The sequence below is a fragment of the Polycladomyces zharkentensis genome (assembly GCF_016938855.1).
Taxonomy (GTDB): Bacteria; Bacillota; Bacilli; order Thermoactinomycetales; family JIR-001; genus Polycladomyces; species Polycladomyces zharkentensis.
Genome location: NZ_JAFHAP010000004.1, coordinates 403,700 through 461,370, shown reverse-complemented (window position 1 = coordinate 461,370; position 57,671 = coordinate 403,700). Strand labels below are relative to the sequence as shown.

The 57,671-nt window shown below is 54.4% G+C and carries 48 protein-coding genes and 1 pseudogene (2 of these 49 running past the window's edge); 32 read left to right on the top strand and 17 right to left on the bottom strand.

Features of this window, described 5'->3' with window-relative positions; all coding sequences use genetic code 11:
* The 5 genes and pseudogenes from JQC72_RS04020 to JQC72_RS04000 form a co-directional block, all read left to right on the top strand.
* Positions 1 to 426, top strand: the 3' portion of a protein-coding gene (locus JQC72_RS04020; protein WP_302104462.1) for a gamma-glutamylcyclotransferase family protein. The gene continues 117 nt to the left of window position 1, outside the view; 426 of the gene's 543 nt are visible here — the last part of the coding sequence; its start codon lies off the left edge, out of view; its stop codon occupies positions 424 to 426.
* A gap of 13 nt (positions 427 to 439) precedes the next feature.
* Positions 440 to 1,477 (top strand): SIS domain-containing protein, encoded by a 1,038-nt coding sequence (locus JQC72_RS04015; RefSeq protein WP_205493002.1) that lies wholly within the window; start codon positions 440 to 442, stop codon positions 1,475 to 1,477.
* Positions 1,478 to 2,452 carry an ROK family protein gene (locus JQC72_RS04010; protein WP_205493000.1) on the top strand — a complete coding sequence of 325 codons (975 nt, stop codon included), beginning with the start codon at positions 1,478 to 1,480 and terminating at the stop codon, positions 2,450 to 2,452.
* A 12-nt stretch (positions 2,453 to 2,464) separates the two neighbouring features.
* Positions 2,465 to 2,737: pseudogene (locus tag JQC72_RS16410) on the top strand (winged helix-turn-helix domain-containing protein); the annotation flags it as partial.
* 464 nt (positions 2,738 to 3,201) lie between these two features.
* Positions 3,202 to 3,951, top strand: coding sequence for an extracellular solute-binding protein (locus JQC72_RS04000; RefSeq protein WP_335342388.1), 750 nt, complete (start codon positions 3,202 to 3,204; stop codon positions 3,949 to 3,951).
* A gap of 182 nt (positions 3,952 to 4,133) precedes the next feature.
* Here JQC72_RS04000 and JQC72_RS03995 read toward each other — a convergent pair whose 3' ends face one another.
* Positions 4,134 to 4,307: a hypothetical protein gene (locus tag JQC72_RS03995; RefSeq protein WP_205492998.1), complete on the bottom strand. Its 174-nt coding sequence runs from the start codon at positions 4,305 to 4,307 to the stop codon at positions 4,134 to 4,136.
* Positions 4,308 to 4,641: 334 nt separating this feature from the next.
* On the opposite strand from JQC72_RS03995, the gene JQC72_RS03990 reads away from it, so the two are divergent.
* From JQC72_RS03990 to JQC72_RS03970, 5 genes are all read left to right on the top strand, one after another.
* Positions 4,642 to 5,295 (top strand): polysaccharide deacetylase family protein, encoded by a 654-nt coding sequence (locus tag JQC72_RS03990; RefSeq protein ID WP_205492997.1) that lies wholly within the window; start codon positions 4,642 to 4,644, stop codon positions 5,293 to 5,295.
* A 313-nt stretch (positions 5,296 to 5,608) separates the two neighbouring features.
* Positions 5,609 to 6,883 (top strand): hypothetical protein, encoded by a 1,275-nt coding sequence (locus JQC72_RS03985; RefSeq protein ID WP_205492993.1) that lies wholly within the window; start codon positions 5,609 to 5,611, stop codon positions 6,881 to 6,883.
* Positions 6,880 to 7,755 carry a sugar phosphate isomerase/epimerase family protein gene (locus tag JQC72_RS03980; RefSeq protein ID WP_205492991.1) on the top strand — a complete coding sequence of 292 codons (876 nt, stop codon included), beginning with the start codon at positions 6,880 to 6,882 and terminating at the stop codon, positions 7,753 to 7,755. Before JQC72_RS03985 ends, JQC72_RS03980 begins: the two co-directional genes overlap by 4 nt.
* Entirely contained in the window at positions 7,752 to 9,488 is a 1,737-nt protein-coding gene (locus JQC72_RS03975; protein WP_205492989.1) for a polysaccharide deacetylase family protein, read from the top strand. The genes JQC72_RS03980 and JQC72_RS03975 overlap by 4 nt, the downstream gene beginning before the upstream one ends.
* Complete coding sequence (locus tag JQC72_RS03970; RefSeq protein WP_205492987.1) at positions 9,485 to 11,266, top strand: family 20 glycosylhydrolase; 1,782 nt, start codon at positions 9,485 to 9,487, stop codon at positions 11,264 to 11,266. Before JQC72_RS03975 ends, JQC72_RS03970 begins: the two co-directional genes overlap by 4 nt.
* A gap of 165 nt (positions 11,267 to 11,431) precedes the next feature.
* Here JQC72_RS03970 and JQC72_RS03965 read toward each other — a convergent pair whose 3' ends face one another.
* Entirely contained in the window at positions 11,432 to 11,836 is a 405-nt protein-coding gene (locus tag JQC72_RS03965; protein WP_205492986.1) for a hypothetical protein, read from the bottom strand.
* 435 nt (positions 11,837 to 12,271) lie between these two features.
* Between JQC72_RS03965 and JQC72_RS03960 the strand changes: the two genes are divergently transcribed.
* Positions 12,272 to 12,970 (top strand): hypothetical protein, encoded by a 699-nt coding sequence (locus JQC72_RS03960; protein WP_205492984.1) that lies wholly within the window; start codon positions 12,272 to 12,274, stop codon positions 12,968 to 12,970.
* Between the two features lie 5 nt (positions 12,971 to 12,975).
* Complete coding sequence (locus tag JQC72_RS03955; protein WP_205492982.1) at positions 12,976 to 13,683, top strand: hypothetical protein; 708 nt, start codon at positions 12,976 to 12,978, stop codon at positions 13,681 to 13,683.
* A gap of 482 nt (positions 13,684 to 14,165) precedes the next feature.
* Here JQC72_RS03955 and JQC72_RS03950 read toward each other — a convergent pair whose 3' ends face one another.
* From JQC72_RS03950 to JQC72_RS03940, 3 genes are all read right to left on the bottom strand, one after another.
* Complete coding sequence (locus tag JQC72_RS03950) at positions 14,166 to 15,302, bottom strand: Gfo/Idh/MocA family protein (RefSeq protein WP_205492981.1); 1,137 nt, start codon at positions 15,300 to 15,302, stop codon at positions 14,166 to 14,168.
* Positions 15,303 to 15,482: 180 nt separating this feature from the next.
* Positions 15,483 to 17,084 carry a hypothetical protein gene (locus tag JQC72_RS03945; protein WP_205492979.1) on the bottom strand — a complete coding sequence of 534 codons (1,602 nt, stop codon included), beginning with the start codon at positions 17,082 to 17,084 and terminating at the stop codon, positions 15,483 to 15,485.
* Positions 17,085 to 17,142: 58 nt separating this feature from the next.
* The gene (locus tag JQC72_RS03940; protein WP_205492978.1) at positions 17,143 to 18,192 is read right to left on the bottom strand and encodes a Gfo/Idh/MocA family protein; all 1,050 of its coding nucleotides are present in this window, start codon (positions 18,190 to 18,192) and stop codon (positions 17,143 to 17,145) included.
* 190 nt (positions 18,193 to 18,382) lie between these two features.
* Here JQC72_RS03940 and JQC72_RS03935 point away from each other — a divergent pair, with 190 nt between their 5' ends.
* Both JQC72_RS03935 and JQC72_RS03930 read left to right on the top strand, forming a co-directional pair.
* Complete coding sequence (locus JQC72_RS03935) at positions 18,383 to 20,743, top strand: DUF2339 domain-containing protein (RefSeq protein ID WP_205492977.1); 2,361 nt, start codon at positions 18,383 to 18,385, stop codon at positions 20,741 to 20,743.
* A gap of 469 nt (positions 20,744 to 21,212) precedes the next feature.
* Positions 21,213 to 21,467, top strand: a complete 255-nt coding sequence (locus JQC72_RS03930) for a YciI family protein (RefSeq protein WP_205492976.1) — start codon at positions 21,213 to 21,215, stop codon at positions 21,465 to 21,467.
* A 962-nt stretch (positions 21,468 to 22,429) separates the two neighbouring features.
* Here JQC72_RS03930 and JQC72_RS03925 read toward each other — a convergent pair.
* From JQC72_RS03925 to JQC72_RS03915, 3 genes are all read right to left on the bottom strand, one after another.
* Positions 22,430 to 23,284: a carbohydrate ABC transporter permease gene (locus JQC72_RS03925; RefSeq protein ID WP_205492975.1), complete on the bottom strand. Its 855-nt coding sequence runs from the start codon at positions 23,282 to 23,284 to the stop codon at positions 22,430 to 22,432.
* Positions 23,281 to 24,222, bottom strand: coding sequence for a carbohydrate ABC transporter permease (locus JQC72_RS03920; RefSeq protein ID WP_302104461.1), 942 nt, complete (start codon positions 24,220 to 24,222; stop codon positions 23,281 to 23,283). The genes JQC72_RS03925 and JQC72_RS03920 overlap by 4 nt, the downstream gene beginning before the upstream one ends.
* 465 nt (positions 24,223 to 24,687) lie before the next feature.
* The gene (locus tag JQC72_RS03915; RefSeq protein WP_205492974.1) at positions 24,688 to 25,992 is read right to left on the bottom strand and encodes an ABC transporter substrate-binding protein; all 1,305 of its coding nucleotides are present in this window, start codon (positions 25,990 to 25,992) and stop codon (positions 24,688 to 24,690) included.
* Between the two features lie 261 nt (positions 25,993 to 26,253).
* On the opposite strand from JQC72_RS03915, the gene JQC72_RS03910 reads away from it, so the two are divergent.
* The 6 genes from JQC72_RS03910 to JQC72_RS03885 all read left to right on the top strand — a co-directional run bounded on the left by JQC72_RS03910 (position 26,254) and on the right by JQC72_RS03885 (position 33,283).
* Positions 26,254 to 27,534 (top strand): DegT/DnrJ/EryC1/StrS family aminotransferase, encoded by a 1,281-nt coding sequence (locus JQC72_RS03910; RefSeq protein WP_205492973.1) that lies wholly within the window; start codon positions 26,254 to 26,256, stop codon positions 27,532 to 27,534.
* Positions 27,531 to 28,748 carry a DegT/DnrJ/EryC1/StrS family aminotransferase gene (locus JQC72_RS03905; protein ID WP_205492971.1) on the top strand — a complete coding sequence of 406 codons (1,218 nt, stop codon included), beginning with the start codon at positions 27,531 to 27,533 and terminating at the stop codon, positions 28,746 to 28,748. Before JQC72_RS03910 ends, JQC72_RS03905 begins: the two co-directional genes overlap by 4 nt.
* Before the next feature lie 525 nt (positions 28,749 to 29,273).
* Positions 29,274 to 30,131 carry a sugar phosphate isomerase/epimerase family protein gene (locus JQC72_RS03900; protein ID WP_205492970.1) on the top strand — a complete coding sequence of 286 codons (858 nt, stop codon included), beginning with the start codon at positions 29,274 to 29,276 and terminating at the stop codon, positions 30,129 to 30,131.
* A 148-nt stretch (positions 30,132 to 30,279) separates the two neighbouring features.
* Positions 30,280 to 31,074 (top strand): glucosamine-6-phosphate deaminase, encoded by a 795-nt coding sequence (locus JQC72_RS03895; protein ID WP_302104458.1) that lies wholly within the window; start codon positions 30,280 to 30,282, stop codon positions 31,072 to 31,074.
* Positions 31,055 to 32,221, top strand: coding sequence for an N-acetylglucosamine-6-phosphate deacetylase (locus tag JQC72_RS03890; protein ID WP_205492969.1), 1,167 nt, complete (start codon positions 31,055 to 31,057; stop codon positions 32,219 to 32,221). The genes JQC72_RS03895 and JQC72_RS03890 overlap by 20 nt, the downstream gene beginning before the upstream one ends.
* An 87-nt stretch (positions 32,222 to 32,308) precedes the next feature.
* Entirely contained in the window at positions 32,309 to 33,283 is a 975-nt protein-coding gene (locus tag JQC72_RS03885) for a 2-hydroxyacid dehydrogenase (protein WP_205492967.1), read from the top strand.
* Here JQC72_RS03885 and JQC72_RS03880 read toward each other — a convergent pair.
* The gene (locus JQC72_RS03880) at positions 33,253 to 34,101 is read right to left on the bottom strand and encodes a CPBP family intramembrane glutamic endopeptidase (protein ID WP_205492965.1); all 849 of its coding nucleotides are present in this window, start codon (positions 34,099 to 34,101) and stop codon (positions 33,253 to 33,255) included. The genes JQC72_RS03885 and JQC72_RS03880 overlap by 31 nt on opposite strands.
* Before the next feature lie 379 nt (positions 34,102 to 34,480).
* Between JQC72_RS03880 and greA the strand changes: the two genes are divergently transcribed.
* Together greA and JQC72_RS03870 are read left to right on the top strand one after the other, a co-directional pair.
* Entirely contained in the window at positions 34,481 to 34,960 is a 480-nt protein-coding gene (gene greA / locus JQC72_RS03875) for a transcription elongation factor GreA (RefSeq protein WP_205492963.1), read from the top strand.
* Between the two features lie 165 nt (positions 34,961 to 35,125).
* The gene (locus JQC72_RS03870; protein WP_205492961.1) at positions 35,126 to 35,515 is read left to right on the top strand and encodes a hypothetical protein; all 390 of its coding nucleotides are present in this window, start codon (positions 35,126 to 35,128) and stop codon (positions 35,513 to 35,515) included.
* A gap of 216 nt (positions 35,516 to 35,731) precedes the next feature.
* Here JQC72_RS03870 and JQC72_RS03865 read toward each other — a convergent pair whose 3' ends face one another.
* Both JQC72_RS03865 and JQC72_RS03860 read right to left on the bottom strand, forming a co-directional pair.
* The gene (locus tag JQC72_RS03865; RefSeq protein WP_205492959.1) at positions 35,732 to 36,145 is read right to left on the bottom strand and encodes a type II toxin-antitoxin system death-on-curing family toxin; all 414 of its coding nucleotides are present in this window, start codon (positions 36,143 to 36,145) and stop codon (positions 35,732 to 35,734) included.
* A gap of 2 nt (positions 36,146 to 36,147) precedes the next feature.
* Complete coding sequence (locus JQC72_RS03860) at positions 36,148 to 36,423, bottom strand: AbrB/MazE/SpoVT family DNA-binding domain-containing protein (RefSeq protein WP_205492957.1); 276 nt, start codon at positions 36,421 to 36,423, stop codon at positions 36,148 to 36,150.
* A gap of 439 nt (positions 36,424 to 36,862) precedes the next feature.
* On the opposite strand from JQC72_RS03860, the gene JQC72_RS03855 reads away from it, so the two are divergent.
* A complete protein-coding gene (locus tag JQC72_RS03855; protein ID WP_205492946.1) occupies positions 36,863 to 37,036 on the top strand; it encodes a hypothetical protein in 174 nt (57 codons plus the stop codon).
* 109 nt (positions 37,037 to 37,145) lie between these two features.
* Entirely contained in the window at positions 37,146 to 38,399 is a 1,254-nt protein-coding gene (gene fabF / locus JQC72_RS03850) for a beta-ketoacyl-ACP synthase II (protein WP_205492943.1), read from the top strand.
* A gap of 260 nt (positions 38,400 to 38,659) precedes the next feature.
* On the opposite strand, the gene JQC72_RS03845 is transcribed toward fabF, so the two are convergent.
* The 3 genes from JQC72_RS03845 to JQC72_RS03835 form a co-directional block, all read right to left on the bottom strand.
* The gene (locus tag JQC72_RS03845) at positions 38,660 to 38,995 is read right to left on the bottom strand and encodes an ArsR/SmtB family transcription factor (RefSeq protein ID WP_205492941.1); all 336 of its coding nucleotides are present in this window, start codon (positions 38,993 to 38,995) and stop codon (positions 38,660 to 38,662) included.
* 1 nt (position 38,996) lies between these two features.
* Positions 38,997 to 39,428, bottom strand: coding sequence for an SRPBCC family protein (locus JQC72_RS03840; RefSeq protein WP_205492939.1), 432 nt, complete (start codon positions 39,426 to 39,428; stop codon positions 38,997 to 38,999).
* Positions 39,429 to 39,767: 339 nt separating this feature from the next.
* A complete protein-coding gene (locus JQC72_RS03835) occupies positions 39,768 to 40,217 on the bottom strand; it encodes a hypothetical protein (protein ID WP_205492937.1) in 450 nt (149 codons plus the stop codon).
* Positions 40,218 to 40,989: 772 nt separating this feature from the next.
* Here JQC72_RS03835 and JQC72_RS03830 point away from each other — a divergent pair.
* The gene (locus JQC72_RS03830; RefSeq protein ID WP_205492935.1) at positions 40,990 to 41,421 is read left to right on the top strand and encodes an NUDIX hydrolase; all 432 of its coding nucleotides are present in this window, start codon (positions 40,990 to 40,992) and stop codon (positions 41,419 to 41,421) included.
* Positions 41,422 to 41,505: 84 nt separating this feature from the next.
* On the opposite strand, the gene JQC72_RS03825 is transcribed toward JQC72_RS03830, so the two are convergent.
* The 3 genes from JQC72_RS03825 to JQC72_RS03815 all read right to left on the bottom strand — a co-directional run bounded on the left by JQC72_RS03825 (position 41,506) and on the right by JQC72_RS03815 (position 43,226).
* Positions 41,506 to 41,865 (bottom strand): group I truncated hemoglobin, encoded by a 360-nt coding sequence (locus JQC72_RS03825; RefSeq protein ID WP_205492933.1) that lies wholly within the window; start codon positions 41,863 to 41,865, stop codon positions 41,506 to 41,508.
* 163 nt (positions 41,866 to 42,028) lie between these two features.
* On the bottom strand, positions 42,029 to 42,730 hold the full coding sequence (locus tag JQC72_RS03820) for a Crp/Fnr family transcriptional regulator (protein ID WP_205492932.1): 702 nt from the start codon (positions 42,728 to 42,730) through the stop codon (positions 42,029 to 42,031).
* 304 nt (positions 42,731 to 43,034) lie between these two features.
* Positions 43,035 to 43,226, bottom strand: coding sequence for a hypothetical protein (locus JQC72_RS03815; protein ID WP_205492931.1), 192 nt, complete (start codon positions 43,224 to 43,226; stop codon positions 43,035 to 43,037).
* 139 nt (positions 43,227 to 43,365) lie between these two features.
* On the opposite strand from JQC72_RS03815, the gene JQC72_RS16405 reads away from it, so the two are divergent.
* From JQC72_RS16405 to tkt, 7 genes are all read left to right on the top strand, one after another.
* A complete protein-coding gene (locus JQC72_RS16405) occupies positions 43,366 to 46,617 on the top strand; it encodes a PD-(D/E)XK nuclease family protein (protein ID WP_302104457.1) in 3,252 nt (1,083 codons plus the stop codon).
* Positions 46,614 to 50,204 carry a UvrD-helicase domain-containing protein gene (locus JQC72_RS03810; protein WP_302104492.1) on the top strand — a complete coding sequence of 1,197 codons (3,591 nt, stop codon included), beginning with the start codon at positions 46,614 to 46,616 and terminating at the stop codon, positions 50,202 to 50,204. The genes JQC72_RS16405 and JQC72_RS03810 overlap by 4 nt, the downstream gene beginning before the upstream one ends.
* 61 nt (positions 50,205 to 50,265) lie before the next feature.
* The gene (locus JQC72_RS03805; protein WP_302104456.1) at positions 50,266 to 52,449 is read left to right on the top strand and encodes a transglycosylase domain-containing protein; all 2,184 of its coding nucleotides are present in this window, start codon (positions 50,266 to 50,268) and stop codon (positions 52,447 to 52,449) included.
* 157 nt (positions 52,450 to 52,606) lie between these two features.
* Positions 52,607 to 52,978 carry a hypothetical protein gene (locus JQC72_RS03800; RefSeq protein ID WP_205492929.1) on the top strand — a complete coding sequence of 124 codons (372 nt, stop codon included), beginning with the start codon at positions 52,607 to 52,609 and terminating at the stop codon, positions 52,976 to 52,978.
* Positions 52,979 to 53,303: 325 nt separating this feature from the next.
* Positions 53,304 to 55,460, top strand: coding sequence for a RelA/SpoT family protein (locus JQC72_RS03795; protein WP_205493248.1), 2,157 nt, complete (start codon positions 53,304 to 53,306; stop codon positions 55,458 to 55,460).
* A 19-nt stretch (positions 55,461 to 55,479) separates the two neighbouring features.
* A complete protein-coding gene (gene dtd / locus JQC72_RS03790; RefSeq protein ID WP_205492928.1) occupies positions 55,480 to 55,926 on the top strand; it encodes a D-aminoacyl-tRNA deacylase in 447 nt (148 codons plus the stop codon).
* A 72-nt stretch (positions 55,927 to 55,998) separates the two neighbouring features.
* Positions 55,999 to 57,671 carry the 5' portion of a transketolase gene (gene tkt / locus JQC72_RS03785; RefSeq protein ID WP_205492927.1) on the top strand. It continues 337 nt past the right edge of the window, so 1,673 of the gene's 2,010 nt are visible here — the first part of the coding sequence; its start codon is at positions 55,999 to 56,001; its stop codon lies beyond the right edge, outside the window.

The window sequence follows — 57,671 nt, the reverse complement described above, 5'->3', positions numbered from 1 at the left end:
GTCGGACAAGAGCAGTATCAATTGCTGGGTGGTGCCCGGCTGAAGGATTATCGTTTGGCATTTCCCCTTTACAGTCAATCCAGGGGAGGTGGGGGTGTAGGCGACATCTTCCCGGACCCGGGCGGTGAGATGGAGGGGGTGTTGTACCGGTTGAAGCCGGCCGCATGGCCACTGTTGGATGAGCGGGAAGGGGTCTCACAGGGAACTTATCGGCGGATGAAGGTGGACGTCATCTGGGACGACCGTACGATCCAGGCGGTGACGTACACGGTGGTGAACAAGGCAGATCGGGAATATCGCCCCAGTCCATTGTATTGCCGGTTGATCATGAATGGTGCCAGGCGGCATTTGAGTGACGCATACTGCAGGCGTTTGATCAGGGAATGGAAAGAACGGTTCGGCATGGAATGGCCGATCCGGGAATGAGGAGGAGATGCTGTTGTCCGGACAGGTGACCATGAAGGAGATGGCGGAGCAGGCTCAAACATGGCGGACGGTATGGGAATCGCGTGATTCGTTGCAGGCTGTTTGGCGCAGATTGTTGTCGGCGGGACGGATCGAGGAGCTGGTATTTATCGGTTGCGGATCGTCCTATTATCTTGCCAGTTCGGCGGTCGCCGCATTTTCCAAATGGACGACTTACTCCGTCAAAAGCGTACCCGCATCGGAGTGGCTATTGTATCCGGATCAGCACGCATCGGGCAAGCGCACACTGTTGGTGATCATCTCCCGGTCCGGCACGACGACCGAGTGCCTGTGGGCGGCGGAAGCGGCGGAAAAAATGCCGGGTGTGCGTACTTTGGCCGTTACCTGCCATCCCGACAGCGCGTTGGCTCAACGTTGTGACGATACGCTGGCAGTAGCCGCCGGACGGGAAGAAAGCGTCGTGATGACCAAATCTTTCACCGGCATGCTGTACCTGCTGCTCGTCAGTGCCGCTTTGCTGGGTGAAAATCGCCATGCCCAGGCTGAATTGGCGGGATTGCCCGATCGCGCGGCCGCATGGTCGCAACTGGAAGCGGAAGGGAAGGCATTATCCGGGGAAGATTACCGGACAGTGGTTTGTTTGGGGGCGGGACCGTTGTACGGCATCGCCCAGGAAGCTGCATTGAAGGTAAAAGAGATGGCCGTTCAACCTTCCGAAGTATATCATCCGCTGGAATACCGGCATGGTCCCAAATCGATCGTGAACGATCAAACGTTGATTATCCTGTTTGCTTCCGACAGAGGACGGGAGTACGAACCCCGGTTGATCCGGGAATTGAAGCAATTGGGCGGTAGTGTTTGGGTGATCGGAGGGAGTGCCGATCTGTATGCCGACGTGGATCGTCACACGCCGCTGGAGGAAACGGTGGGGGATTGGACGCGTGGACTGCTCGGCCTTTTACCCGTGCAACAATTCGGCGTGCATTATGCCATTCGGCGTGGATACGATCCGGATCGCCCGCGTCATTTGTCCCAGGTGGTGGAGTTGTAGATGGAATCGGTTTGGCTCGGCATCGATGTCGGCGGCACCAATGTGGTGATGGCATTGGGAGATGGGGATGGCAACGCATTCGTCAAAAAACGGATTCCCACCCTGGCTGCGGACGGGCCAGCCAGGGTCCTCAAGCGGATCATCGACGCGGTCGAAACCATGCTGGAGGAAACGGGTACGTCGTTTTCCCGATTGGGTGGCATCGGTTTGGGCGTTCCGGGATTGGTTGACGCGGAGCGCGGTGTGGTCCGGTTGGCGGTCAATTTAAATTGGCGCCAGGTGGCGGTGTCTGAGGTGTTCCGCAGTCACTTCGGTGTGCCGGTTCGCGTGGACAACGACGTGCGGTCAGCTGCGTTGGGGGAGTATCAGTTTGGGGCCGGCAAGGGTTTTCGCCATTTTTTATGTTTGACGCTGGGAACAGGGATCGGATCAGGGATGTTTTTGGATGGTCGCCTCTATGCAGGTGCAACCGGTAGTGCGGGAGAAATTGGCCATATGGTGGTGGAGCGTGAAGGGTTTCCGTGTACGTGCGGCAATCGCGGCTGTCTGGAGACGATCGCATCGGGTCCGTCATTGGTCCGGTTCGTACGGGAACGTATAACGGAGGGGGTGCCAACAAGTCTCGACAATGGTGAGCCGCTCACGGTGGAACGCATCGGCTCAGCGTTTGATGTCCAGGATGCACTGGCGCAGGAAGCAATCCGCCGCGCCGGGAAGTATTTGGGTTTTGCTCTGGCCAATGCCGTGCACTTGTTGAACGTGGAGCGGGTAATCATCGGTGGCGGTGTTTCGCTGTTGGGTGACCGTCTGTTCGGATTTGTCCGGAGCGAGTTTCAACGCTGCGTGTTGAAAGGTGTGGGTGACGGTGTAGATATCGTTCCGGCTGCGCTGGGGGACGAGGCGGGCGTGATGGGAGCGCTGGCGTTGGCTCGCCAGGCGGCGGGTTTGCCCTTGGATTCGCCCGCCACGGCTTGATTTGGATTACGGATGAAAATCCGATCAACGGGACCAACCGGCTCAATAGACGAAATGACGAGGGTGAGAAAGGTGACGAATCTGCGGCGCCGCAGTACGTTTGATCAACGGTATGAACGTTTTGTCCGTTCGCTGCGGGAACAAATCGTGACCGGTCAACTGAAGCCCGGAGATTTCATTCTGTCTGAACATGAATTGGCCGATCTGTACGAACTGAGCCGCGGGTCGGTGAGAAAAGCGCTGTCGGAGCTGGTGTCCGAGGGATTGTTGCTCAAAATCGCCGGCAGGGGAAACATGGTGACTTACCCGCGAAAAGGCGACGTTCGTCTGGCCACGATCAAACTGGGTTGGTTTTCCCCTTCCTATGAATTGCCTGTGGTCCGTCAGTTGCTGCAACGATTTGAAGAGCGGTATCCGATGTTACGTGTTCAGTTGGTGCCGATTCCGACCCCGGAGTATGTGGAGACATTGATGGAGTGGAATGCGTCGGAAACGGTTATCGATGTGTTCGTTCTCCCTGATTTTTTCTTTCTGCGGTGGGTTCAGCAAGGCTGGATGCATCAGCTCCATCCGTATTTGCCTGAGGAGATGCAGCGGGAACAATCGACCTATCCCCAATTGTTGCGCATGTTTCAGCATGACGGGATGCAGTATGCCACACCGTTTGTCTTTTCACCGGTGGTGATCGGCTACCATCGACGGATGGGGGCATCCGGGAGACCAACCCGATTCGTGATTGGACGGGACTGGTGGAAACGGCGCGCCGGTGTTCCGTTCGGTCGCCGGACGGCAAATGTGATCAGTACGGTTTTTGTTTCTCCGCTTCCCGCAATCGTTGGCCGGTGTTCCTGTTGCAAAACGGGGGGCGGTTGGCTGATGCCGACGGCCGGCTTCTTTTGGATCATCCCCGTAACGTCGAGGCGCTTCGTTTTTGCGTGGACCTGATGTATCAGCATCGTGTCGCTCCCGTTTTTTCACACGGAAGTGACCGTCTGGCCGAGGATCTGTTTATGCGGGGGCGTGCGGCGATGATCCTGACGACGTATTATTTCATGAACGAATTCCGAAATCAGGGGATGGACTGGGATCTTTTGCCTCCTCCGACGGGACGGCAAGAGGCAACATTGTTGTTGGGCAACGGTCTGGCCATCAATACGAATTCCCCCAACCGGGCAGCTGCCGAAGCTTTGGTTGATTTTTTGACGAGTCGGGAGGCGCAAAGTGAGATCAAGATGCAATCATGTACGATCCCGGCGCGTAGAGATGTAGCCGAAGATCGTACGTTATGGCGGTTTGACGTTCACCCCGAACATTATCATGTGTTTGTCGACGTGTTGCCCTATGCGCGATCCATTCGGGAATTGGGGGTTACGGAGGAACAGTTCTCTTTTTTGGAAAAAGAACTGCATTTGATGTGGGCCCGCATGGAGGCGCCCGATGTGGCGTGTCACAGAATCACGGAGGAGTGGAACCGCCGTTCGGCTTTACCGACGTTATAAAGAGTGAGCCGGAAAACCCGATCCTTAGAGGTGGGGATGAAAGCGAGCATCGGACGCGGGCAAGTCCGACCGCATTGGGGTACAATCGGACCGGAAAGTTCGAAAACACTACTTTTACCATCAAAAACTCGTGAAACGTAAATCACCAGGGCTTGAATGAAGCCATCGTGGATGGATGTGGGCTACCGCGCCGGATGAAGCGGGAATTCCACGGCGACCAAGGGGAGTGCCTCCGGTACTTCCGCCGTGTGGGGCAAGTCACAAACGCATTGTTTCTTGGTGCATTCGTTTTGGAGCCGTTTTCCCAACCGGATCAATTTGTTGTGATCCGTTGGGTAAACGGCTTTTTTGGTCATCAAATCGTCATATCCAACGGGAGTCCCAACCGTCAAAATGGGAATGGGCGGATCTGTCTTTCAAGGGGACACGCCCGTTTTATCCCATCAGGATCGGACGGTGAGCGTAATGGATCATCGGAAATGGTACATGTGGATAGTATGGTTCGTGTCGGTGACGATCCTCGCGGGGTGTTCGCATTCCGCAGGATCTCAGCCTTCTTCCAACCGTCCTCATCCCGCTCTCAGTTTACACGTGCAGACGCATACAGCCAAGGCCACCCAGGACGCCTTGCTAAAACAAACACTGCTGACAACATACGGCGACAAGCATCCCGCACGGTGGGGTGAACACATGCCGGGGATCTACCAGCGGTTTGATACCCGGCAAAAAATCGTCGCCCTTACCTTCGATGCCTGCGGTGGCAAGGAAGGGAGCGGCTATGACAAAAAACTGATTGACTTTCTGATCCAACAACGCATTCCGGCAACGCTGTTTATCAACAGCCGCTGGATCGACGCCAATCCGGAACTCTTTCAATCGTTGGCTCGCAACCCGCTGTTTGAGATCGAAAATCACGGTTTTCTGCACAAGCCATTGTCGGTGGATGGACGATCGGTCTACGGAATAGCCGGTACCCGGGATGTGGCGCAAGTGGTGGACGAGGTGATGATCAATGAACGGAAAATCGAGCGGCTCACCGGGCGTAAGCCGATGTTCTTCCGTCCGGGGACTGCCTATTTTGACGACGTCGCAGTTGAGATCGTGCATCAGTTGGGTTTGAAGCCACTCAACTACGACGTACTGGGCGATGCCGGGGCGACTTACAATACCGCTCAGGTGAAGCGGGCACTGTTGAGCGTCAAACCCGGTTCGATCGTGCTATTGCACATGAACATGCCCCGCGGCGACACGGCTGAAGGAGTGATCCAAGCGATTCCTCTGCTGAAAAAGCGGGGATATCGTTTTGTCCTTCTTCAAGAAGTAGCGGGTCAATTGCGTTCTTGACCGATTCGGGATCGAAAGCGTTGCCGGATTGCAACCATCACCGCCCTGCGTACTGTCAGGGCGGTGATCATTTACGCTGTCACTTCCAAAAGTCCGATGAAAGTACCCGTTGACATCGGGTTGATCAGGGTCGATGAAGACGATCGTTTGCGGATCATGAGACGTACGACAGAGACGATCGGTTGGCGGTGATTCGCGCTTTATTTATCCCCTTATATTTTTGACAATTCAAAATAGAGGTGATACATTGGAGACAGGTGAAATACAACTGAAATGGAAATTTCCATCATACCGTGAAAGGAGGGGGACGCGAATGCGAGTGGGGGTGGCATCCGCGACGATTACTCCGCCGCCCGGGATCCAGATGGCGGGTTACGCCTTTCGGGATCGCCCGGCAGAAGGCACATGGGACGAGTTGACGATGCAGGTGATGGTGATCGAACATGACGGCACGCGTGTGGGACTGGTCACGGCGGATGTGATTTGGTTTGATGCCATGTGGTCCGATGAGGTTCGTCGTACCTGGATGGCGGCCGACACTCAAATGGCCGATGTGTGGTTCGCCGCGTCACATACACATGGCGGTCCGCAAACGGCAAAGGGGATGCACCCGCTGTTGGGGAAACCGTCCGATCAGTATCTGGACCGGTTGAGACAGACGGTTCTCCGGTTGGCGGATCAGGCCGCCGCCGATTTGGAAGACGTCAGGCTGTTTTCTGCGCAAGGGTGGTGTTCCTTCGGCGTCAACCGGCGCCGGCGGGAAGACGGTCGGGTCGTGATGAAACCGGAGGAGAGCGGTCCGCGCGACGACTGCGTCACGGTAGTCGGTTTTCGCCGTCTCGACGGAACTTGGAAGTCGTTTTGGTTTCATTACACTTGTCATCCGACGGCAGCAGGCGGATATCATTTTACCGCCGACTACCCCGGGGCGGCACGTCGTTGGATTGAGACTGCCATCCCGGGTGCCAAGGCGATGTTTTTACAGGGATGCTGTGGGGACATCCGACCACGCCTGGTGGATGAGCGTGGTGCTTTCTACCGCGGGGGTCCGGCAGAAGTGGAGCGGTTGGGGCGTTTGTTGGGTCGGGAAGTGGTGCGCCTGCTGACAGAAATGGAGACCGAGGTTCCGCATCTTGCAATCGATTCTCATAAGGTGGAACTGCCCTTGCAAACAGTTGCTCCACGTCCTCTCCTGCCCGATATCGAAGCAAGCCGACTGTACCCCGCATGGCGGGAGTTGGCCCGGAAAAAGACGGGGTGGAGGCCGGAATTGCGTCTCGGGCGGTTGCAGATCAGCGAGCGGGTCGTTCTGTACGGGTTCAGTGCGGAAATGGCGGTGGAATATGGACTGTGGCTGAGAAGGCGCTTTCCCCGGCACCGCATCATCCCCGTCGGTTATGTGAACGGATGTCTGGGGTATCTTTGTCCGGCGCGTTACGTGGATGAAGGCGGATACGAAGTGGAGGAATCGTATTTGTATTTCGGTTTGCCCGCTCCGTTTTCCCGTGAAGTGGAGGAACGGATCAAACGGGGAATTGCCGCGCTCCCCGGTTTGCGGAACGAGCGAAAAGAGGAGGCAGGATCGTGAAGATCTCCGTATTTACGGTGTTGTTTAAAGACCGGAGTATTCATCAGACATTTCGCATCTGTGCAGACCTGGGCGTTGACGGGGTGGAGCTGTACGGAAGAGAACCGCATTTGTCGGAGGAGACTTCCGCTCTGAGGGTGGAGGAGATCAAGGCATTGTCAAAAGAATACGGACTGCCTGTGATCGGAATCGGCACGTATATTGGCCGGTTTTCGACCGACAACGATGCGGATTGCCAACGGGACGTGGAACGATTGGAGCGTTTTTTGGAACACGCCGCCGAGTTGGAATGTCCGCTTATCCGTGTGGGATGCGGCGGTCCGCACGCATTTCGCGCACACGAGTACCATTTTCTCAAAGGGGCGGAATGGATCCGTAAGTGCGCCGATCGCGCCGCAATGTACGGATGCAAACTGATGATCGAAATTCATAACGGTTCACTGGTGGAAACGGTTAACGATGCGCTGCGTTTCCTTCGCTTGGTGGACCGGGACAATGTCGGATTGATTCATGACGCGGGGAATATGGCGATTACCGATACGGATTTTGGAAAAGCATCGATTCACCAGTTGAAAGATCATCTGTTTCATGTTCATGTCAAAGATGTGGCGCGGGTACCCTCTTCGGACGTTGCCGGCGGATTTCAAAACCTGACTCGTCACGGAATGGAACATTTCCAACAGCGGTTGTTGGGAGAGGGAGATGTGGACCACCGTCCGGTGGTGGAGGGTTTGATGGAGATCGGCTATACGGGATACCTGTCGATTGAATCGCATGCGCCGCTGCCCGATGTGGAACGCGCCAAAGCGGATATCAAGGCATTGCGCGAAATCATTGACCAAGTCTCCGCAAAGAGGGCCAATGCCAGATGATCGGGCTGCTTGTACATGACAGAGGAAGGGCGTCGTCGTATTCTGTTTATCTGGAAGAAATCCTGTCTCATGCCGGATTACCCTTTGCCCGTCATGAAACGGTGGCGGGAGCGATGCGGGATGGACCGGCTGTGCTGCTGTCGATCGGCAGGCCGATGGGTTCCAGGGCCGAATGTGAGGAATTGGAACGGTTTGTTCAGACCGGCGGCACGCTGATTCAGATCGGGGACGGCACGGGCTTGGACAAGGTGTTGGGCGTTCGGTACACGGGATCGTTTGAAGAGGAAGGGTGGTGGACGGGAGCTCCGGATCATCCGGTCACCCGGGAATGTCATGTGCCGCTTCATGCCTTCGCCATCACTGGGATGAAGGCGATCACCGCCATGTCGCTGGGCGCGATCGTCTCTCGGGAAGGAGCGAATGTGGGAGACGGGATCGCTGTGCGGCAAGCGGGTGATGGCATTGCTGTGGCAATCGCACCGGATGTGGCCACCACGATCGTCCGTATTCAACAAGGGATACCGGTCGAGCGGGACGGAGCTCCTGCCCCCGATGGCACCGCACCGATTGACGACGGGATTCTCAAAGCGGAAGACGGATTGGTGCTGGATTGGGAACGAGACCGGCAACCGTTCGACCGGGGAGCGCCGTTTTTCCAAGTGCCGGTGGCGGATGAATGGCGGAAGCTGTTGGTCCGCTTCATCTTGTGGGGAGCGGAACGTCAGGGTGTGCCACTGCCCATGTTGTGGTATTGGCCGGGCGGTTTATCTGCGGTGGGTCACCTGTCGCTGGATTCGGATTTGAACGAGGACGAAGCGGCGATGACGACGTTGCGGGTGCTCGACCAAGCTGACGTGAAGGCAACATGGTGCGTGATGTATCCGGGCGGTTACCGTTCGGCGACCTACACGGCCATCCGTTCGCAGGGCCACGAGCTTGCCCTCCATTACAATGCGATGAAAGATGATGCACGCTCCCGTTGGGGGGAGGATGATTTCGATTTTCAATGGCGTTGGTTGCAGGAGCGTTCGGGTGTGCCGATTGTCACCAACAAAAACCATTATTTGCGTTGGGAAGGGGAAACCGAATTTTACCGGTGGTGTGAACGAAGGGGTATTCGGGTGGATCAGACCAAAGGGCCGACCAAACAGGGAGATATCGGGTTTTTGTTCGGCAGTTGCCATCCGTGGTTCCCCATCGAGGATACCGGAGACGGAATGCGCCGTATGGCGGTGTTGGAAATTCCTTTGCTGACGCAGGACCTCGTGTGGACTGTACCTTTTGAGGTGTGTCGTCCCTTGTTGGACCGATGCGTGCAACACCACGGCGTCGCCCACTTTTTGTTTCATCCTCATCACATTCACACAAAGCCGGAGGTGGCACGGGCAGTGATCGCACTGACCGAGGTGGGGAGAGAATGGGGGCTGGCGTGGTGGACGGCAGAGGAGATCGATCGTTGGGAACGTCTCCGTCGTCAGGTTGATTTGGTTTGCCGCAAAATCGGGACAGGCGGATGGGAAATTCACGTCCGGTCACCTCGTGAAGTACCGGATGCCACCCTGCTGATTCTGGCTCCGGGCGGTCGGGAACGCGAGATTCCACCCTTGTCATTCTCCGGTTTGACGACGGATCGCGTTCGATTGAAACGAATGGACGGTTTTGACTTTTACGAAGTAAGGGGAACGATTCGGGCGGGAGACGCGCATGTACGAGTGAGGGGCGATAGCGGATGAAAACATTGCGGTTACTGCCCGAACCCAAACGAATCCGTTTGCGGGCGGGAAAGTTTGTGCCCGACGCTTCCCAACCACCCGCGGTTTCGCTGGATACCGCCTGTGAAGAGCGGCTGATGCGCAAGGTGCGCGGTCTCTCCGACACTGTGCGGGTGGAGGCTGTACCCGGTTTTTCCCTGGTGTGGGGAAATCCCGAACCCATCACGGAAGAGGAGCGCCCCCGCCATCCGGATGGGTACGCCTTGTCGGTGGATAAAGGTGGAATTCGCCTGATCGCTCCCACCGCCCGGGGGTTGTACTATGGTTGGCTCACCCTGCAACAGTTACGGGAGGAGGACGACGGGTTTCCCGCATGTTTGATTCAGGACGAGCCGTGTGTTTCCCTGCGCGGCATTCACCTGGATTTCAAGGCCGGAGTGCCGACGATGGCATATTTGGAAGAAACAATCATCGAACTGTCCCGTTACAAGATCAATCTGTTGCTGGTGGAGTATGAGGACCGCGTTCCCTGGGGGGATGAAGGGTGGCGGCACCCTCACGCGTTGACGTTGACCGAGTTGGAACGGCTGCAGCAAGTCGCCCACGATCACTTCGTCGAAGTGATGCCGTTGCAGCAAACGTTTGGTCACCTGCACTACATTTTGCGACATGACCGGTGGGCGCGATTTCGCGAGTTGCCGGATCAGATCGGGGATCTCTGCCCCTCTCATCCCGAAGCCGTCGCTTATGTGGCAAAGCTGGTTGAACAGATGGCGGCGGCTCACCCGCGATCCCGCCATATTCACCTCGGAGCGGATGAAACCTTCCATTTGCACGCGTGTCCCCGGTGTCGCGAACGGTGGGGGGAGAGCGGCCGCGAAACCAATTACGTGCATCATGTCAACCGGATGGCGGAGCTGGTGCGTCGCCACGGGAAAATCCCGGTTATCTGGGACGATATGTTACGGGGCATGTCCGACCGGTCACTGGATCAATTGTCCAGGGACATTTGCTTGATGGTTTGGTGTTATTATACCGGTGACCGCATTCATCGTCAGATTGACCGGCATGTCGAGCGGTATCGGACATTCGGGTTTCATCTGTTCGGTGCGGGTTGCATCCAGGGGGCGGACGAACATGCCTTCCATTTGCCCAACTACCGGTCGCGGGCGGACAACCTGGCGGATTGGGCACGACGCCTGGCACGCGGGTCGTGGGAAGGGGCGGTGGGGACAGCATGGGCCCGGTATACAAGTGTCCATCCCCCCACCGAACCATTTCCGGTGATCTGGTACGGAGCGCTGTTGGCGGCCGAATGTTTCTGGACGGGACAACCACCGGAGTTGACGAAAGTGGACGATTTCGTCAGCCGCCGGCTGTTCGGGACGGCGACGACCATCCCCTTTCACCGCATCAATCCAGGCCATTATGCCAACGGACTGTACGATGATCCGGAAGCGATGGAGGTTTTGGTCAGTCAAGCCGTACGCCGACGGCGGGAAGCGGAAATGTACCGATTGATGGCCAAACTGCGTCATTTGCAGTTGTGGACCCGGCACGCATTGGAGCATGGATACCGGATCGACAGGGGATGGAGTACGCGCACGGAAACGGCCATCGTGTGCGGATACGTGAAAGAAGCGTTGCGAATGGCCGATGAGTGGGAACAGGAGGCGCTGCCTGTTTTCACCTCTTTTTACCGCCGGCAGGATGCCGAGGAATGGCTGGCTTCCCGTCTGGACCCGATCCGGCGGCAGGCGGGTGATGCGCTGAAAAGGTGGCAGGGTGACGGGGCATAAGGGATGGTAGGCGACGTTCTGTTTGGTGCTGTTTAGAAAGCCCATCACAGGGGCCTGTATGAGCTTTCAGGACCCCTCTCAATAATAATAAAGTGCCCCCCTTTTCTGCTGGCAAAAAACGATTTCCCAAAAAGTGAAAACGGAAATCGGCTTTAGATTTCGTTTTCAAAGGATATGAACAAAAGCCCAAGCAAGGGTAAGAACGGCACTATAAATAAGCAAAACTTTCTTTGCGAAAGTCTCCGCCTGTGGATTTCGTTCTTTCGGGGTTATATAAGAGTCAGTATGTTCCCCTGAAATCAACCAAGGAAAGGCCGTAAATAGAAAAGGGGCGACAAAAAGAACCGCCACACCTATAACACTTGAGTTGAATTCCTGCTTATTCCCGGAAGCATCCATCAATACCAATGTAGCGAAAATGCCCGTAATGATGGTGTGTACTTTCAAAATCCGTAAACCAATTCGACGAAGACGTTCTCTAGTGGAGAATATCAAAAATACAATTACAAATCCTACGCCAATAAACAGCCACCCAAAAAATAAGGCCACAATGATCGTTGCCCAATCCATATCTTCGGCTCCTTGTATGCTTCTCTTGGGATTTTTCTATGGTTAGCATACCTGCAAATAGGTACATTTAAAAGATCAGGTGAAACAGGCATTGTTGGAACGAATTTTCTGATCTATACTGATATTAGTCTGTTTATGTGTATGGGAGACTCGTCACAGACTTTGGACGGGTCTTCACTCTTTTCTTTCTGCGTTTGTTATTCAGAGGTGATGAAATGTTTCAAGATCAAAGCAAATTACGTCTTTTTTATGCGATTGTCCTTATTTTAACAATAGCCGCAGTGGAACATAGGTGGTCTTTTGGAAAGATATGCGATCGTGTCTCTTCTCACTATTTGTTTCTGTGATTGGTGGATTTTTTGGGTAATTAGAACAGGTGATTGGCGTAAACTCAAGGAAAATTAGCGTTATCCTTTCTAGAAAGGAGAACTAGATATGGGAGAGCAAATCGAATTAGCAGATTCTAACGGGAAATTTGTTTTGGAAGCCACAAACATTATCCCAGCCGTGTGGATGAGTTTGTTTGATGAGACTGATATCAAGTTGGAAGAATATCATTTTGAATACAAGAAAGAAGAATCGGAGAGAAGAAAGGTATTTCCATACCTGGAAGTAAAGGCAGAGGTTGGAATTCGCCGTACAGTCGAACGAAGAGAGATGTTTCTCAAGCGCCTGCCTGATTTCTTTATGGAGTACTACGACGCTTGGCTTTCCTTTATAAAGAGATATCCAACAGGAACATTTCAATGCGATCCTTGTTGGGTATTGCTATTATCTATGGGTACGGATGATACTGATGAGCTTACCCAAGAAGTAAAAAGGTTGGTACGTACATTTCGAACAGACGATGATGAGGATTGGACTCGTTTATTTGACCACGCGAATGAAGGGTCATATACTCCAAGAAACACGGAGAGCATTAAACAGGACTTAATCATCTTTGAGGAATCAATATACAATCTATTTGGTTTGAGTGCCTATCGCTATGATCCCCAAAAAAGCGAGAAGGTTTGGAGAGATTTGACTGATTGGGAGATATTGTTCAAGTCTCGATATGGGCGAGGATTAATGGAGTGGACGAAAGAGGATTTGAATAAAAAGATTCCAATCGATATCTATTTGATGAGGGAGTAGTGAAGGTGGGTAGAGAAATAAAAGACATCATTATTTTCAAGGATAATCCTTGGCCTGAAGGACATAAGATTACAGAATTTGTTTGGAGTGGACGAATTGAACCGGAAAGTGGTGTTTGGTTTGATTTTCATTTGGAGACTGAGGATTACTATGAAGGAGACGAGGATTACTTTAAAGGAGACGCTGAAGAGGAAGAAGAGGGAGATGAAAGTAATTGGAAATTAATTGATTGGAAATCAAAAATCACTTGGGGAAACTATCATAGTTGTATTCTTTCCTCCACTTACTGGGAAGAGGAAAAAGGATTTTTGATCGGGACAAAAGAGGATAAACTAGACTTCAATAGATTAGTAGGTAAGAAGATCATCGTTGATCCATTAGAAACTTACAACCCAGAGGAGCCTGCATTTCATATTTATTTGTTAGGGCACGATTCAGCAGCTGACCATCATATTCACTTTTATCGGCAAATTTCACATGATGAGTTTTCGATTTCGTGGAAGGGAAAAATTGCAATGAGTTATCTTTATGATGATGAATTTGATTTTTCATTTGAGGCGAATATATCCAAAGCAAAATTTGAGGGAATTTTTTTGCCGAAAGAACTGTCTGTTGATGAAGCATATCACTTATTAAGTCAGTTTGTTAAAGAACCTCAAAGGTTCCAATTAACGATGAAAAACGATAAACCTTGCTTTGTGTTAGCTGGATAGTCGATTAGAAAAAAGCTCAAACTAACCAAGATAGGTGACCATGCCAACCTTGCCGCTTTGAAAAACCCAGCGGAAAAACCGCTGGGTTTTGTATTCGGGCTATTTCCTGCTTTTGTCTCGAGGAGTTTGTAAATCTATTTTTCAAGGGAGACTGCCAATCTACTGCTTCATCCAGCTCGATATCGCAACACGAACCTACTTTTTTATCAAAAATAAGTACCGAAAATACCTTATCTGGGAATCGCTTATTCATTTGGCGGATGGCTGCTGTTTGAAATCAATCAGCTTTTGTGCCTTCTGTGGGATAATCCTGCATTGATCAATGTGTACAGAGAGATTTGATGACATCGCCCAACACCTCACGATAGTATGGAAAGTCGAATGTAAAGCGTCCATGTCCACGTAAACTGACTCATTGAACATTTGGGCTTAACGTCAAATGTTTTGTGCTACGACATTTCCCGAATCATCTCTGACCCGGTTCAATCCCATTTCACTTCCTGGAACGTGTGGGTGCGCGCAGACTCCCGCGCTTTCAGGCAAAGCAGGGCACTGTCCATCCCGGCCTGCAGGGGCGACAGGGAGGCGGCCGTTCCCTTCATCACCTCGACAAAGTTACGGGCCAGTACGGCGTCTCCGCCGAAATGTTCGCCATCGTCCCCGATCTGATGCGTTTCCACGCGTTTGCTGTGATGCAAATGAACGGTGATGCGGTTGGTATAGAAATCGAATTCCAGCGTGCCGCGGAATCCGATCAGCCGGCAGGAACGCGTTCCCGCACGGTGACGGACAACAAAGTTTTGCGAATAGGAGACATGCATGCCGGTATCATATTGGATAATCGCACTGCCGGAATCTTCGTTGCCCGTATCCACGGCAAAGCAGCAGTATTCCCCGGCCGGTGTCTCGTGAGCAGCCCGTTCGACCCGATACATGCTTTCCGGGCAGGTGTCCCGTTCGTCGCAGTCCCGGCATTTGAGTCCGGCCGGTTTGTTCCCCTTGAAGATTTGTTTGGAGGTTACCGCACAGATGCGCACAGGCTTTCGATCCCCCAGCAAATACTGAATGTAGTCGAAATCGTGTGTTGCCTTTTGCAGGAAAAGGCCGCCCGTCTCGTTCTCGTCCCGGTACCAGTGATGGTAGTAGACGCCACCGTAGGGTACATTGTTGATCGCTTGCACGTGTTCAACTGTGCCGATCCTGCCCGAATCCACGATTTCCTTGGCCAGTTGCACGATGGGGGCCGTCCTGAGCGGAAAGGAGACGACCACCGGTGTATTCGTCGAGTCGGCCACACTTTTCAGCCGGATGAGGTCCTCCATGCGGGTGGCGACCGGTTTCTCCAGAAAAAGCGGGATGCCGTAAGGCAACACATCCGCCGCAATGGCAGCGTGCATGGAACATCGGGTACCGATCAAAAGACCGTCCAATCTGTTCTCGGTCAGCATCAGACGGTAATCCTCGTAAAAGGCAACATCTTTCAGAGATGGGTCGGCCGCTAGGATTTCGTCATTGCGTACGTCGGTGATCGCAACGACACGGCAATCGGGGTCCACTTTCCGGATTTCCGCCAACATGTTGCGAATACGACGGCCGTATCCGATCACGCCCATTTTCATATGCATCGCTCCCCGCAAAAGTCGAGACTGATGACGCGAACAGCCGCCTCCCGCCTTTGCTCCGTATCCGTTCATACAGAGTCGCATGGCTGGAGACGGCTTTTGCTGTTGACAACGGTTTTTCAACAATCAATCCTGCAGATGGTTGTCCAATTCCTGCATCTGGCCTTTAAGACGATACTATGTTGGCAATGAGGAGAGATGGCGGTCCGTTTCTCTTCTTTTCGCTTTGAGCAGCAGCCGGCGCAATTTGTCTCCTTTGGCGCGGAAGTGTTCAATATGGTGTTCCGACCAGGCGCTGCTGTGGGACAAGGCGAACAACCATGCTTCCAACCACCTGCGTGCCTCCTCATCCCGCCCGTGCCACGCGCAATCCGCCATCTCGATCAAACATCGGATATGTTCCCATACCGAAGAGTCAATCGAACGGACGGCCGAAGCATACAAATCATAGAATAGATAGGCTGTCTGCACGGCGGCGAACGTGTCGGCCTGCCGCTGGGCATTGAATATGAGATTTTCCGCAATCATGCTTCGGGTGCTGGTTCGGACGGTCCAACCGTAACCTTCCTCAAAATCGGGATCTTCCAGCGTAAATCCGACGGGGCGAATCCGATCAAATCCGATGTTGACCCAGAAATTGGGCACGCCGCGTTTGTCGTAAAGCCGGAATGTCAGGGTTGCCACCTGTTTTCCTTTCAGGTAAGGAGTGAGGTCCAACGTCTCCTCTTTCCATGTTTCGGCGCTGTCCGTGGCCACATCTTGTTCCCACACCACCTGGGTATCGATCAATACTTGTTTGTAGTGATAGCCGGCGCCCAGCAGGTTGCTGTAGGTGTCATAGTGGTAGAATGTCAGTTTCTGATCGGTGGCAGGGGAGGGATGGATCACTTGCTGGATTTCTGCGTGATCCCCGGCACGCGTGGGTGCTCCCGCGGGAACGAAGAAGCTGAAATACCCCTTGCCGGAAGGAGCGACATCATCGGACGATTCCGGTTCAAACTCCTTTTTCAATACATACGTGACGACTCCCTGGACGCGGTCCTGTGTCATCATATGCAATCCGGTGCGCACCACTTTCTCTACATAGCGCGGTGTGGGGTTGGCCGGTGTAGCGGACAACTTGCTGGCATACACCATCAATACATACGGCAGCTGATAGGGTTTCAGCAAACGACTTAGATGATCCAACTGGTCCTCCAGGGTGTCTGTTCGTTGCGTGTTACGGTAGGGATCATCCCGGTAGGCCATGATGATCCCGTCAATACAAGATGCATACTGATCAACAAACTGCGGTGTGATGTCGGGGAAATACATCTGGGGCAGGAATTGCAGGTACGGGTTTTGTGCACGTGCGGCGTTTTGCATTTTTTGCACGTATTCGGGAGTGTAAAAATCGAGATTGTGGCTGAAATCGTCAATCGCCCATGCTTTCAGATTGTCGTATTGTCGGGAGAGACGACCGATTGCTTCCGCCCAAGCGATGTAATCCGTACCGTAAGGTTCTGATCGTTTGGTGGTGGATTCGCTGGGGGGAACCAGATACACCCACACGTCGATACCCGCTTGTTTGGCTGCCGGCAGGAATTCTTCGCGCAAGTCGTCCCAGTCTGTTTTTTCGTGCCAAATCAAATAGAGGTACGTATTGACGTTGAGTTCCCGCAATGCTTGAATCATGCCGGGCGTGTCCACATGGCGAACGCCGTCGGCACGGAACTGGCTTTCCCGCAGTTCTCCGGCGTAATCTCCCAAAATGTCGCGGATGTAATAGGGTTTCAACATCCTTTACACACTCCTTCTGCCGGATTCGGATGGGTCCCCCTCAGCATCCCGTTTCTCTTTATCCTGTCACCGGTTCGGGTGAAAAAACAACCGTCCGGCCTGTTTTCGCCGATTCATAGATGCCCAGAACGACCTGCAGGGCGCGGAAACCGTCTTCTCCGGTGATGAGCGGGTCTCTTTCATGCAATATGGCTTCCGTGATATCCCGCAGCTGTTGTTCATGATAGTAGGCACCGATCGCCAGGGGGTCGCTTGCTCCGCTCGAGCCGTCGGCTGTGGCGAGATCGGGTTTGGGCGGTTGATTTCCCTCAAACGTCCAGGTGACGATGTCGGTACCCACGATGCGGACTGCCCCGCGTTCCCCGTAGATATGGAGTTCCGGGGCGAATCCGGGATACATGGCGGTGGAGCCATGAATCAATCCGACTGCACCATCCATAAATTGAACCCACCCCACAGCCGTGTCTTCGGCACGGATCGCGTGTACACGCGTGTGCACAACCCCGGAAACCGATTGTACCGGTCCCAACAACCAGCACAACAGATCGATCGAATGAATCGCCTGGTTCATCAGAACTCCGCCGTCCATCTCGGGTGTGCCCCGCCAATCGGCTGAGGCATAGTAATGCGGTGTCCGGTGAAACCGGACATGTATCTCACCGCTCAGGATCTTGCCGAACTCACCATGGTCGATCATCTTTTTGATGACTTGGTGAGCCGGTTCAAAACGACGCTGGGAAATGACAGATAATGTGATCCCTTTTTCCTTGGCCGAGCGGATCACATCGCGGGCATCTTCCAACGTGAGTGCGAGCGGTTTTTCAACAACGACGTGTTTGCCTGCCTCGATCGCCTCCATAGCCATCGGTGCATGCATACCGCTGGCGGTGCAGAGAATCACCGCATCCACATCCGGACGGGACAGCATTTCCCGGTAATCGGCATGCCAAGCCGCACCCGTCCGTTTACTGACAGATCGGGCCTTCTCCGGTGTCCGGTTGAACACGGCGACCAGTTCCGCCTGCGGAATGGATTGGATTGCCTGCACGTGAAATTGGGAAACGGAGCCGCATCCGGCCAGAGCATATCGAACCCGTTTCGTGGTCATCTCCTCCTTTGTGTTAATTCATGGAAACCGGAGTGTAATGAAAAAATAACACTTGAAAGAAAAGTTTGTCAAGTCAAAAACCTTTGTACCGGGAACGACAAATATGTCGGAAGTGGTTGAAAATAGAAGAATTTCATCATAATATGAAAAGGCCAAAGGAAAAGAACTGGGAATGGAGGGCAAGCAGGCTTTGAAAGAGTTTCTGATCGGATTGCTTGTTTTATCGTTATTGGGTCTGGTCATCGTTTTTTTTGTCATGATTTTCGCGGTGGTTCGTTTATGGAAACAAGTCCGAATGCTGCAGTCGCGCATGGCGGAGTTGGAGCATCGGTTGCGTGCGGTGTCGCAACCTGGCCATGAAGCTGCACAAGCAACGGAACCTCAACCATCACCTGCCGATGTCCCTCAATCCCCGAGCCGGGTTTGGGACCCGTCAGTTACGGTACCGCCCACACACTCCCGACCGACTCCTGCTCCTGCTTCGCCCGGAGTTGCCGGAGACTCTCCCGCTCCTTCCCGCCCGGCCAAACCGTCGCGCACACGTGCGGAGTGGGAATTGCTGATCGGAGGGAAATGGCTGAACCGGGTCGGTGCCATTGCACTGATGATCGGATTGGGCTTTTTCCTCAAATATGCGTTTGATCACCAGTGGCTGAATGAGACGACCCGCGTGGGGATCGGTGTGTTGGTGACCGCCGCATTGCTGGGATTGGGTTCGCGATGGCACAACAAGGGGCTGCCCATTTTCGCGCAGGGATTGTTCGGAGCAGGAGTGGCCATCGGTTACTTGACGGTGTATGCGTCGTTCAATTTTTATCACCTGGTACCGCAACCCGTGGCGCTGTTGCTGATGTCGATCATGACGGTCATTTCTTTTTTGGTGGCGATCCGTTATGATTCGCTTGCCATTTCAGTGCTGGGTTGGGCCGGCGGTTATCTGACCCCCTTCCTGCTCAGCTCCGGGAATACCAATGATATGGGATTGCTGGGCTATATCGCCCTGTTGTCAGCTGGATTGCTGTGGGTAATCCGGAGAAAAACGGCGTGGCTGCCATGGTTGTTGCCGATGACCGCAGGTGCCACCTATCTCCTGTATGTCGTGTGGTTCGCATTCCTTTCCCGTCATGATCAGTGGTGGATGGAAATCCTGTTCCTCACCTTGTATTGGGCGTTGTTTACCTGGTTCGACACCATCCGCGCCCATCGCGGCCCACATCTGTCCGAATCGGCGCAGATGGTGGGGCGTATCGTCGCCGGGGTGAATACGGGATTGTTCCTGAGCCTGTCCTATGCGGCGTCCTATCGGGACTACGAAATATGGGGCGGCCTGCTGTTGTTGTCGGCAGGTGTGTTGTATTTCTGGCTGTCGCACATTGCTGCCAAACGGGGATGGCGGATTGCCGAAGCGGTTCAGTACCGGATGTCGGCATTTACCTATGCGGCTGTGGCGACGGCGATGTTTTTCTCCGGTGCGACGCTGGGCATCATCTGGGCGATCGAAGCGGCCGCAGTGTCCCGGATGGGAGCAGTACGGCAGTCGCGCATGGACTGGGTTGCCGCAAGCGGACTGGCCTTCTTGGCATTTCTGATGTGGGTCGATCGGAGTGATTCCCTCGATAGTACCCAGTTATGGCCGCTGTTGAACCAGCAAACGTTGCATTCAGGGGTATTGGCGGCGGCCCTTGCGATCGGAGGCTGGTGGGCCCGCCATTTACCGGGAAAAGCGGGAACGGTGTTGTCCCGTGCGTGGCACGGGGTGGGAGCGTTCACGCTGTTCTACTGGAGCTGGTTTCAGGCAGATGTTTGGTCGGATTATCTTGTAAAAGTGACGAATGACACATGGGCAGGAAACCAACCGTTATGGACTGTGATCGCTTGGCTCCTCTACGCGCTGGCGATGGTCCGGATCGGCTCCCGGTTCCGGTTGGCGGTACCGGTTTGGGCGGGAGCAGGTGCGTATGTGCTGGCCGTTTTGATGGCGATGTTGACAGGGGGATCGTATCCTGACTTGGATACGTTTGTTCCGGTATTCAATATTCGGTTTGCGGTATTTGTCTGTTTGGCCGTCGGCGGCTGGCTGTTGGGACGGTGGTTGCGGACCGCTCCCGGTATCGCATCAGTAGCGCGTTGGATACCTTTGACGGTGCATGCGGCGATTTTCCTGTTGATTTGGGAACTGTTGTCCAGTGAAACGATGGATGGATTCGACCGGTTGATTGTCTCGGCCGATTCATCCGATACCGACGCCATTCATCTCTATGAAAACCTGCAACAACTCTCTCTTTCCGGCGTATGGCTGCTTTACTCGATCGCGCTGATGGTGATCGGGATCATTCGCCGGGTTCAGGCGGTTCGGATCACGTCGATCGTGTTGTTCGGCATCACGATCCTGAAGATTTTCATTCTGGATTTGTCCTTCCTCGATACGTTGTATCGCATTTTCGCCTTCATCGGACTGGGGCTGATTCTGTTGGCCGTCTCGTTTGTCTATCAACGGTACAAGGACGTTTTGCAACTGGGAGGGGAAAAGAAAGAACATATCGATGGATGAAAACTTCTGGCTGTCAAGCACGGAAGGCGGTTTGAACCTGTTGCCGGCGAAGTCCTGCGGCTGAGATTTTTGTCTTCACTTCGAAAATTGGCTCGGTCGTGTTTGGTGGATATTGACCGATTGTTTTCCCGGCTCACACCCCGGAAACAGATATGGCCGCTTCAGAACCGGAGCGCAGGACGCGGGCAAAGTACCCTTCGCTTAGAGGAAACTGTTCGCGATTTCATTCCTGCGCTTTCCGGGCCTTCGCTCGGCCGGGCTTGGCAAGATGCTCGCCTGGGAAAACATTGCCTCTTTACGGGATGACCAGACGCATTCGAGAAACACTTACGGGAAAAAGCCAGTACCTGCGAGTGATTTGAGCTGGAGCTTGCGGAGACAAGAGGTGGTACTCCACACTTGGAACGATCATCCGGTAATCCGGTTGAAATGGTAAAATGGATGTAAAAAGAAAGGGAGATCGATCGCGATGGCATATTTTGCGGCCATTTTGCACATGAAGAAACCGGAGCTGAATCAGAAGTATCGGCCGGATCACCTGGCGTATCTGAATCAGTTGGCTGAACAGGGAAAGATTTTTGTCAAAGGGCCGTTTGCGGACGGTTCGGGAGGCATGGTGGTCTACATCGCCGATTCGCTGGAGGAAGCGAGAGAGATGGCGGAACGCGACCCGTACGTGGTCCATGGCGTCCGGCATTTGGAACTGCATGAGTGGAAGATTTGAGACTCCACACTGAAGTACCACAGGCACTCCCTATGGTCGCCGTGGGATTCTTGGGTAGTTCACGTCCTCAGTCCATTTCTGTTTCGGACAACTCCCAAGTTCGGGGCTGTCTCATCAGCCCATCCCATGCAGTTCTACAGCTGGGCTGTATGTACCCGCATGGGCGGGACACCTGCGACCAACGGAAGTGCCCGTGGTATTACCAGTGTCCCAGTTCCTTTTTTCACTCTTATGGTTTTACCCAGCGGGAGAGACTGGTTCGCCGCTGGAACCCCATACCATAACGTTTTCAAGGAACGAAACCCATAACCAGTGGGATGAGCACCGCTCATACGTTCGATTATACTATTGACAAGTTGCTCTTGCCATCCCCACAAGGGGGATTCCAGCAACCCCGCCTTTCATCCCACGATTAAAATACCCCAAGAGTACTTCCTATGGTCGCCGTGGGCTTTTAGGCGGCAGTTTCTGTAAAGAGCAAGCGAGATCAGGGTTGGGGTGAAAGCGAGCGTCGGACGCGGGAGGGCCTTGTCCCTCTTGCTGGTCCGACAGAATGGTCGAACACGCGCTTCACTTCTTCTTCGTGGCCTTTTTCCATGACCAACAACATGCGCATCTGCGATTCGCACAGCATGATCTCATTTGGTGTAATCAAGTGGAGATACGAAAACATTGAAAACTGATATGCGAGCAAAAACTCGTGAAATGAAAATCACCCAGGCTTGGACGAAGCCGTCGTGGATGGAAGTGGGATACCACGCCGGATGAAGCGAGGAGCCCACGGCGACCGAAGGAAGTGTCTGTGGTACTTCAGCCTTGTTGGGCAAGTCACAGATGGTTGATTTCACCCACCCGACTCAAAACAGGGTGGGTGAATTGCTGTGAGCGGATTTCTCTGAAAGTAGCCAACTTTATCATCAGGTATTGGACAGGATTCAGGTAGCGTCATTTCTGCAACCTTCCTATTTTTTCACTGCACCCTGCATCCCGTAGACGAAATACCGTTGCATCAGCAAGAAAAAGATGATGATCGGTGTTGCCGAGATCACGGCACCGGCGGCCAACGATTTGACATCAAATCCGAAGGTGCCTGCCAAGTAGGCCAAGCCGAGTGACAAAGGATAAAGCTCGGGTGATTTCAGTACGATCAGCGGCCAGACAAACGAATTCCACACCGAGATGAACGAAAAGACGCCAAGAGCGGCGGTGGTGGGAGCCGTCAGCGGTAACATGATGCTCCACCACATGCGAAAAGGACCGCATCCGTCAATAATGGCCGCTTCCTCCAACTCTCTGGGAATGGCGAGATAAGCCTGTCTCATGAGAAAGACGGCGAATCCCCCCAGCAGGCCGGGGATGATGATTCCCCAGTAACTGTCGGTCATGTTCAACGTTTTAACCAAGAGGAAACGCGGAATCAACATCACTTCGGGCGGGATAAACATCGTGGCGATAATCCCGTAAAAGATAAAGTTTCGCCCGAAAAAACGCATCCGCGCCAACGGGTAGGCAGTGATGGACGCGAGCAAGAGATGGAGCGGTACCATGACGCCCACCAGGAAAAATGAGTTAAACATGTAACGGGGGAACGGGATATCGTTCCACGCCTGGTGGAAATTGTCCCATACCGGCGGATCGGGAAGCCACTGGGGCGGAAAGCTGAACACCGGCTGGCTGTCCGATTTGAAGGCAGTGGAGACCAGCAGGATAAACGGACCGATGAACAGACAGGCGATCGCCGTCAGCAACACATACATCCCCGTGGTTTTCGCCATCCGTTTCAACCGGCTCCATCTTTGGATCGATTGGTGGGTCATTGCAGGCGGTCACCTCCGTGAGACAGTCGGTAATTCAAAATGGACAACACCAACAGAATCACCCACAGCACCATGCCGACCGCGCTGGCGTAGCCCATGTTCAGCTTTTGGAAGGCGAGATCGTAAATGTAGTAGGTCAAATTGGTCGTACTGTCCAGCGGTCCGCCCTGGGTCAGCATGTATACGCTGGTGAATACCTCTATTGCTCCCTTGCCGGCCATGACCACGCACAAAGCGACAAACGGCCGCAACATCGGGATGATGACGTGCCATATGACGCGCAGGCGGTTGGCACCATCCACCCGGGCCGCCTCGATCAGATCCTGCGGAACGGATTGCAACCCGGCAAGATAAATCATCATGTAAAACCCCAGCGCTTTCCAGGATTCCACGAGGGCCACGGCAAAAATGGCCGTGTCCACGTCCAACAGCCAGCTGATCGGTTTGGTCAAAATGCCCAACGTGATCAGCAGATAATTGAGCAGACCGTTTTCGTGATAAAGATAGTTCCACGCGATCGAGACCGTGACCATAGACGTGACGACGGGCAAGTAATAGGCGACGCGGAATAGATGGATGCCTTTCAGTTTTTGGTTGACCAGAATGGCGAGAAACAGCGGGATCACCACCAACATGGGAACCATGATCACCATGTAGGCGAACGAGTTTTTCAGCGCCTTCCAGAACGATGGATCTTTCAACATGTCGTGATAGTTCTCCAGCCCCACCCACTCTGGAGGAGAAAGTACGTGGTATTTTGTGAAAGAGAGATACAAAGCGTTGAATGCCGGGATGTAGTCAAAGATAACGAAAAACGCCACCCCCGGCAGCAAAAACAGATACGGCACCCAGGAAAAACGGCGGAGGCCAAGGCGGGTGCGGCGGCGAAGGGGGGCTTGCGACTGCGGGGCCGGTTGTGTCGGTATGGGCATCGACATCACATCGCCTCCTTGTACGAAGATGAAAAGCGGTCGATAAGGGTATGTCTGGTCCAAGCAATTGATTCGGGCGAGCCTCTTTTCCGCTCGCTCCTGTTTCGATCGGGCGATCCTGATCATTCCGTAAGGAAGCAGTGTTATCCCAGGCAAGCAGACCTAAGCCCCGACTGAGCGTAAATCCGGGAAGTGCAGGCTTGAGTTCATGGGCAATTTCCTCAAAGCGAAGCGTCTTTGCCCGCGTCCTGCACTGACCGGGGTCAAAGCGGTCATCATCCGTTTTCCTGCAGGGCGCAGGTGGAGCAATCCGGGAAAGCCATGTGGACAGTTTTCACCAGACACGTTCCGGAACGGTTGATGAAACAAGGGACGGTTTTCCCGTCGGGGTGCATCGGCACAGTTGCGGAACGGAAGGCGGGAAAACGCGTCCCTGGATGATCGGCCCTGTGGTTTTCACCTACCCAAACATCAATGAGACTGGGCCAAACTTTCGTTCCATTTCTTCACGGCATCATCCAATCCTTGCTTGACCGATTTTTTCCCCATCAACACTGCGCGCATCTCTTCATCAAATGCATCGCGCAACTCTTGTTCGTTCTGGATGCCCAAGGTATCGCTGACGACGTCTTTCATGGAGGAAACCATGATCTTTCGGGCTTCATCCTGTTTGGTCTTTACTTCAAATTGGGTAAAGTAGGGATCTTTCAGTGTCTGTTCGGTTGACGGGAAGATGGGGACCAGTTTGCAGAATGCCAACTGATTCTCCGGACTGGTGACAAACTTGGCGAAATCGGCCGCTTCTTTCGGATGGGCGCTCGCTTTGGGCACGACGAGGGTCTGAATACCCTTGAGCGGGATAATGCCTGCTTTTCCTTTCATCGGCGGGGTCACTTTGATGTTTTGAAAGACGTTGGGTGCGTTTTTCTCAAGTTTTGTCAGGTTGAAGGCTCCCTGCATCGTGGCGATGGCGATTTGTTCGTTATCCAGGTTTTGCGGCAGGGAACGCTCTTCCTTGCCGATCACGCCGCTGGAGATGGCACCGGTTTTGTAGGCATCGACGAATTTTTGGACGAATTGGACGTGTTGCGGGGAATTGAAGACGGCTTTTTTCTTGTCGGGACTCAGGATCGGCAATCCTTCAGCGACCATGAGCATGATGTTGGGGAACGTGTTGGAGCCGTATACGTTGGGGAGTTTCTGGTGAATCAGTTTGCCGTGTTGGAGTGCTTCATCCAGATTGGCGGGCGGTTTATTCGGGTCCAATCCGGCTTTTTTGTACAGTGCGGTGTTGATCATGCCGATGTACGGACCGGCGTGATACCACGGTACGGCCATCAGTTTTCCGTTGAAGGTGAGGCCTTGTCGCAGGTTGGCGAAATAGGCGTTCAGGTCGTTCGGTTGGAGCAGTTTGTCAATGGGGGCAAGGGCGTCTTGGTCAACGAATTTGGGAAGGTTCATGCTGTCCAGATTGACGACGTCAGGAGCTTCACCCGCGGCAAGGGCGGCCAGCAGTTTGCGGTCCACTTCCTGTCCGGGGACGTCCACCCATTTGATTTTCACATTGGGATGGGCCTTTTCGTATGACCGGATCAGACCTTGAATATAATCGGAGAAATCCTTTTTCAAATTAATCGTCCAAAATTCCAGCGTGATCGGACCGTCCGACTTCTTCGGATTGGCAGCGTCGTTATTCGGGATGCCGCAGCCCGCGAGGGCGCCCAACAACAATACGAGGACTGTGGACAGCGCAATCCGGGATACCCAGGATTTCACCCTCATCACTCCTTCGTTTCATATCGACCATGCGTTGACCGGAAAGTGAGGCTGGTGGACGATGAAACCATATTGACCCCCTTTTGGTCCATCCTCTCCCTTCACTTGTCTCCTGCATGTATATGGCCATCTATGGGAAAATTATCATAACATTCCTACTTCGTCAATCACAGAAAACTTCAGAACATTCAATTGACACTCGGGGAGCGTTTGGATAAATTTGTAGACAGGTAAGATACAACTTGGTTGAGGAGGGATATGGTGGAAGCTTGGGAGGGGCGTTTGGCGAAGGACGGCGGCACGCCGGTGATCGAGCCGGGGAGTCTGCCGACGGTTTCGGATGCGAGCGGCAGGACGTTTGGTGAGGAAGAACTGGCGGAGTTGACTGAGGTGATCCGCTCGGGGCGTCTGGGCAGGAACGAAGGAACCAAAGTCAAAGCGTTTGAGCAGGCGTTTTCACGGCGGTGGGGGGTGCCGCATGCGACTGCATCCACGTCGGGGACAGCGGCTCTCCATTTGGCCATCGGTGCGATCAACCCTGATCCCGGCGATGAAATCATCACCACTCCCATCACCGATTTCGGCACCATCATCCCGATCCTGATGCAAAATGCGATTCCCGTCTTCGCCGACATCGACCCGGAGACCTGGTGTCTTGATCCCGTCTCTGTGGAGCGGTGCATCACCGAGCGCACTCGCGCGATCATTCTCGTGCATCTGTTCGGACGACCGGCCGATCCGGACCCGATCCTGGACATCGCCCGCCGTTACGGATTACGGGTGATCGAAGACTGTTCGCAAGCGTTTTTGACGGAATCCAAAGGACGGTTGGTCGGCACGATCGGGGATATTGGCTGTTTCAGTTTTCAACAGTCCAAACACATGAGTTGCGGTGACGGCGGCATGACCATCACCAAGGATGAGGAGCTTGCTTGGCGGATTCGATTGTTTCAAGATAAGGGGTGGCCGAGGGAAGGAAATTTGCGCACCCATCTCTTTTTGTCACCGAATTACCGGATGACGGAGTTGCAGGGAGCTGTTGGACTGGCGCAACTGAAAAAATTGGACGATGTGGTACGTCGGCGGGAAGAGCGCGCCCGTCAGTTGACGCTGGCATTGTCGGATGTACCGGAATTGCGCCCGATCCGGCTCGGACCGGGTGACCGTGCGAGCTATTGGCTGTATCCGATGCATGTCGATACCGAATCGCTCGGCGTGAGCACGAAGGAGCTGGCCTATGCCCTTCAGCAGGAAGGGTTGCCGGCACGTGCCGGATATGTGGAACCGATGTACAAGGTTCCGGCAATTCGGGAACGCCGGACGTACGGGAGGTCCGGTTATCCGTTCGTCGGAGCGCGGGAAGAGGGAGTGGTCTACCCCGACGGTTTGTGTCCGCATGCCGAAGCGATGGCGGAGCGGATGATCCTGTTGGCATGGAACGAAGGATATACGGAGGAGCATGTGCATGCGATCGCCGGCGGATTGAAAAAAGTCGTCACTCATTATCGGCAGCAAAGGCATCAGGGAGGTGCCGCCGGATGAGCCGATTGGCGATTGACGGAGGCGATCCGGTACGGACGGAACCGTTTCCTGCGTGGCCGGTGTTCGGGGCGGAAGAGGAGCGGAGCCTGATCGAAGTGTTGCGGTCAGGAAAATGGGGAGCACTGGACGGTTCCAAAGTGAAACGGTTTCAGGAACGGTTCGCCGCTTTTCAGGATGCGAAACACGGCATTTGCGTCGTCAATGGTACATTGGCGTTGGAGGTGGCGTTGCGCGCGGCGGGCATCGGTCCGGGAGACGAAGTGATCGTGCCGTCGTACACGTTTATCGCAACGGCCACATCGGTTTTGGCGGTTGGGGCCCGTCCGGTCTTCGCCGATGTCGATCCGCAAACGATGCAGATCGACCCGGCATCGGTGGAAGAACGGGTGAACAGTCGGACGCGGGCGGTCATCCCGGTACACTTGGCGGGTCATCCGGCTGATTTGGATGCCATCATGGCGATTGCCGGGCGGTACGGCCTCACCGTGATCGAAGACGCGGCTCAGGCACACGGGGCGGCGTGGAAAGGCCGCAGGGTCGGTGCAATCGGTCACCTCGGTACGTTCAGCTTTCAATCGAGCAAAAACATGACGGCTGGAGAAGGCGGAATCGTGGTGACCAACGACGACGCTCTCGCCGTCCGCGTCTGGTCGATCCACAATGTCGGCCGCGTGCCGGGCGGTTTGTGGTACCAACATGAAAGCATCGGCTGGAACTTACGGATGACCGAGTTTCAGGCCGCCGTTTTGCTTTGTCAATTGGATCGGGCGGAGGAGCAGTTGTACCGCCGTCAGGTGAACGCGGCGGCACTGTCCGGTTTGTTGGTGCATATTGACGGGGTGGAGCCGCTAGCTGTCGACTCACGCGTCACGTCCCATGCATGGCACTTGTACCTCTTTCGTTATGACTCCGCGGCGTTCGGGGGAATGGACAAGAGTATGTTCATCCGATGTATGCAGGCGGAAGGAATCCCGGCGGCACCGGGGTATATCCCCCTTCACCGGAACCGGGCGATGCGCCAGGCGCTTTGGGAACAATTCGGTGTGAAAGGGGAGGATATCCCCTCATGTCCGTCGGCAGAACGTGCTTGTGACGAGACAGTGGTTTGGTTGCCCCAGTCGGTGTTGATGGGGACATCTCAAGATTTGGCTTCGATCGCACAGGCGATCGAAAAGATTCAGGCGGTCGCCGGCCAAAGACAGCAGGCGAAGTAACGGTCGCCCGGGTGTGCCGGGAATTCCTGTGAAAGGGCGATGTTTTCCGCGGTGAACGACCGAACAGGGGGATGTTTTGTCATTCATGAGGGAACCATGCTTGCCCAGGTGAGCGAAGACCTCTGCCTGAGCGAAGACCCGGAAAGCGCAGAAATGAAACCGAGAGCCACTCCCTTTTGGCGAAGCGCACTTTGCCCGCGTCCCGCGCTCCGGGTCAGAGCAGTCATTCTCTGCTTCCCGGTAAGGCGCAGGTGGAACGAGCCGGGAAAGCAAGACAGTGTTTATCAGACACTCTCCAAGACCAACCGAGCATGGATCCTGAAAGCACAGCGACCTCATCGGTGGCCAATTTCCTCTGGGTGAAGCGTACTTGATCGGCATCGTCCCGGTGGAGACGGGCCATTTGTTGCACCCATTTCAGCAAGTGAGCTTGCAGCGCATGCGTTGCAGGAGGAGGAGGGAACAGGGTTCACCTGTTGAAATACATGTTAGCCGATGATCCGGAAGATTGGAAAGGTGGGTATGATGACGTTCCTTTCGCGTCTCAGTGTGTTGACGGATGAAGTGTCCCAGAATTGGGACGAAGTACTCGCTTTTGTCGAAGAGCATGAACTTCCTTATGTGGAACTTCGGTCCGTGTGGCGGGCCAATGTGATGGACATGGAGCGGGAACGGTTGCGTCAACTTCGTTCCACATTGGCCGAGCGGGGGGTAAAGGTGTCCGGTCTGGCTTCCCCCGTGTTCAAATGCGCATTGGACCCGAACCGACCGGTGGAGCGCGGCGACACCTTTTTCGCATCCGAAGGCACGGTGAACGACCATATGGACATGTTGAAACAGGCACTGGAAGTGGCCGGTTTTTTCGAGGCGCCCGGTGTTCGTATCTTTTCATTCTGGCGGGAACGCAATCCGGAATTGTACATGGATGAGGTTGCGGAGCATCTTCATCAGGCAGCCCGGTTGGCTGAGCAAGCGGGCGTGATGCTTTGGTTGGAAAACGAACCTTCCACCAACGGCGGTTATGCCGACGAGGTGGCACTGTTGGCAGCCAAGGTGAATTCTCCGTTTTTGCGTGTGTTGTGGGACCCCGGAAACGAGCGATACGGGGGGAAGATCCCGTTTCCCGACGGGTATGAGCAGGTACGTTCTTGGATCGGACACGTCCATTTGAAAGACGCCGTCTACACATCGGAACACGGTGGGAAATGCGTCCCGATCGGCGAAGGGGAGGCCTGCTTGGAAAAACAATTGGATGCCTTGGAACGGGATGGGTATACCGGGTTGTACACGGTGGAAACCCATTTTGTCCCCGATGGCGGTACGCCGGCGGACGGTACACGCCGATCATTTTCCGGATTACGCCGAATCTGGGAGCATGCCTGATGGGTTGAGGACGTGTCCGGGCAGGCGTGACGTTTCCCGGGCGGGCAAACTTGGTCACTTTTACAGTGTGCAGATGAGGAGTAAGCCGGGAAACGAGGATAAGTTTGCAAGGACGTCCCGGTAATCGACTTCATAAGGGGGGAACGAATTGGTTTCGTCCGTCAAGCCCTTGTTCACCAAACAGGTGGATCGGCTCAACGTACGGGTGTATGCTGACCGTCGGGAAATGGGACGGGCGGCGGGGGAAGCGGTGGCGGAACGCCTTCGTCTGCTGTTGAAGGCGCAATCCGAGGTGCGCATCGTGTTCGCCGCAGCCCCTTCCCAACTGGAGATGCTGGATACCTTGTGTCAGGCCGAAGGGATCGATTGGTCGCGTGTCACCGCGTTTCACATGGATGAGTATATCGGATTGCAGGAAGCGTCACCCCAACGATTCGCCCATTTTTTGCACCGCCATCTGTTTGATCGCGTCAATCCGGGAACGGTGCATGTGATAGAAGGAAACCGCGATCCGGATGCCGAATGCGAGCGATATGCCCGATTGATCAGGGAAAAACCGCTGGATATCGTCTGTTTGGGCATCGGCGAAAACGGTCATTTGGCCTTCAACGATCCGCCGGTGGCTGACTTCGAAGATCCGGAGGTGATCAAACGCGTGGCACTGGACCCCATCTGCCGCAGACAACAGGTGAACGACGGTTGCTTTGACGATCTGGAATCCGTTCCCACTCATGCGTTGACCCTGACCATTCCGACGCTCATGTCGGGGCGGTATCTGGTTTGTGTTGTACCCGGACAAAACAAGCGAACAGCGGTCGCGAAAACGTTGAACGAACCGGTCAGCACTTCCTGTCCGGCCTCCATTCTCCGGTATCATCCGGATTGCACGTTGTATCTGGATTTGGAATCGAGTGGTGTTACCCATGATCTGTCACGTCATTGAGGGGAAAGATTGGCATACGGGAAAGCCCCTCCGTTTGACAATCCGGGAAGGCCGCATCTCCGAGGTGACGGAGCCGGAGAAGGTGTCGGATGACGCACCTCTGGTGGCTCCCGGGTTGATCGATTTGCAGGTGAACGGTTACAAAGGGATGGATGTAAACGCCCCTCTGTTCGATACGGATGACATCCGGCGATTAACCGCATCGTTGTGGGAGACGGGCGTCACCACCTTTTTTCCGACGGTGATTACCAACAGCGAAGAAGCGATTGCACGCTCCGTCCGCTCCTTGGCGCGTGCCTGTCGGGAAGAGGCGATGGTGGATGCCTCCGTCGGCGGGATTCATTTGGAAGGGCCGTTTGTCTCGCCGGAAGACGGTCCGAGGGGAGCCCACGACCGCAAGTGGGTGCGTCCCCCGGATTGGGAGGCATTTTGTCGGTGGCAGGAAGCAGCGGAAGGGCGAATCCGCCTGATCACGCTTTCTCCCGAATGGCCGGACAGTGTGCGCTTCATCGAACGGTGCGTGGCGAGCGGCGTCAAAGTGGCGATCGGTCATACGGCAGCGACTCCCGAACAGATCAGGGAGGCGGTGTCGGCGGGAGCGACTTTGAGTACCCATTGGGGCAACGGCACTCATGTGATGTTGCCGCGCCATCCCAACTATTTGTGGGAACAACTGGCTGCGGATGAGCTTTGGACCAGTTTCATCGCCGACGGACATCATCTTCCTGATGCCGTCATCCGCGTCATCCTGCGGGTGAAGGGAGAAAAAGCGGTACTGGTCAGTGATGTGGTTGCGCTGGGCGGCTTGCCGACCGGCCAATACCGAACCCCCGTCGGGGGAGAAGTGGTGTTGACGCCGGATAACCGCTTGCATCTGGCCCATGACGAGCGGTTGCTTGCCGGATCGGCCTGCCCGTTGATCGAGGCTGTTTCGCGCTTGGTGGTCAGGGGATTGGCCCCGCTTGAAACGGCTTGGTCGATGGCGTCCGTTTTTCCTGCACGATACATGGGGTGGGCGGTTGACGGAAAATGGCGTGTCGGCGATTCCCCCGACATTGTCCTGGTAACACGGACGGACGAGGGGAAGCGGCTGACTGTTGACTCGACTTACAAGGGAGGGCAACTCGTGTACCGATGCGTCCCATAAGGTTCGTCCAACTGGATCATGATGGTGGTTTCGTGTATCATCGTAGCTGACAATGCCACTGAACTCGAACAACTGGGAGTGGACTCCATGTCGGTACATATTTTCGTGACGCGCGAGTTGTTTCCGGAAGTGACGGAGCGATTGAAACAATACGGACAAGTGACGATCGGTGCCCGGGACCGGGATTTGTCGCGGGAGGAGCTGTTGGAGGGGATTCGGGGCAAGGATGCGATCCTGTGCATGTTGACTGATCGGATCGACGCGGAAGTGATGGACGCCTGTCCCGGTTTGCGCGTAATCAGCAATTATGCCGTCGGATACAACAATATTGACGTCGTCGAAGCCACCAAGCGGGGGATCCCCGTGACCAACACCCCTGATGTGTTGACGGAAGCCACGGCGGACCTGACCTGGGCATTGTTGTTGGATGTGGCCCGCCGGGTATCGGAGGGGGACCGCTTGACCCGTTCCGGCCGCTGGCAGGGTTGGGGACCCCGTTTCATGCTGGGGAAAGACGTGTATGGTTCCACATTGGGCATCGTCGGCTTCGGGCGTATCGGTCGGGCGGTTGCCCGCCGCGCCCGTGGCTTTGACATGCGCGTGCTTTACCATTCCCGCACACGACTCACCCCGCAGGAGGAAAAGAAACTGGGCGTCGTCTACCGACCGTTGGACGAACTGTTGGCGGAAGCAGATTTCGTGACGCTTCATGCGCCGTATACGCCGGAGACCCATCACCTGATTGGGGAAGCGGAATTGCGTCGGATGAAGCGGACTGCCTATCTCATCAATACCGCCCGTGGCCCGTTGGTGGACGAACGGGCGCTGGTGCGGGCGCTGCAGGAAGGGGAAATTGCCGGGGCCGGATTGGATGTGTACGAAGACGAGCCACGTTTGACGGAGGGATTGGCCGAGCTGGAGCAAGTGGTGTTAGCCCCTCATCTGGGCAGTGCCACGTTGGAAACGCGGTTGAAAATGGCGAAGTTGGCCGCGGAGAATCTGTTGTCCGCTCTCCGCGGTGAGAAGCCTCCTCATTTGGTCAATCCGGAAGTGTGGGAATGATCGGATGCCGTCTGTTTGCGGGATTGGAGCCAAAAAGCCGCCGTTAATGCAATCAGCAACACCGTGACCGCGGCCCCGCCTTCCAGTCCGAACCCGCCGCCGGTCACCCAATCGGGTCCTGTTTCTCTTGTATACAAAACGGGATGTTCGATCAAATGCAGCCCGGAAACGGGAATCGACAACATTTCCTGACACAGGTTCCAAGTAAAATGAAACCCAATCGGTGCCCACAATCCGCCAAAAGTCTCTTTGATCGTCCCCAGCATGACGCCCGCCAAAAAGAGATTGAACAAAGCAAGCCAAGAGAGGTTTGGATTGCCCAAATGGAGGGCACAAAATAGTAGGGACGCGCTGAAGACCCCGATGATCCGTCCCCATTGACGTACCAGGAGGGTTTGTATGTAGCCTCGTACCAGGATTTCTTCACCCAAGGCGACGATCAAAAAGCCGGACAAGGCGGATGTGAAATCCGTCGCCGTCGATGAGGAGACGGAGAATCCGTCCACCCTCAGCCAGCCGGTTGTCAACAGGAGCACAAACGGAACAACGATTCCGAATGTTCCCCAACCGGCTCCGCGAAGGAATGAGCGAAACGGGGACGGTTCCGCAAACCCCAACTCATGAAGCGGCTTTTTTTCCAACCATGTCCATGTCAGAAAGGCGGCCAGCACAAAAGCGGCGTTCTGTCCAACGATCACGGGCATCAGGGAACGATTCACAGGATAGAGGGGGAAGAGCAATGAAACGAAACATACGATACCCAGTACCGACAACAGGAACAAGAACAACAACTTTCCGATCAATTTTAGCACGTTCATCACATCTTCTCCTTTTTCGTCTCGTGATCAATCATGGTCCCCCTGTGGACATTGTAAGACGTTCAAGTCGCCTTTGCAAAAAAAGGTCTTGTTCTCTTGGATGACTGCACCAAATGTGCTAAGATATTTTTCAGTTGCAATCAACTTTCGATTGACGAAAAAAATCCTGCTCAAAAAAGTCGTGAAATCGCTTACTTCCCGAAGAGCGGCATCAACATCATCGGTCATGTCATCGGGGTGAGCGATTCAACATTTTCTTGGCGCGGTTGCAGGAGTACGTGATGACAAAACGACTGGTTGCATATGAATGGAACACGACATTGGGTGGGATTCCGGCCGCGACAAAAAGGACGGTTTTGTTGATAAGGGAGGAATCGGTATGTCTCAACAGAAAAAAGAAGTACTGTTGACTGAAGAAGGTCTGGCCAAAGTCAAGGAAGAGTTGGAGTACTTGAAAACGAAAAAGCGGCATGAAGTCGCGCAACGTTTGAAAGAAGCCATCGCGCAAGGAGACCTCAGCGAAAACTCCGAATACGATTCCGCCAAAGAAGAACAAGCTTTTGTGGAATCCCGGATCGTACAGTTGGAGAACATGATTCGCAACGCCAAAATCATCAATCAGGATGCGCAAAACAAAAACTACGTCAGCATTGGAGCCAAAGTGACGATTCAGGAATTGCCCGACGGGGAAAAGGAAACATACGTCATCGTCGGCAGTGCGGAATCTGACCCGACGGCAGGCAAAATTTCCAACGAGTCGCCGATCGGTGCCGAACTGATCGGGAAACGGGAAGGTGAAATTATCAATGTCCCGGTTCCGTCGGGTACGATCCAGTTCAAAATCCTGGAGATCAACTAAGCTGTCATAAACGGAACATGGAGAACCGTTTTCCCGCCTCATCCTGCACGGAAAACGGTTCTCACTTTTGCCTCCATCGTTGGATGGAGGTGTTTGTTTCATTGTTTTATTCAGAAAATAATACCTCTTCAGCCTTTATACTGCGAATAACAAGGAGAGAATCGAATGAATCAACAACCGGAGCTTGGGGGGTTGCAACTCGAAAAGGTGTTCATCGGCGGATACAGTGAGGAGGAGAGGCAGCTCGATCCGTTTGTGGCCTTTTCATTTGCGGATGAGGCAAGTGCGAAGGTGGCATATGACCGACTGAAAGAGGGAGAAAAAGATTGGCGGATTCACATCGAGCCGTCCGGGAAGAACGTGCGCGTGGTGTTGGAGCAGGCGGGAGGGTCACCGCTGCATGCGGAGGAAATTTGGAAAGATGAGACTTGGCACTTTTTCCTGTCATACTACCATCAATCCACCAGCGTACTCATGATGGTGGCGGTGGAGGGGGAAGTGCGTCCGGATTGGTCGATTCGTCTGGACAAAAAACAAGTCCGGGTGGAAGGATGATTTCTATATGTATAGAATAGATGATGATTTGAAAAGCAGTGAAAAAGAAAGGCAACTCCTTGACACTGCTGACAAAGCGGTTGATCCGTTCGCGACCTCCTGGGTATCCTGCGGAGCGAGACGGGCAATCGGAATTCGCAGACATTGTCAACAATCGAGAAGGTTTCCGACGGTCGCTCCCTTTTGCGTGTGCTATCACTATATGGTCTTTCATGGCTAACAGTTTTTCTTTACATTTTCCTCAATGACGCGGCCGATCTCCCGCGCACCTTCTTCCCCCTTGAATCTGGGGTCGGTCACAAAAGACACCATCATTTCTTCGGCTTCTTTTTCATCCATATATAATCTATAACCATTGATAAAAAGAAATAGTTGAGCCGCGGCGAAAGCGGTTCTTTTGTTACCATTATGGAAAACGTGACCTTGTGCAATTGATTGAATCAGCGCCCCCACCTTGTCCCAAAGGGTAGGGAACAACTCTTTCCCAAAATACAATGATTGAGGTCTAAGTGCTGCTGAAATGAATCCATCTTCAAACTTAACCCCAGCTTGATCTAGATCGTCAAATTCAACCATAACAGTGTAATGTATTTCGATAATTTGTGTTGGTGTTAGGTACCTGATTTCCATCATCATCTATCCTTCAGATTCCGGAAAGTGTTTTCGTATCGTTTGAGGATGTCCTTGAGTTCTTCCCTCATCTCAGGAGTTAAACCCTCGCCAAGAGTAATTTTTTTAACAGGTCTTATGGTGATTACTCCAGTCGAGGGATCAGCGGAAACCTCGAATTCATCACCCGGTTGGATATTGAGCTTTTCCACAATCTCCTTGGGGATGCCGATTCCCAGGCTGTTGCCCATCTTCCCTGCCTTTCTGTAACCCTTGACTTGCATTCGCGGTACACCCACTTCTGTTTTACCTCCTATTCTGTGCAAAGTTTAATTAGATTATACACTGTAATTATGATAATTAAAATATGTATATCAACAATTCCTATTACCCGACCCATAGATCAGGAGCCGGTCCTTCACAGGTATGCTCAGTGGTGTCTGTCACTATGTCTTTGGTTTACCTGCTGATCAGCCAAGCGGACAGGAGACTTCAGTTTGTACAGATGGGAGGATTTACTTGGCGAGAAGTTTTAGTTTCTCTTTGATTTGCTCCGGGTATAGCGGGCGGTCGTCTGAATGGCTGGCGCTCCTTGCTTCGTGATGTGTGTTACCCCCTAACGTACAGGGAACCGGTTATTTTGTGTCCTTACCCGAAATGGTCCAGTGCCCCCGGGAAACGTGTGATGCAGAGGTTAATGTTCGGTTTCATCAAAAATACGAAAAAGAGATCTTTCACATGTTGGAGAAATGGAAAAGGATTCGGGGTTATCAAGGCCATTGGTTGGAGCAGAACGTCGAACAACTGGAATTGGCCATAACGGATGAGAAGTACCCTTTCGTCGTGGAGAAGATGGATGAGGAAGTGGCAGATGAGTATTGGCAATATCATCTGCAATCCCTGAACCGCTAAACCTTCCTTTTTCGAGCATCAGATGTTGACCGTTGCTCTCCTCGGTATAAAACCATCATTTCCCAATCATAATAACATTGAAATATCATCGGTTCAGGGGGGGAGCGGCATGAAAAAGCGCGTCGTCATCACCGGGATGGGAGCATTGACCCCGATCGGCCATAACGTACCCGGATTTTGGGAGGGATTGCAGGAAGGGCGCAGCGGTGTGCGGTCCATTTCTCGTTTCGATCCGACCGGATTTCCGACAACCATCGCTGCGGAGATCCCGGATTACGATCCGCTCGATCATTTTGAGGCTAAGGTGGCGCGCCGGATGAGCCGCTTTGCCCAGTACGGGATGGTGGCGGCGCGTGAAGCGGTTCGACATGCACAACTGGAGATGGATCGGGTCGATCCGGTGCGCGTGGGGGTGATGGTGGGAACCGGGAGCGGCGGGCTGGACCGCATTCAGGAGGAGTACCAAAAGGTACTGCAAAACGGCTCCCAAAAGTTGTCCCCGTATTTGGCACCCGCCATGCTGGCCAACATGGCGTCGGGTGAAATTGCCATCGCACTGGGAGCCAAAGGGCCGTCTGCGGCGGTGGTGACGGCGTGCGCGACGGGAAGCAGTTGCATCGGTGAAGCGATGCGGATCATCCAATATGGTGAAGCGGACGTGATGATTGCCGGCGGTGCGGAGGCACCGATCACGCCGCTTGGGTTGGCCGCCTTTTCCCGGATTCGTGCATTGTCCAGGCGAAACGAAGAACCGCAAAAGGCGTGTCGACCGTTTGACCGGGACCGGGACGGATTTGTAGCCGGAGAGGGAGCCGGTGTGGTGGTGTTGGAATCGCTGGAGCACGCTGTGAAAAGGGGTGTTCCGATTCTTGCCGAATTGATCGGATACGGAGCGACGACGGATGCCCATCACATCACGGCTCCTTCCCCCGATGGCGCCGTTGCGGCCGAAGCGATGGTTCGGGCGTTGCGCGATGCGGGTTTGTCCTCTGAACAAGTGGATTATATCAATGCGCACGGAACGGGCACCCGTGTCAACGATGCGGTGGAAACGATGGCCGTCAAGCGGGTGTTTGGGGAGGCGGCGTACCGAATTCCGATCAGTTCGATCAAATCGATGATCGGACACCTGTTGGGTGCTGCGGGGGCGGTGGAACTGATTTCGTCGATACAAACCATTCAACATGGCGTGATTCCACCCACGATCAATTGTGAAGGGCAGGAGAAGGGGTTGGATTTGGATTACGTCCCGCATAGGGCTCGAAAACGGGATGTGCAGGTGGTGATGAGCAATTCCTTCGGTTTCGGGGGACATAATGTCAGCTTGATCGTCCGGCGATGGGACCCAAGCATAAACCCCTGATGACCTGCTGATATAAGAAAAAGAGAGGCGACCATCGTCACCTCCCGGTTGTTGAAAAAGCCTGCGGACTCCGATCTCCAATCGCGCCACACTCAACGGGAAGTTTGGCATGCTTCCCCAAAAAGAGGGTGGCGGTTCTCCCGCGCGCGACCGTTGCGCGTTTTGCGGAACAGGAGTGAGGGGAAAATGGCACACCCAAAATCGCGAATGGGGTGGCCACTTTGCCGGCAGTCGGGACACATCATCATCTTTTTTTGTGACTATTCGCCGTCCGTTTCCTCGGATTCCACATAGTGTTTCAGTGCAGCCATCTTGTTTTCCCAAAACCGCTCAAAATAGGAAAGCCAATGCTTTAATTCGATGAGCGGCTCCGGTTGGAGACTGTATCGTGTCTCCCGTCCGACTTTTCGCTGTTTCACAAGTCCTGCATCCGATAAAATGCGCAGGTGCTTGGAAACAGCCGTTCGGCTCATCGGGAAGTGCTCGCTGATCCCGGTAACGTGCATCTCCCGATCAGCAAGCAATCGTAAAAGCTGACGACGGGTAGGATCAGCAATCGCCTGAAATACGTCGTGCTTCGGTAAGGCAGCACCCATCTTATTTCTCTACCACCTCGCGGAGTCTTTCGGTCACAATCGATTTCCAACCATGATCCATTCTGTTGCGTACTTCCGATTGTTTTAGTCCCGATTCCGGAACGATCTGATCAGGTTCTCCCCAACCGGAATGGATGAGTGTAAACTGCGTTTTTCCTTCCAGATCCTTCAATTCAAAGGAGACACGCCAATCGTTCCCCCAAGAGAAGGAAAGTCGGTAGGGAGGGTTGAGTTCCAGTACTTTGCAGGGCGTGGGTCCAAAAGGGGTTTGCAACGTGAACTCATGTCCTGTTTTCGGTTGGAAATCGTTGGGCATGAACCATGCGGCGATTCCTTCTGATGTGGAGATCGCTTCCCATACTTTTTGAATGGATGCGTGAAAAATGGCTGTGTGACGGATTTCCGGAAGTGTATCTCTGTTATTTCCCTGCATGTGGAGAACCTCCAATCCGCTTGATACGAAACCATAAGGTTTCGCATTGATTATATGAAACCAATTGGTTTCATGTCAAGTGATCGGAAGCGGGAAATCAAGGCGAGCGGCATATGATTGGCGTCCGGTACCTTTGCACAAACAGAATCCCGCCTCCATCAGAGACAGGATTGAGGTGAACATCCGCGGTTTCCGATTTTCGTTTGAAGCTCCTTTCTCGGCGGGAAGTATAGGGGGTGATCTGATTCCGCCGAACGACATTGAAGCGTCAGCCTTTGAGGAGCGAGGAAGAGAAGGCTCACCCGGTACCCATGAAGGGAGACAACTTTTGGCAATTCCCTAGCTGTCCGGCCTCTGCAACTGGTGAATCAAATGGGTAAGCGGGCGGGAAGTGCGGTATTCCACCCATTGGCGTTGTGTATTGCGTACCAGCAATCTCGGGGCATCCCATGTCGAAGAAGGTTGTGTGACGATCACCTCTTTGATGGGGTAGCCGATGGGAGAACGCGGCAATACGACCGGTGAAGGGAATCGGAACAGCAGATAACGCGACGGAAGTTGGTAGGAACTGAGTCCGGCCATTTGTTCAATGCCGTTCAACACGCGTTCCAGTTCATGATGGGTGATTCGGGTGACCGGAATCGGAACAAGTTGTTGGTTGTGGACACGATAGGCTTTGACATAAGCCACTTTGGGTGCCTTCGGCGACATCCACGCATGCGGAGCAGAAGGTAACCACAAAAGAATCACTGCCAACAAACCCCAACCCGCAAGGCGGGTAACCTTCATCCCAAGCGCCTCCTTCCAAAGATGGATTCGCCCTTAGTTTGGAAAAAGAAAAATGATTTCATACCTACATCCGCTGAAAGGATGAGAGAGAAGAAACAGGAGGCTTGATACACAGCAAACCCCATTGGATATGTCGGTACAGGACTGAAGAGGAACCAAGGGAGAGTGTGGTATTGGAAAGGAATCCATCACCGGTGCAGCGACGGGAAGGGAGGAGACGGTAGTGCGTTCCTCTGGTTTACCGGAAGCGACAGAGGGAATGGGGGAGAGCGGACGCGGTGACAGGGAGGATGGACAAAAGCGGGATCGCGTTGAAACCGTACTCGTGCACATACGATGCCATGAAATCAATCATATTGATATGGCAGGGAGTCAAAATGATCCCTGACGTCATATGCAAATGGATGCTGCACCAATTCTCCTTGGATTTTGGTTTGTCGAAATGGTCGTCTGAAAGCCCATGGCGACCACAGGAAATACCCTTGGGGTATTTGAATCGTGGATGTCCTGTTATCCCCTTCACGGGGATTGTTGGGACTGCACGAAGGGTTGGAATATGCCCTGTTTCCCCGTTTCCGCCATGATTCCACCCATCCAAGCAGCCATTTCCACCATTCTGACGATATGAGCGGATTTGTGTTCCTGATACATGAGTCAAGAGGTTTTCCCATAGACTCCTTTATTTTGGGAATGTGACAATCGGTCAATGTTGAACAAGCATCTCGATCGCCCCGTGGTCTTGTGATGGAAAAAGCAAAAGGAGGCGCCACGGATGTTACCCAAACATCATGTCGCAGCGGCCGGAATCGTGTGGGACGATGAAAAAGGAGTACTGCTCATTCAACGTTCCGACAACCTTCACTGGGAGCCGCCGGGCGGCGTGGTGGAGTTGGATGAAGCGCTGGATGAGGCAGTCATTAGAGAGATCCGGGAAGAAACCGGGATCGAGGTCAAAGTGATACGCTTGATCGGGGTGTACAAAACCGTTGGTCGAAACGGAACCTGTGTGGTCAGTCTCGTTTTTTTGTGCAAGCCGGTCGGCGGCACACTGCAATTGAGTCCAGAAACGGTCAATGTCGGTTTTTTCCCGATTGAGATGGCGATGAACATGGTCAAACGCAAATGGATCCGCATCCGGATGGAAGATGCGATCCATCAATGGGAGGATGTGCCGGTTCGATCCTACCTTCACCCTGAAAAGTAACAGCCGGCAAACGGATGGAGTCCGTTTGTCGGCTGTTGATTTGGGAACGAGGTTTACCGGATGAAAAAATGAGTGCTGTATCGGTTATTTATGAATGATGTGCGGTTTGACGCTGCGAAGAAATGCTTCTATTTTGACGCGGTCTTCCAACGGTACGTTGTATTTGCGCAGCGCACCGTTCAGATGTTTGATCGCGATTTCATAGTGCTCGTGCGAAATGTTCAAGCCCTTGTGGGATTCGCGCAGAGTGGCACCTTCGTATTTGTTCGGACCGCCCAGCGCGTAGCTCATAAAGTAACTGATCTGGTGCTTACGGAGTTTATCCATGTCCGTGTATCGAAAATAATGGCTGACGTTTTCATCGTTGATCATCCGATCGTAGAACTCGTTCACCACGGCTGCAATGGCTTTTTCTCCACCCAGCTTCTCATACAGGGTTGCCAATTCTGTTTCCCTCCATTTCAAAAACGAAGACAAATCAATCTATGAGTCCAATCATGGAACGGAGGCGGGAAAAAGTCGAATATGACACATAGGATGTCTTAACTGTAACAAATAGGTGATTTTATAGATGTGAAATAAATCACATCCCCATGATTTTTTCTGTTTAACCAATTTGCATGTGCGGGTAATCGACCAGCTCCTTCAAACGGTGAACGTGAACCACGAGATGTCCCTGTTGCAGATGAACGTGTCCCTCTCGTTTCAGTCGGTTCATCACACGGCTGACCGTTTCACGCGTGGCTCCGATCATCTGTGCAAGCTCCCGGTTGGTGTACCGTTCCTTCAGGCAAATGCCCTGTTGATGAGGCTCGCCAACGGTACGGGCCAGGCGGAGGAGCAAAAAGATCACACGCTCGTATGCGTCGTGAACGATGGACTCGTTCAGTTGCTGTTCCAGATCGCTGATTTGCTGCCCCATGGTTTGAATCAACCGGATGGTGAGTTCGGGATGAGACCGGAGCAATTGTTCCATGTCTTCCTTGGGTATGACCAAGAGTTGAGAATCCTCGACCGCTTGGGCGTCTGCCTGGAAACAGGCCTCCCGAAAAAAACCGAAATGCGGGAATATGTCCCCGCTGTGACAATAGGAGATGAACATCTTGCTCCCTTCCGGGTCCGTTCGGTATATTTTGATTTTCCCCCGATAGACGATAAAGACCTTGTCGATTCTTTCCCCCCGCAAACACACAACTGTCCCCCGTTTGAACTTTCGCTCGATCAGCGTGTGACTCACCGCTTCCAACGCATCCGTATTGATGCCGTGGAATAGGGGCAACGTTTGTAAAAAATGCACGATGTGGTTCAACTGGATCACCTCCGGGGTGTCCGGCAACCGCGTTCAACACCAGCTCTCATCTAGAGTGTAAGTGATTTTCAGGTACATAGCAAATCGGCTGTCTTGTCGTGAAGCGGTGCGGAAGGGACGGGAGGAAATAACGTTCCAACAAATAGATAATGTTTCAATTGTGTTAAAAAATCCTAACATAAGTGTCCCCGGCTCGGAACCATACCCGACCGGGGACACTTTACCATTTCACACAGTCTGAAGCACCAGAGGCACTCCTTTGGGTTGCCGTGGGTTTCAGGCGGCTTCATCTGTCATGAGGCGGTTATTTTTCCGGGGATGTTTCCGGTTCTTCCGGCTCCGCCCCCCACTGTGTTGCTTCGGACAAATGCGGATTCAGTCCCCACATCTCCTGGATCGCGGCGGTGACGTGAGTGTGAGGGTCATTTTCTGCCGGATATGCCGCCATTTGACCATCCTGCCATTCAGTCGGACTCGTTTTTTTCGGCTGTTTCACGAACATGCCTCCTTCAGCGGTGGGTTTTCCGTTAGCGGATTGGTATAATGCAGAAAAGAATCTGCTTTTTTCATCGTGTCACCGTTGAACCTGCGTTATGTAGAAAATTTTCACCATCGAAAACGGAAGAGGGATTGAGATGACGGGAACGATTGTTTTGCATCCCGTTGATTCGGCGGGATGGGGGATGGGCTGGGGTGACCCCGTACGTTTTTCCGGTTGCAAACGGGTGGATTACCTGGTTCCCGGCACGCGTATGGCCCGGGAACTTCACCGTCGTTATCTGCCTTCCCTTCGGGATCAACGGAACGTGCATTTCGGTACATTTGACCAGTTTGTCCGCGAATTGTTGCAAGAGCGACGCAGACGGCTGCTTTCCGCCATAGAGCAGGAATGTCTGGTGCAACAAGCCGTCAGCACCGCTGATCGGGAAGAACCGTTTACATACTTTCGCGGGTGGCAATCACGCCCGGGTTGGATTAAAAAGATGGAAACCTGGATCGGGGAAATCAAGCGATCCGGTGTATTGCCCGAACGTTTGATGGCGCTTTGGCGCGATCGCGGTCCCAAAGAACGCGAATTGGCGCGAATCTATCGGGTCTATCAACGGTTGCTCGCAGAAAGCGGAGCGTTCGACCACGAGGAAGCCTATTACCAAGCATTACGGGCATTGCGACGGGGACAGGCGCAATTGCCGGAATATGTGGTTGCTGAACATTTTCACGATCTGTCCCCTCTGCAGGAGCAGTTACTGATCCAGCTGGTCACCTCCGGGGTCCCCGTCGAGTTGCATTTGGTTTGGGATGGGACACGTCCCCGCTTGTTCAAAGAGACGGAACAGACCACAGAACGCTTGCGGCAACGTGGCTTTGCCGTACGACAGGTTTCGGTCGAGCCGTCCGGGGATCGTCGGGTTGCCGCATTGGAACATATGGTTCGCACGGCGTTTGCCGTACGTCCGGAACGGCAAGCGGCGAATCGCGCGGTGGAAGTGTTGTCCGCCCCCGGAGTGGAGCAGGAGACCCGATTGGTGGCGGGCAGTGTCAAACGGTGGCTGTTTGAGGAGAACGGCTCGTTGTCGGATGTGGCTTTGATCGTACCGGATCTGGATACATACTTGGCTCCGCTCATACGGGCGTTGTCGGAGGCGGGATTGCCCGCGGCAACGCCGTTGACGGTACCGCTTCGCCATCATCCGCTGATGGAGATGATCTTGACGGCGATGGCCGTCCGCATAGGACGGGAAGAGGAACGCATCGCCCTGATGCAAAGTCCGTTTGTGCCGTGGGGAAGTGAGGCCGATCGACGGTTGTGGTTGAAGGCGTACGAACAGTGGGATGCCCCCCAGAGCTTGGCGGAATTGGAATCACGCATGGGTCGGGCAGAGGTTGTCCCTGGCGGCGCAAACGAGACGGACCCGGTGGTGTGGTCGGGCTTGTGGTCGTTGTATCGCTGGGTGGAAAGCATCCCGTTGAACGCTTTGTGGCGGGATTGGTTGGCGTGGTTGGAATCATGGGTGGCTGAGCTGGAACAGCCGTCCCGGTATCGCCAGTTGGCGGAAGACCCGCGCATGTTGCCGTTTCTGGCGGAAGAGATACAGGCTTTTAACTTGGTCAGGGAAATCATTCAGGAATGGAAACATGTCGACCCGTCCGGATTTGCCGGAGAAGCATTGGAATTGCATACATTGGCCGGCATGCTGGAGCGGGCCGCGATGCGGAAACGGGTGCGCAAAAAGCCGGGACGTCGTGGCGGACTTCGTATCCTGGAACCCAATCAGGTCCGCTGGGATCGATACCGGGCGGTATGGGTGCTGGGATGTGTGGAAGGGGAGTGGCCCCGTCCGATCCACGATGACTGGCTGTTGCCGGATGAGGAGAGAGTACGTCTCCTCCGGGAAGAAGTGCGCTTGATGACCTCCGATCAGTTGCGGCACCGGCAATTGTTGCCGTTTTTCCTGTGTGCTTCTTCCGCCGAGTCACGCTTGGTTTTTTCTTATCCGCATGCTGACGATACCGGATCGACGCGCTTGCCTTCCCCGTTTTTGCAGGAACTGTTGGCAGTGTGGAAAGAGACGGATGTGATCCGCAAGCGGCGGGAGATATCCCAAATGTTCCCCGACCGGTTGGATGCGTGTGTATCCAGGAGAGAAGGATTGGCGCGAGCCGTCTCGTTGTTGTCCCAAAACGAACCAACCCACCCTGCGACAGAGAGAAAGCAGGCGATCGCATTGTTGAAAAACGAAGCGCGCAGGCAACCGGAACGCACTTGGCACTGGTTGGAGCGATTGCGGGTGGAACGCGTGCGTCTCTCTGGCAATGCCGCCGCATTTGCCGGTCGCTTGCGGCCGTCACTGTGGGAGAGACATGGGTTTTCCTTGCAGGAACGCGTATGGAGTCCCGCGGAGTTGAATCAACTGATGCAGTGTAGGTTCCACTATTTTGCCGACCACGTGTTGCAGGCACGGGAGCCTGAACCTCCTCGACGGGAGTGGACGACGCTGGATCGGGGGCATGTGTGGCATCGGGTGTTGTGTCGCTTTTGGCGCGGATGGGAGGAGATGCGCCTTACGTCCGACACGTGGGAGAAGGCGATGGAACGGTTGGATGTACTGGTGGATGCGTTGTTCGACCAGTTGTTGACCGAAGCTGAAGCATTGTCCCGCGACCCTTTCCGTTTGGCGGTGGAGAAGGAGCGGATCAAACAACAGCTGTCCGCCGTTTTGTCACATGAATGGCATTGGCGCGGGGGAGGCGTCGGCTCCGGCATGCGTCCGGCTCATCTGGAGCTGGCCTTCGGCATGTCCGATCCAAATCTGATCCGCCGTGGTGAAATGGACCCGCAATCGACCCAGCACCCGGTAACGATTCACCTGCCGGGAGATGCGACGATCCGAGTGCATGGAAAAGTGGATCGGGTGGATGTGGATGAAGAAGGCTATTATGCCGTGTATGACTACAAATCGGGTGCGGTGGCTGATCCCAAGCGGATCAGGGAAGGAGCGTACCTGCAATTGCCGTTGTTCCTCTGGGTGGTGCAGCAAGTGTTGGGGCTGGACCCCGCCAAGGCCGTGGGAGCGGCTTTTTACACGCCGGGAACCCGGCAGAACGGCCAACCGCCCACCAATAACCGAAACCAAGGATTGTGGCGGAAGGAAGCGACGGAACGTACGGGCATCCATGCGAGAGTGAAGGGATTGCTGGATGAAGAGGAATGGACGAACACAATGGAGGCAATCGGGCAGCGGCTCAGCCGTCAGCTGCGTCGAGCCGATCAGGGGGATTTTGCGGTCGACCCGACGTGGGAGTGCCCGACTCATTGCCCCCACCGGACGATTTGCCGGTGGGACGTTGCAGCGTCATCGACAGAGAAAGGGGAAGGAGAGGAATGACCGACTCGTTCACACCGGAACAATGGGAAGCCATCAACACACTGGATGTGGACTGTATCGTTTCCGCCGGTGCGGGATCGGGCAAAACGCGCGTTCTGGTGGAGCGATACCTGCGCATCTTGTCCACCCATTCAGACGATCCCGATATCCTGGATCACATCGTCGCCATCACCTTCACGGAGAAAGCCGCGGCGGAAATGAAAGAGCGCATACGTCAGGGAGTGGCGGAGCGGCTGGCATCCGCCCGGAAAAACAACACCGCCGAAGAAACGTGGTGGTATCGCCTTCTGTCGGAAATGGAGCGCGCCCGCGTGATGACCATCCACGCGTTTTGTGCCCGTTTGCTGCGGGAATATCCGATCGAGGCCGACGTGGATCCCGATTTTATCGTGATGGATGAGACGGAAGCGGCTTGGTGTCTGGCGAATGCCGCCGAACGGGCGGTTTCCGCCGTACTTCAATCCACCGAGCTGAGTGAGGAAGTGAAACGGGCGTGGGAGACATGGGTGACCGGAGTGGGACTCACCCGTGCGGCACGTGAATTGGCCGCGTTGTACCGGCAGATGACGGGCATGGGCCAGGGGCCTGGTGAGTTGGCGGAGCGGACGGATCGGGACCTGGCGAAACTGGAGGACCGATTAGCCGAAGAGGAACGGGAGGCGTCGCTCTCGTTGTTGTCTGCCGGGCGTGCGCTGATGGCCATCACGGGCGGAAAACGCGTCCAAGCGTTCCAGACGGAATGGCCGGAACTGGAACAGCGTTGGCTAAAAGCGGGTTCCCGAATGGAAAAGCGGGATGTGCTTACGCGATTGGAATCGTTGTTGAGCGGAAACTGGGGGCGAAAAGAGGAGATCCTTCTGCCGCGGAACCAAATGAAGCAGGAACTCCGGCGACTGAATGAAGCCGTGGACGGGTGGTTGTCGCTCCCGGAAGAGCGGCGGTTGACCGACGCTGTCCTGTGGGCGGTTTCCCATCTGCACGAAGCGTACGAATCGGCGAAACAAAGGCAAGGCGGCTTGGATTTTGACGAATTGCAATTGCGCGCCTGTAAGTTGTTGGAATCCCATCCGCATGTGCGTTTGGAAGTGAGTCGGCGGATTCGGTATCTGATGGTGGACGAGTTTCAGGACACCAACGAATTGCAAAAACAACTGATCGATTTGCTTTGCCGGGAACCGGACGGTCGGGCGATCCCGGGCAAACGGTTCGTCGTCGGTGATCCCCAACAGTCGATTTACCGGTTTCGTGGTGCTGACGTATCCGTCTTCGGAAAGATGAAAACGGAACTTTTGTCCGAGGGCGGAAAAGCCGTTTCCATGCGGGATAATTTCCGCTCCCATCCTGATGTGGTGGCGTTTGTCAATGCCTTGTTCTCCCGGTTGATGCCCGGTCATCCCGATTCCGGCAGTGTGTACGAACCAGCAACGGCACGCGGCAGTGCGGATACCCAGCCGCCCTGCGTGGAGTGTTTGGTCATTCCCGAAGCGGAAGAGGGGGAACATGAGGATCGGCACGAACGGGAAGCCCGGTGGTTGGCAAGGCGCATCTGTGAGATGATCGAAGAGGGTACGCGTCCCGGTCAGATCGCCGTCTTGTTTCGGGCCATGACCCATGTCAAATATTACGAACGGGCGTTGGCGGAAGCGGGGATTCCGTTTTATGTGGTGAAAGGGCGCGGGTTTTACGACCGGCAGGAAGTGCAGGACGTGCTGCATTTCCTCAAGTATTTGCACGACCCGGACGATGTCCTGTCATTGGTGGGCGTGTTGCGATCCCCGTTTTGTGCGGTTTCGGACGAAACCCTCTTCCTGTTGGCCCAGGCGGGGGCATGGTCGATGCCGCCGGCGGCTTGGCCGGATGTGGGCGGCCTCGCTGAAGCGGAGCGGATGAAACTGTCCCGGTTTGCAGAACTGATCGAACGAGTCCGTTTGCGCGTCGGACGCGTTCCGGTGTCGGAGCTGATCCGGTTTCTGTTGGATGAGAGCGATTACCGATCGGTGGTGTGGGGGACGCCGTCAGGCAAACAGATCAATGCCAATTTGGACAAGCTGATCCGGTTGTCCGGCACCCGGCGTGATGCGGCGGCATATTCTTTGACCTCTTTTTTGCGGATGATGGATCGTCTTCAGGAAGAACCTGTCCCGGAAACGGAAGCGCAGGTGGAAGCCGACGACGGCGACAGCGTGAAACTGATGACCATCCACCAGGCCAAAGGTTTGGAGTTTCCCGTCGTCTTCGTACCGAATCTCTCCTGGCGTCGCACCCGCCCGACACCGGAGTTGCTGGCGGATGCGGAAGCCGGATTGGCGGTCCGGCTGCGCACCCCGCATGGGGATAAACGGGAAACCTACCGCTGGCGGCGGCTCCGGGAGCGGGAAGAACGGTTGGAGATCGAGGAATCGGTCCGCCTGTTTTACGTGGCCGTCACCCGTGCCAAGCAACGGCTTGTGTTGAGTGGGGAACCGGAAGAACACAAACAGGCCAAGAAAGGGGAGTCCATCCTTTCCGTCGATTCGTGGAGCCAATGGTTGGACGGCGTGCTGGGTTGGGATAATGTCGATGAAGAAACGGGCAAGTGGACATTTCCCGACGGGGAAACGTGGATTCGCGTTCGCCAGGTGGAAGCCGGGGAGGTGGCCGCCCTGCCGTCGGTTCATGCCGAGTTGGACTCCGTGCTGTTGACGTCCCGCACTTGGTTTGCACGGGAAAATGAGGAAGATGGTGAGCCGGACGACTCCGCGTGGGCACTGATGGAGCCGCGCGGGGTGACGGAGCATGACGGTTTGGGGATCAGTGTGACCGATTTGATGACACTGTTCAACTGTCCGCGGAAATATCTCTACAAACGATGGATCAACGTCCCCACTGAGGTGGAAACCGAGCGAAACGCCGCGGAGACGGATGAGGAAATCTCACCCGCACCGTTGCCGGCCACATTGATCGGCAGTGTGGTCCACCGCGTGATCGAGTGCTGTCCTGACGATGCCGTCCGCGCGGATGAGCTGGTGGAGGTATATCGGTCCGCAGTGGCCGAGTACAATGGGTACCGGGCAGACGTCAACGCATTGTGGGACGAAGTCCGCCCGCTGTTGCAGACCTACTTGGACAGCCGTTTCCATCTTCAACCCAAGCGTGAGGATTTGAAGGAAGTACCTTTTGTCCAGCGCGTCGCCGGATTGGAAGTGGAAGGGATTATCGACCGCCTGATCCAGCACGAAAACGGTGAATGGGAGTTGGTCGACTACAAAACCAACCGGGCGACCGATCATGGATGGGAGATGCTGGCCCGGGAGTACAAGCCGCAATTGCGCCTCTACGCGTGGGCCGCCCATCGCCAGTGGGGCGTGCTGCCCCGGCAGGCGGTACTGGTATTTCTCCGTACCGGCCGTGAAGTGACAGTGGAAATCACGCCCGAATCGATCCGAAAAACGGAGGAACAACTGCAATCGGCTGCCGAATGGTTGATGGACGAAGATCATCTCGACCGGTTTGAACCCCGCCCCGGCGAGCGGTGCGCCGCGTGCGACTTTCGGAAGATCTGTCCGGCTGCGGAAACGGAAGAGCGCATCCGTTTCATGGAAGCTTGAACGGGAAAAACCAAAACGATGAAAATCTCGTTATGGATGAAGGGAAATGTGAGAAAGGGTGTTGCGGTCGACAGAAAGCGGGATTTACCGGACACTCGTCTCGATGGATCAGACACGTTTGAACCGCAACACCCTGGGAGTGGAGGAGTCGGAGGAGATGAAGACCCAAGCGATCACACTTGTGCGAAGATGGGCGTCCCGTCAGTGGGCCAAACCATGGGTTCGGCGGCTGACATGGGGATTGGCCGGTTTTGTCGTCATCTTTTTGATCGGCATCAATATCGCGATCGCGATGACCGATGTCGATTCCTTGGCCAAACCGGTGGATCAGCCAACCATCATTTATGACCGCCATGGGCGGGTGGCCAGCAAGATCATGCTTTCCAACCGAGAAGGGGTGAAATTCCGGCAGATTCCCCCCCACTTGATCCATGCGGTGATCGCCACCGAAGATCGGCGATTTTACGACCACGGGGGCGTTGACTACATTGGCACCCTGCGGGCGTTATGGGTCAATTTGCTGTCCGGCGAGACGGTTCAGGGCGGAAGTACGTTGACCCAACAGCTGGCCAAAAATGAATTTTTGACACAGGACCGCACATTGGAGCGGAAATTGAAAGAGTTTTTATATGCCAAGAAAATCGAACGCACTTATACCAAAGATCAAATTCTCGAGATGTATCTCAATCGTATCTATTTCGGTGAAGGGGCTTGGGGAATCAAGCAGGCCGCACGCACCTATTTTGGCAAGGACGTCGGCCAACTCACCTTGGGTGAATCGGCCATGCTGGCGGGGATGATCAAAGCACCTTCAGCCCTGTCCCCCTACAAACATTTCAACCAGGCGATGGAGAGGCGGAATCTCGTATTGCGACTGATGAAGGATCAGGGCTATATCACCGAGCAGCAGATGAAACAGGCGGAAAACCAGGTCATCGTGCTGGAACGGAAAAAGCGGGATCCTTACAAAGGAAAATACCCGTGGTACGTTGATGCCATCATTCAGGAAGCCATCAGCAAATACGGGCTGACGGCCAACGAGGTGTTGCACGGAGGATTGCGCATCTACACGGAACTGGACCCCCGCATGCAACAGGCGGCGGAAACCGTGTACAACGACGACAGTCTTTTCCCGCAAAGCAAGGAGGACCAGCTGATCCAGAGCGGCGCCGTGATGCTGGACCCGTCCACAGGGGGCATCCGGGCATTGGTCGGCGGGCGCGGTGAACACGTATTCCGCGGATTCAACCACGCGACCCAGTTGAAACGGCAGCCGGGTTCTTCGCTGAAACCGTTGGCGGTTTATACCCCGGCGCTGGAACAGGGTTGGCAGATCGGCTCGGTTCTCAAAGATGAGCCGATGGATTTCGGCGGATACCGCCCGCAAAACCATGACGGACGCTATCTCGGCCGTTTGACGATGTATGAGGCCGTCATTGACTCCGCCAATGTTCCGGCAGTCTGGCTTCTCCAGCAATTGGGGATCGACAAGGGGATTGGTGCGCTGGAACGGTTTGAAATTCCGCTCACCGAGGAGGACCGACAGTTGGGGCTGGCGTTGGGCGGTTTGAGGGAAGGGACTTCGCCGCTCAAAATGGCGCAGGCCTACTCCGTTTTTCCCAACAACGGTCTGATGGTGGAAGCCCATACCATCCGCAAAATCGAGACGGCGGACGGCCAACAGTTGGGGCGCTGGTATAAAAAAGTAACAAGGGTGACCAGCAAAAAAGTGGCACAGTCCATCACCTACATGTTACGCGGTGTCGTATTGGAAGGAACCGGGAAAAAAGCGCGAATCCCGGGAAGGGAAGTGGCCGGAAAAACCGGCACCACGCAAATGCCGGGTATGAACGAAGGGAACAAGGACAACTGGTTCGTCGGCTACACACCGCAACTGGTGGGGGCGGTATGGCTCGGTTACGACAAAACGGACGAGCAACATTTTCTCCGAACAGCCGCGGGAGACAGTGCGGCGGTTATTTTCCGGGAAATGATGTCCCGTGCATTGACGGGCCAACCCGCCAAGGCCTTCCGTCTGGACACTGTTCACCTGCGCAAACCGCCCAAGATCGATCGTAGCCCCAAACCCAAGGCCAAACCGCAATCACCGGAGGAAAAGGCGGCCAAAAAAATTGAGGAAGGCCTCAAAGATTTGTGGAAGCGCGGGGAGAAGCGACTCAAGGAGCAACTGAAAAAGAAAAAGGAAGAGTGGGAGAAACGACTCAAAGAGTGGCGAGGGAATTGATTTCATTGAATGGCCGTCTCCCGGCTGAGTGGGAGACGGCTTTTCCCAGGCGGGAACCGTTCTGTTCAGGTGCGCTTCTGCTGTGAAAAATCTTGGCATTGTGTTAAAACAAAGATATACTATTATGCATGAGATCGGCAAAAAGGAGAGAGCCATGATGGAATGGCTGCATGAATTTTTTCAGGCACTGATTGCGGGTTTTGGACGCATAATTCTCATCGCGATGATATTGTGGATGATTTCCCTGATCGTGCTGTTGTTTCGGGAACTGTTCCGACCGGGAGACATTCAATTTCGCAGTTATTTGTACCGTGTGTGGAAATGGCTGTTGTGGAGCTTTGAAATCGCTTCGTACGGTGGTGTAATCGTTGCACCCGTTTTGATGTACCGGTCGGAGGAATACCTGAAATACGGCATGGTGCTGTTTGCGGCGATCGTCTTTTCCGCCGTACTCATTCATCTGAGGAGAAATACAAAATTGTTTACGTGGCGTGCGACAGACCGTTCCAGAGAAAAAACGGATAAATGACCGATTCGAGAGTGATGAAGTGCCGGAAGCGTCGTTTCTCATCTTTTCGAGGGTGTTAATGAAAGATGAGAGACGACCTTTCCCCGGCATTCTGCCGGTCTTTGCACACGGCTTCTGCCGGTTTTCCACCATTTTTCCTCTGTTTTTTCCTCCATTTTTAAAGACGCGACCGGATGATGCGTCCCGTACTCCGAGGGTGGCTCCATCCCGACTGTGTCGAGCTTTTGTCAATCCCCTGAGAATCTCTCACTGCCTCTTTACTTTCCATCTGCCTTAATAGATAATAAAAGGAAAAACTTCGGATGTTGAACGGGTGAAACTGGCGATGCCGATTGAGCATCTTTTGGAGAAAGCGGCACGATATCTCAGTGAAGAAGATCTGAAAAAGGTGGAAAAAGCGTATCGATTTGCGAAGAAAGCGCATGAAGGCCAGTTTCGCAAATCGGGCGAACCGTATATCCATCATCCGGTCGCTGTGGCCGATATCCTGGTCGATCTGCAGATGGATGCGATCACACTGATGGCTGCCATGTTGCACGATGTGGTGGAAGATACCGGTGTGACGCTGGACACGTTGAAAGAAGAGTTCGGGGAAACGGTGACGCAATTGGTGGACGGCGTCACGAAACTGAAAATCCGGATGAATTATAAATCGACCGAAGAACACCAGGCGGAAAACCACCGCAAGATGTTCGTGGCAATGGCACAGGACTTCCGGGTGATCCTGATCAAGCTGGCGGACCGATTGCACAACATGCGCACGCTGAAGCACCTGCCCGAGGAAAAGCAACGGCGCATCGCCAACGAGACGTTGGAAATTTTCGCACCGTTGGCTCACCGTCTGGGTATTTCCCGGATCAAGTGGGAGTTGGAGGATACGGCGTTACGCTATCTCAATCCTCAACAATATTACCGGATTGTCAATTTGATGCGCAAAAAACGGGCAGAGCGTGAGCAATACATCGAACAAGTGGTGAGAACGATCCGGGAACGGCTGGAACAAACGGGAATCGAAGCGGAGATTTCAGGCCGTCCCAAGCACATTTACAGTATCTACAAGAAAATGGTCACCCAGCACAAGCAGTTTAACGAGATATACGACTTGCTGGCGGTCCGTGTCATCGTCGATACGATTCGCGATTGCTATGCGGTGTTGGGGATTATTCACACCATATGGAAACCGATGCCCGGTCGGTTTAAGGACTATATTGCCATGCCCAAGACCAACATGTACCAGTCGCTGCATACCACCGTGATCGGCCCGAAAGGGGAACCGATCGAAGTGCAGATCCGGACCAAGGAGATGCACCAAACAGCCGAATATGGAATCGCGGCTCACTGGGCATATAAAGAAGGGCAGAGTTTCCAACCGGGTTCCTTTGAGGATAAATTGAAGTGGTTCCGCGAAATCATGGAATTGCAGCAAGAGGCCAAGGATGCCACGGAGTTCATGGAAAACCTGAAGATGGATCTGTTTTCCGACTCCGTGTTCGTATTTACACCCAAAGGGGATGTCATCGAACTGCCGGCCGGATCGGTACCGTTGGATTTTGCCTACCGCATCCACACGGAAGTGGGCAACAAATGCATCGGTGCCAAGGTGAACGGGAAGATCGTGCCGCTCGATCACAAGTTGAAAACAGGCGATATCGTGGAGATTCTCACGTCGAAGCACAGTTACGGTCCCAGCCAGGACTGGTTGAAGATCGTCAAGTCGTCCCATGCCCGCAACAAGATCCGCAGCTGGTTCAAAAAGCAGCGCAGGGAGGAAAGTGTTGCCAAAGGGCAGGAGATGATCGAGGCCCTGTTGAGAAAGCACGATTTCAACCCGAGCGAGGTGCTGACGGCCGAAAGGCTGAAAGAAACGGCTGCCAAGTTCAATTTTCAGGATGAGGAAGATATGTATGCCGCGGTCGGTTACGGCGGCATCTCCACGGCCCAGGTCGTCAACAAGTTGACGGAAGGCTTGAAGCAGGAAGAGGATGAAGTGCCCGTCGTTCTGCCCGAAGTGAAAAACATGCCGACCCAGCGCCGAAAAGTGGCACAGGGCGTTCGGGTCAAGGGCGTGGACAACCTGTTGGTGCGCCTGTCCCGCTGTTGCAACCCCGTACCGGGCGACGAAATCATCGGGTTTGTCACCCGGGGACGCGGTGTGTCCGTTCATCGCAAGGACTGCCCCAACATCCAATCAGTCGAACCGGAACGCATGATCGGGGTGGAATGGGAAGGAGAAGGCGAGCAATCGTATCATGTGGACATTGAGATTTCCGGTTTGGATCGGCGGGGATTGCTTCACGAAGTATTGCAGGCCGTATCCGAAACCAAAACGCATCTGACCGCTGTCAGCGGCAAGGCTGATCGCCACGGCATGGCGACGATTCACATGACACTGCTGATCCGAAACATTCATCATTTACAGTCGGTGGTGGAACGGGTCAAACGCATCCGGGATATCTACAGTGTGCGACGCATCATGCAGTAGGTAGAACAGGAGGTCGATTGTGAGAATCGTATTGCAACGGGCGAAGGAAGCCCGGGTCAAGGTGGAGGGCAACATTGTCGGCCAAATCGACCACGGTTTGGTTCTGCTGGTCGGATTCACCGAAGGTGACGATGAGGAAGATCTGAGATACTTGGCGGAAAAAGTGGTACACCTTCGGATTTTCGAAGATGAGGAAGGCAAGATGAACCGCTCCCTGCTGGATGTGGAAGGGAGCATTTTGTCGGTTTCGCAGTTTACGCTTTACGGTGATTGCCGGAAAGGGCGTCGGCCCAATTTTATGGCGGCGGCCCGACCGGAAAAGGCGGCCGTCCTTTACGACCGGTTCAATCAACTGCTCAGGGAGCATGGTGTACGGGTGGAAACGGGCGTGTTCGGCGCCATGATGCAAGTGGAGCTGACCAATGACGGTCCGGTCACCATCCTGCTGGAAAGCAAGCCCAAGTAAACCCGGTCATACTGTGATATAATGATCTGGACAGTCACAGAACGTGTGGGTACGTGAGGAGGAGCAATCGAGATGACCACATCCAACCCGATTGAAAAAATGGCCATCAACGCCATTCGCGTGCTGTCGATCGACATGGTGGAAAAGGCCAATTCGGGCCACCCCGGCATGCCGATGGGAGCGGCACCGATGGCTTATGTACTGTGGACCAAATTTATGCGTCACAATCCGGACAACCCGCAGTGGTTCAACCGGGACCGCTTCGTGCTGTCCGCGGGACACGGTTCCGCCATGCTGTACAGCTTGTTGCATCTGACCGGTTATGATCTGCCCATGGAAGAGTTGAAGCAGTTCCGTCAATGGGGCAGTCGGACACCGGGTCACCCGGAATTTGGTCACACTCCGGGTGTCGAAGCGACAACCGGCCCGCTCGGCCAAGGGATTTCAATGGCGGTGGGGATGGCGATGGCGGAGCGCCATTTGGCGGCCAAATTCAACCGGGAGAACTTCCCGGTCGTGGATCACTACACCTACGTCATCGCCAGCGACGGCGACTTGATGGAAGGTGTGGCCGCGGAAGCCGCTTCGTTGGCGGGTCATTTGAAACTGGGCAAGTTGATCGTGCTGTACGATTCCAACGACATTTCACTGGACGGCGATTTGGCGTTGGCCTTCAGCGAAGATGTGAAAAAACGCTTCGAGGCCTACGGTTGGCACGTGCTCAAAGTGGATGACGAGGATGATTTGGATGCGTTGAGTGCGGCCATTCGCGAAGCGCAAGCCGTCACGGACCGCCCGTCCTTGATCGAGGTGAAAACCACCATCGGGTACGGCAGCCCCAACAAAGCGGGTACGCACAAAGTGCACGGGGCGCCGCTCGGAGCAGAGGAAGCCGCGCTGGTGCGGAAGGCATACGGCTGGCCGTCCGACGAGCCGTTCTTTATCCCGGAGGAAGTGCGCCGACACTTCGCCGAATGGAAAGAAAACGCCAAGCAGGCGGAAGCGGAGTGGAACCGCCTCATGGAATCGTACCGCGAGGCGTATCCGGAACTGGCCGCAGAGCTGGATCTGGCCATTGCGGGTCGACTGCCGGAGGGATGGGATCGCGATCTGCCCGTCTTCCCTGCGGATGACAAAGGGATGGCCACACGCAAATCGTCCGGCGAAGCGATCAACGCCCTTGCCAAAAACGTGCCGACCTTGTTCGGCGGCTCGGCTGACCTGGCTTCGTCCAACAATACGACGATGAAAGAGGAAGGGATTTTCGGCTCCGAAGACTATACGGGGCGCAATGTTTGGTTCGGTGTACGGGAACACGGCATGGGTGCGGCGCTCAACGGGATGGCGCTGCATGGCGGTGTCCGTCCGTACGGCGCTACATTCCTGGTGTTCTCTGACTATCTGCGTCCGTCCATCCGCTTGGCGGCCCTGATGCAGCTCCCGGTGACCTATGTCTTTACACACGACAGCATCGCAGTCGGGGAAGACGGACCCACACACGAACCGATCGAGCAAATCCCGTCACTTCGCCTCATTCCGGGCTTGAAGGTGATTCGCCCGGCGGATGCCAACGAAACGATGGCAGCCTGGCGGTTGGCCATGGAAGAACAGGACGGCCCGACGGCGTTGATCCTGACGCGGCAAAACTTGCCGGTGTTGGAAGGAACGGCCGAATTGGCAAAAGACGGCGTGCGTCGTGGTGCCTACGTACTGTCCGAAGCGGCGAACGGCCGTCCGCAAGCGAT

What these genes read in the sequence shown, in the direction of transcription:
- JQC72_RS04010 (WP_205493000.1), top strand. Translation starts at nt 1,478, where the DNA reads ATGGAATCGGTTTGGCTCGGCATCGATGTCGGCGGCACCAATGTGGTG.
- JQC72_RS03995 (WP_205492998.1), bottom strand. Translation starts at nt 4,307, where the DNA reads ATGACCAAAAAAGCCGTTTACCCAACGGATCACAACAAATTGATCCGG.
- JQC72_RS03990 (WP_205492997.1), top strand. Translation starts at nt 4,642, where the DNA reads ATGCCGGGGATCTACCAGCGGTTTGATACCCGGCAAAAAATCGTCGCC.
- JQC72_RS03985 (WP_205492993.1), top strand. Translation starts at nt 5,609, where the DNA reads ATGCGAGTGGGGGTGGCATCCGCGACGATTACTCCGCCGCCCGGGATC.
- JQC72_RS03975 (WP_205492989.1), top strand. Translation starts at nt 7,752, where the DNA reads ATGATCGGGCTGCTTGTACATGACAGAGGAAGGGCGTCGTCGTATTCT.
- JQC72_RS03970 (WP_205492987.1), top strand. Translation starts at nt 9,485, where the DNA reads ATGAAAACATTGCGGTTACTGCCCGAACCCAAACGAATCCGTTTGCGG.
- JQC72_RS03965 (WP_205492986.1), bottom strand. Translation starts at nt 11,836, where the DNA reads ATGGATTGGGCAACGATCATTGTGGCCTTATTTTTTGGGTGGCTGTTT.
- JQC72_RS03960 (WP_205492984.1), top strand. Translation starts at nt 12,272, where the DNA reads ATGGGAGAGCAAATCGAATTAGCAGATTCTAACGGGAAATTTGTTTTG.
- JQC72_RS03950 (WP_205492981.1), bottom strand. Translation starts at nt 15,302, where the DNA reads ATGAAAATGGGCGTGATCGGATACGGCCGTCGTATTCGCAACATGTTG.
- JQC72_RS03945 (WP_205492979.1), bottom strand. Translation starts at nt 17,084, where the DNA reads ATGTTGAAACCCTATTACATCCGCGACATTTTGGGAGATTACGCCGGA.
- JQC72_RS03940 (WP_205492978.1), bottom strand. Translation starts at nt 18,192, where the DNA reads ATGACCACGAAACGGGTTCGATATGCTCTGGCCGGATGCGGCTCCGTT.
- JQC72_RS03930 (WP_205492976.1), top strand. Translation starts at nt 21,213, where the DNA reads ATGGCATATTTTGCGGCCATTTTGCACATGAAGAAACCGGAGCTGAAT.
- JQC72_RS03925 (WP_205492975.1), bottom strand. Translation starts at nt 23,284, where the DNA reads ATGACCCACCAATCGATCCAAAGATGGAGCCGGTTGAAACGGATGGCG.
- JQC72_RS03920 (WP_302104461.1), bottom strand. Translation starts at nt 24,222, where the DNA reads ATGTCGATGCCCATACCGACACAACCGGCCCCGCAGTCGCAAGCCCCC.
- JQC72_RS03905 (WP_205492971.1), top strand. Translation starts at nt 27,531, where the DNA reads ATGAGCCGATTGGCGATTGACGGAGGCGATCCGGTACGGACGGAACCG.
- JQC72_RS03900 (WP_205492970.1), top strand. Translation starts at nt 29,274, where the DNA reads ATGACGTTCCTTTCGCGTCTCAGTGTGTTGACGGATGAAGTGTCCCAG.
- JQC72_RS03890 (WP_205492969.1), top strand. Translation starts at nt 31,055, where the DNA reads ATGATCTGTCACGTCATTGAGGGGAAAGATTGGCATACGGGAAAGCCC.
- JQC72_RS03885 (WP_205492967.1), top strand. Translation starts at nt 32,309, where the DNA reads ATGTCGGTACATATTTTCGTGACGCGCGAGTTGTTTCCGGAAGTGACG.
- JQC72_RS03880 (WP_205492965.1), bottom strand. Translation starts at nt 34,101, where the DNA reads ATGAACGTGCTAAAATTGATCGGAAAGTTGTTGTTCTTGTTCCTGTTG.
- greA (WP_205492963.1), top strand. Translation starts at nt 34,481, where the DNA reads ATGTCTCAACAGAAAAAAGAAGTACTGTTGACTGAAGAAGGTCTGGCC.
- JQC72_RS03870 (WP_205492961.1), top strand. Translation starts at nt 35,126, where the DNA reads ATGAATCAACAACCGGAGCTTGGGGGGTTGCAACTCGAAAAGGTGTTC.
- JQC72_RS03865 (WP_205492959.1), bottom strand. Translation starts at nt 36,145, where the DNA reads ATGGAAATCAGGTACCTAACACCAACACAAATTATCGAAATACATTAC.
- JQC72_RS03855 (WP_205492946.1), top strand. Translation starts at nt 36,863, where the DNA reads ATGTTGGAGAAATGGAAAAGGATTCGGGGTTATCAAGGCCATTGGTTG.
- fabF (WP_205492943.1), top strand. Translation starts at nt 37,146, where the DNA reads ATGAAAAAGCGCGTCGTCATCACCGGGATGGGAGCATTGACCCCGATC.
- JQC72_RS03845 (WP_205492941.1), bottom strand. Translation starts at nt 38,995, where the DNA reads ATGGGTGCTGCCTTACCGAAGCACGACGTATTTCAGGCGATTGCTGAT.
- JQC72_RS03840 (WP_205492939.1), bottom strand. Translation starts at nt 39,428, where the DNA reads ATGCAGGGAAATAACAGAGATACACTTCCGGAAATCCGTCACACAGCC.
- JQC72_RS03835 (WP_205492937.1), bottom strand. Translation starts at nt 40,217, where the DNA reads ATGAAGGTTACCCGCCTTGCGGGTTGGGGTTTGTTGGCAGTGATTCTT.
- JQC72_RS03830 (WP_205492935.1), top strand. Translation starts at nt 40,990, where the DNA reads ATGTTACCCAAACATCATGTCGCAGCGGCCGGAATCGTGTGGGACGAT.
- JQC72_RS16405 (WP_302104457.1), top strand. Translation starts at nt 43,366, where the DNA reads ATGACGGGAACGATTGTTTTGCATCCCGTTGATTCGGCGGGATGGGGG.
- JQC72_RS03810 (WP_302104492.1), top strand. Translation starts at nt 46,614, where the DNA reads ATGACCGACTCGTTCACACCGGAACAATGGGAAGCCATCAACACACTG.
- JQC72_RS03800 (WP_205492929.1), top strand. Translation starts at nt 52,607, where the DNA reads ATGGAATGGCTGCATGAATTTTTTCAGGCACTGATTGCGGGTTTTGGA.
- JQC72_RS03795 (WP_205493248.1), top strand. Translation starts at nt 53,304, where the DNA reads ATGCCGATTGAGCATCTTTTGGAGAAAGCGGCACGATATCTCAGTGAA.